Here is a 56402-nt window from a genome sequence, read left to right on the forward strand (position 1 = left end):
GCCGGGAGAACATGCGGCTCGTGCAGCGCCTCCTCGGCCTGCCCGACCGGTACGTCGACGAGGCCGTACGCACCGTGCGCATGCAGGACCAGCTCGACAAGAAGGTGCGCGACTACTCGCTGGGCATGAAGCAGCGCCTCGGCATCGCGATGGCCCTGGCCAGGCGGCCGCGCCTGCTGATACTCGACGAGCCCACCAACGGGCTCGACCCGGCCGGCATCGAGGAGATCCGCGACCTGCTGCGCCGCCTGTCCGGCGCGGGGGTGACGGTGATGGTCTCCAGCCACCTGCTCGGCGAGATCGACAAGACCGCCACCATGCTCGGCATCCTGAACGGCGGGCGGCTGATCTTCCAGGGCACCCGCGACGAGCTGCTCGCCGCCTCCACCCCCGACGTGCTCATCGACACCCCGGACCCGGAGTACGCCAACGCGCAGCTCAAGGGCATGGTGGCGAGCCGCCTCGACCGCGGCTCCGTGCGCGTCAGCGGCATCGGCGACCCGGTGACCGCGCGGGTGGTGGCGCACCTCGTCGGGGCCGGGGTGGACATCCACGGCGTGCGGCGGGACGAGCAGTCGCTGGAGGACGTGTTCATGGCCCTCACGAGTGGAGGCGGGCTGTGAACGGGCGCGCCGGGGCGAACGAGGCGCGGGCTGTGGGCGCGCTCGCCAGGGCGGACGGGTGGGGGACCATGGCGAACAGGTGGGCGGCCGTGGCGAACGAGTTCGCCAAGATGCGGCACCTGCGGATGGGCGTGGTCGCGTCCGTCATGGTGATCATCGTGGTCGGCCTGTCGGTCGGCAGCGCCGCCACGAGCCCGGCGTTCGCCGAGGCGGCGGGCCGCTCCTGGGAGGCGCTGCTCGCGGGCATGTCGCTGGCCGTGCCGCTCGCCTCGCCGCTGCTGCTCGCGGTCATGGCCAGCCGGCAGGTGGACATCGAGCACCAGGGCAACGGCTGGCTGCTGTCCCAGACGTCCGGGCTCACGCCGGGCGGCCTGTGCCGGATCAAGCTCCTCGCCGTCGGCATCGTGGTCGCCGCCGCGACCGTCCTGGAGAGCGTCCTGCTGCTCGGCGCCGGGCTGCTGCTGGGCGTGCCCGACCCGGTACCCGCCGGGCTGTGGGCGGGATACACGGCCTCGGTGTCGGTGGCGAACCTGGTCGTACTGGCCCTGCACATCCTGCTGTCGGCCCGCATCGACAACCAGCTCGTCGGGCTGGGCATCGGCGTGCTCGGCACGATCGTCGCGGTGTTCGCGACCGCGCTGCCGCCCGCCGCGGCGCACGTCACCCCATGGGGCTACTACGCGCTCGCGGCCGCCGCCGGTTACGAGGGGGAGCGGCTCGTGGCCATGACGCCGGCGTACGGCAGCATCGCCGCGCTCGGGGTGGTCGCCGCCGCCTTCTTCCTGTTCATCACCGGCCGTTCTGGCTGGAAGGAGGGCTGACATGGGTGCCGTACGCGCGGAGTTCATCAAGCTCAAGCGCTCCCTGAGCTGGACCGTCGTGGTGCTGCTCCCCGTGGCGATGGTGATCGCGGGCGCGGTCAACTCGCTCGTCTCCGGCGAGAGCCCCGAGGACGGCTGGCCCACGATGTGGCTGCGGTCGGTCGTGTTCTACGGGCTGTTCCCGCTCGCCATCGGCATCGGCATCCTCGCCTCCCTGGTGTGGCGGGTGGAGCATCGCGGCGGCAACTGGAACGCGCTCATGAGCGGCCCGACGTCCTCGATGCGGATCGTCGCCGCGAAGGCGGTCGTGGTGGCCGTGCTCGCCGCCGCGATGCAGGCGGTCCTGTTCCTCACCGTGACCGTCATCGGCTCGTTCGTCTTCGCCATCCCCGGGCCGCCGCCCGGCCGGTACGCGGCCGTCAGCCTGCTCATCATCATCGCCTGCCTGCCCGTGGCCGTGCTGCAGTCGGGGCTGTCGATGCTCATGCGTTCCTTCGCCGCGCCGATCGCGGTGGCCTTCCTCGGCGCGGGCGCGGCCGTCGTCCTGCTGCTGGCCGGTCTCGACGCGGCGATCTTCGTCGTCCCGTACGCGCTCATCAGCCGGGCCACCCAGCTCGGCACCGGCACCTTCAGCGACACCGGCGCCATCACCGGGGGCGACGTGGTCTCGATCGTGACCGCCGCGCTCGTCCTCACCACGGCCCTGCTCACCGCCACCACGGCGATCCTGGACCGCCGCGACACCCGTACCTGACCTTCCACGAGTGCTGAAGGAGCGACGATGTCATACGAGAACATTCCGGAACCCGCTGGGGAGCTCGGGCGGCGCTCGGCCAGGTTCCATGGCGTCCTGGCGCTCTGCTTGGCGGCCGCGGCCTTCGTGTTCTCGCCGTTCTTGCTGCTGATTCCGCTGCTCGGCTTCCTGCCCGCGCTCATGGCCGCGGCCGGGGTCGCGGTGGCGTGGGCGGGGCTGCGGCGCAGCGACCACGGCACCGGCCTCGCGCTCACGGGGCTCATCGTCTCGGTCGTGGTGTTCGGGCTGACGGCGAGCGTCGCCACGCTGTGGAACTTCCTCATCGTCGACCCGGCCGTCCGCGACTATGAGGAACTGCACGAGGTGATCGACTACATCAGGAGCCTGGTGTTCGGATCCTGAGTGCTCTCTCGGTTCGGTCCGCGCTGACGACATCCGTGCTCATGACAGGGGGTTGGCACAATGCTCGTACCGCTTCGCAGACCTGCCGGACCCGTCCACGGCGCGTGCGGCGCCCCGACCCCGGCGCGCTCCCGCCGGCTCGGGGGTGAGGGGTGAGCCCGCTCGCGACCTACGGTTACACGCCGAAGCCGGCGGACATCGACCCGGACGCGACTCCCCAGTTCTCCCCGATCATCGCTAGGACGGAGACCTGGCACCAGCCGGTCTGCCCCAGCGCGTACGACTGCGTCCGCCTGGTCGTGCCCCGGTCGGGCTCGGCGATCCTGCTCAGCGAGTTCGGCGAGAAGCCCGTCAAGCCGGGCGACGTCGTACTCCTCGGCTCGAACGTCCTGTGCGGCAGCGACCCCGAGGGGCACTTCACGACGACCACCGTGTACCTCGACACCGACTACCTCGTCGACCAGATCTTCTGGCAGTACGCCGGAGTCCTGCAGGACCGGCTCGACGCCCAGGGCTTCGCCGAGACCGTCTACAGCGAGCCCGCCCAGATCCTGCGGGTCGGCGAGCAGCGTACCGGCATGATGATGCCCTGGCTCGACGAGCTCGTCGCGCTCACCATCGCCGGCGACTACACCTCCACGTTCCACCGGATGCAGGCGCTGTGGTTCTCGATCGTCGACGTCGTCGCGCCGTACATCCGGATCTCTCCTGTACGCCGCACGCCCACGCAGCGGGCCACCACCCGGCCCACGCTGCCGCGCGACCGCCGCTTCGCGCCCCTCAGAGCCGAGGCCGCCCAGGTCCGCGACGCGATGCGGGCCGACATCGCCGAGTCATGGACGCTGCCCAGGCTCGCCGCCATGGTCCACTTATCGCCGAAGCACCTGTGCCGCATCTTCACCGAGACCTTCGGCAAGACGCCGCTCGCGTACCTGACGATGCTGCGGGTCGAGGAGATGGCGCGGCTGCTCCGCGAGACGGACCTCACCGTGGCCGAGGCGGGGCGGCAGGTGGGCTGGCGCAGCCGCAGCCGCGCCAGCGACGCGTTCGTCCAGTGCATCGGCGTCACGCCGCGCCGCTACCGGGCGATGCGCAGCACGTACCCGCGCCACCAGGACCAGCCGACGTCCTGACGGCTCGCTTGTATCGTTGCGACACGATCCACTCCGACTGGTCGGATGTACGCGACAGGCTCGCACGGCCGGCCGAGGTCAGCGGCGCTGCGGGCCAACGGTTGGACGCCCGAGCCGCCCCTGACCCTGGCGAGCTGGCCGCGTCCATCGAGGAGTACAACGCGGCCGATGAAGCGTACTGGGAGCAGTACCACGCGGTCGTTTACGACCTCCGGCATTCGACCGGCCTGCTGTATCTCGGCGACCTCGGGTGCGCCCGGTGGGCGTCGCTGGTGGTCAGCGGGCCTGCGCGGGGGCAGATGTGGGGCGACCACACCGCCGACGGCGGCGGATTCTTTCCGCTCGTCGACGACGATGGGAGGCGTATGGGGTTCGCGCGGTGGTACCGGCGCTGGCTGGACGAGGCCGAGGAGCAGGTGATGCGCGACGCCCGCTGAGCCGTCGGACGGCCGGCGGGGATACGGGATGCGGCCGTTGAGCCATCTGCTGACGGTTTTCAGGCTACGGACAGGGCGGCGGCTACGTCGGCGGCGTTGAGGCGGGCTGCGGACCTCGGACCTGGCCCCCACCACGCGGACGGGCACACCCATCGAGCCGCGGAACTTCAACCGCGCCTTTGAGAGCCACTGCCGGCGAGCGGGTGTCCCGCGCATCCGCGTCCACGACACCCGCCACACCTGTGCCTCGCTTCTGGCCGCCCTCGACGTTCATCCTCGCGTGGCCATGCGCATCCTGCGCCACTCGCAGATCTCGATGACCATGGACGTCTACACGCAGATTCCCAGTCCTGAAACCCGTAAGGCGCTTGACCGGCTCAACCGGAGCCTCGACCGTTCAAGCGATATGTAACTAATCCCTCAGTGCTACAACATAGGCCCTCTGGGGATATCCCAGAGGGCCTATGTGTGTGCACCGGACCCCGTCTTAGCCGAAGAGATATGTCGGACTGGCTACGGTGGTCATTTCGCTTTTCGCTGCTTGTGATTCAAAAGAAGAGGGCTTCCAGCGAAGCGCTCAATTCACTGCCTGCCGGATGGGGCGGAGGGCGGATGACGCACCCTGTGATCTGTGAACGGGCCAAGGGGCACAACTGCGCGTGTTCTGCCTGCGGAGGGACGCAACACGGCTGGACCAATGATCTCAAGTTGGCCCGGGACCCTTCTCCTGCCGCTCGTCGGCAGGCGAGAGATGACAGCGATCGAGCTTGGGCCGAAGCTCAACAGAAGCCGCCAAGGTACAGGCGGATAGCAGCCACCGATAGTGCCACAGTCGATCTCGTTGACTGGTTATCCGAAAACCCCGACACCATCGACCGTATTCAGGCTATCGGCGACCTCCTTGCCGGCCCGGTAATCCAGGAGCTCGATAAGCAATTCGGTGGGACCAGGCCCCGAAAGCTTAGAAAGCAACTCACTGATCACTTCTGGTGCGATCTTTTTGTCGCCGTGGCCGAGGCCATCGAGACATTCTCGAAGGCCATCGACCGAGTCCCAGAGTACGTGACGGCGGCCGTCCTGCAGTCTCGGAAAGCCGAGGGACGCAGTGTCCTTCTCGATGCACTGGTGGGACTTGCCGTACGAACGGCATGGAAGTCCATCACGAGCATGATCGACACAGCGGGGGCCGAGGAGATCCAACGAGGATGCCGGATCCTCGCCGTCCTGATCTGCCCTGCGCCCGAGAAGCACAAGGCCGTCCAGGACGGCGCCCTCCTCCCCTTGGCGAAGGAGGGGTTGTTGGAGACCAGCAGGGAGCGACTTGAGCAGGTCTTACCCGAGGATTGGGTGCGCCGCCTGCGAGAGGGCCTCGACGACGCCTGAGTGCAGCGGTCGGCGTCCTGTGAGGCGTGGGCTGTACGCGAGGGATCGGCTGTGTCGGGCTGCGTTGCTGTACGACGCTGCTGTACGGCCACGACAAAGGCCCTCCGGGATCATCCCAGAGGGCCTTTGACCTGGTGCGCGGCCGAGAGGACTCGAACCCCTAACCTTCTGATCCGTAGTCAGATGCTCTATCCATTGAGCTACGGCCGCTTGGCGCTGCCGCTTTGACCTGCCCGGCCTCAGCGACAAGAAGACTCTACCAGAGTCGCACAGTGCTTTTAGCCGTCTGAGCGCCGTCCCGGGGATCCGGCGGACGTTCGGCGTCTCTCCCACCCCTGTACGGCGCGCGTGCCCCCGGGCTTCGGGCTGTGGATACATCGAAGGGTGTATTCACAGGCGGACCTTCGCAGGAGGTCAGGGGCGGTGGGAGGTGGTGGGATGGAAGGCATGTGGCGAGTGGTGTTGGGGGCTGTGGTGGCCTTCGCGACCGGCGTGTTGCTGATCGTGGGCAATGCCTACCTGCCCCGTGGCGTGCCCTCGTGGGTGCTGGTGGTGCCGCTGGCGTTCACCTGTGCGGGGGTGCTGGTGCGGCAGCGGGCGCCGCTCGCCTCGCTGGCGCTGGGCGTGGTGGGGGTGACGATCGACGGGTTCGTGGGGCCGTCCCTGGGGACGGTGCTGGTGTTCACCGACAACCTGTACGCCGCCGCGCTCTACGGTCCCGCCCGCTTCGCCCGCGTGCTGCTGGGCATCTGTTCCGTGCTGGCGGTCGTGGCGGGGGCGCTGGCCGGGATCCTCGACTCTGACTGGCGGACGCTGGCCGTCATGGGCATCCAGGCGGGGCTCGTGCTCATCACGCCGGTCACGACGGCGCTGGTGCTGCGCGAGCACCGTGACCGGGCGGCGGCGGAACGGGCGCGGGCCGAGCAGGTCGCCCGCCTCGCCGAGCTGGACCGGCAGGCGGCCGTCACGTCGGAGCGTACGCGGATGGCCCGCGAGCTCCACGACCTGATCGCCAACCACTTCAGCGCCATCGCCATCCAGTCCACGGCCGCGCTGTCCCGCAAGGATCTCGACGCCAAGACGGTGCGATCGATCATGGAGTCCGTACGCGAGAACAGCGTCAAGGGCATGGCCGAGATGCGGGCCATGATCGGGCTGCTGCGGCAGGAGGGCGACGACGGGGAGGGCGAGGCCACGCGTCCCCGGCTGGCCGACGCGCAGACCCTCATCGACCGGGCGCGTCAGGCGGGGATGTCGGTGGACGCGCGGGTCGAGGGGGAGCCGCGGGAGCTGCCCGCCGCCGTTGACCTGGCCGGCTACCGCATCCTCCAGGAGGCACTCACCAACGCCATGAAGCATGGGGAGTCGCCGGTGCGGGTGCTGATCTCGTACGAGGGCGGCAACGGGGGCGGGCAGGTCGCCTTGCGCGTGGAGAACCGGATCGGTGGCGAAGGCCGGGCGAGAGGGGTAGAGGGCCTGCTCGGTGTCGGAGCCGGGCTGGTCGGGATGCGGGAACGGGCCTCGCTGGTGGGCGGGTCCTTCGAGGCCGGTCCTGTTACGGGGCCGGCGGCGGCCGGGTCTGCCACGGGTCCGTCGGCGGGTCCGTCGGAAGGGGCGGCTGAGGGGGCGGTTTCCGAGTCCGCTGTGGGCTCGGCGGCGAATCCTGCGGTCGGCCCGGGGGCGGGGCCGGTGACAGGCCATCTGGAGGGCCGGACGGCGGGCTCAGCAGGGTCGGTGACGGGTGCGGCCGGCTCAGCGGAGGGTTCGGCCGCGGGCGGTGCGGCGGCGGGCGATGCGGCGGCGGCTGCTGCGAACAGCGCCGGCGGGCAGTGGTGGCGGGTGATGGCCGTGCTGCCTGCTGATCCGGACGCCGAGGTCGGGGCGGCTTCCGGTGGCGGGATTCGGTGATGGGGTTCCTTCGACTTGCGGTGGAGGTGGATGGTGGCTGTACGGGTGCTGGTCGCTGACGATCACGCGGCGGTCAGGGTCGGCATCGTGCTGATCCTGGAGGGAGCCGAGGACATCGAGGTCGTGGGCGAGGCCGCCGACGGGGTGGAGGCCGTGGCCATGGCCAAGGAGCTGCGGCCCGACGTCGTGTTGATGGACATACGGATGCCGCGTCTCGACGGCATCTCCGCCACCCGCGAGCTCGCCGGGGTCTGTGACGTGCTGATCCTCACCACGTTCGATGTGGACGAGTACGTGTTCGGGGCGTTGCGGGCGGGCGCGGCCGGGTTCCTGCTGAAGAACACGGACGCCGATTCCCTGGTGGAGGCCGTACGCGTGGTGGCGCGTGGTGACGGGCTCATCTCGCCCGGGGTGACGCGGAAGCTGATCGCCGCCTTCGCCGAGCAGGCGCCGGCACCGGCGCGCAAGCCCGAGGGCGGTGCGGACCTGGCCGCGCTGACCCCGCGCGAACGCGAGGTGCTCGCCTGCATCGGCCGGGGGCTGTCCAACGCCGAGATCGCCCGGGAGCTCGACATGGCGGAGGCCACCACGAAGACGCATGTGAGCCGGGTGCTCAACAAGCTGGGGCTGAAGAGCCGCGTTCAGGCGGCGATCTATTACTCGGAGGGTGCGTAACGGGGCAAGTGGACTGTTGGGCCGTAGGGTGTGCGGGGTGAGCGTTTTGTCGTTGCTGTCCTGGTCGTCGTCGGCGCCCGGCTTCATGCGGTACGGGCTCGCCGCCGTCGTGAGCGGGCGGTGAAGGCGTTGACCGGACGTCGCTTGCGGATGCCGGGTCCGATCATGGCGATTGGTCTGATCGTGACGACTAGGGGGGTGGACCGAGCCGATGACCACGACACCGCCGTCGGGGCCTGACGAGGAGCCCGAGCAGCCGGGGCAGGGGGATGCCGAGCCGGCGCAGCGTGACATGCCGCCGCGCGACATGCAGCCGCCCGGACAGCCGGGCCAAGAGGGCATGTCGGGCGGTCAGCCGGGTGAGGGCGTGTCGGGCGGTCAGCCGGGTGAGGACGGGGTGCCTGCTGAGCAGCCGCAGTTCCTGCCTCCGCCGGACGGGTCGGTGATCAAGCCGCCTCCCAGTGCCGAGCCGCCCGGTGGGCAGCCGGTGCCGCCGGCTCCAAGCGGCCGGCCGATCATGATGCCGCCGCCCACCGGTACGCCCGCCGCCATCCCGCCTCCGTCCGGTGTCCCGAGGCCGATGCCGCTGCCGGACGAAGACACGTGGGGTGTGGGTAAGCCGCGCGCGAGTGCAGCCGAGGCTGGGGAGTCGCGCCAGGGGGCGCAGGGCGGTGAGACGCCGGGCGACGGGGACCGGCAGCCCGAGGCGTCGGGTGAAGGGGAGGCGGGTCACGAAGAGCCTGGGCAGTCGTCGGAGGCGTTCTCGGGCGCCGGGCCGTCGTCGGACGTGCCCGCGGGGGCTGGGCGGCCGACGTTCGTGCCGCCCGACAACGCCTACCCGCTGCGCCCCGAGCCGCCGCAGGGCCGCAGCGGTCCGCAGTACGAGGGCGGGTTCGCCGGGCAGCCGCCGTACGGGCCTGGAGGCGGTTATGCGCAGCCTGGGGCAACCGGCCCCGGGCAGCCGCCGTACGGGCCTGAAAGCGGTCATGCGCAGACCGGCCAGGGGCAGCCGCCCTACGGCGGCCGGCAGCCGTACGGAGCCACGCCGCCCGGCCAGTCACCGCACGAAGGCCAGCCGCAGTACGGCGGCCCCACGCCCTCAGGCCAGCCGTACAACCCGCAAGGCCAGGGCCCGTACGGAGGCCCGCCGCCGGGCGGGCAGTTCCCGCCGCCCACCTTCGGCCCCCCGCCACCCCCGCCCACGGCGAGCAACAAGGCGGGCGTCGTGGTGGCCTTCTTCTTCGCCGGCCTGGCCATCTACAGCGTCCTCAACGCGGTCATCGGCTTCTTCGTCTTCTTCGCCGCCCTGAACGCCGAGGGCAACTCCAACCCGTACGTGATCGCCGGCACCGTGATCCTGGCCGCCGTCGGCCTGGTTGCGGGCATCGGGCTGTGCTTCGTGCGCAGGCCGTGGGCGCGGGGCCTGGGCCTGGGGCTGATGGTCGGGTGGGCGCTGTGGTCGATCATGTCGGCGGGCTTCTGCACGGGCCTCAATCCGGACCTGTACACCTGACATGCCGTACCACGAGATCTTCGTCGGCCTCGGGGTGCTGGTGGCCGGGATCGTGTTCGTACGCGAGGCGCGCAGCAGGGGCGCCCTCAACGAGCAGTCCCTTGTGGCGGTGGCCGGGGCGCTGGTGGGCGGCGCGATCGGGATGCGGCTCGCGGGCTGGATGGAGACCCTGAATGTGAAGGACCTGTGGCTGTACGGCTCGCGCAGCATCCTGGGCGGTCTGACCGGCGCGTACGCCGGCGTGCTGGTGGCCAAGCGGATCATCGGCTACAAGCAGCGCACGGGTGACCTGTTCGCCCCGGCGGTGGCGCTCGGGATGGCGGTGGGCCGCATCGGTTGCCATCTGACGGAGGCGCCGGGCCGGCCGACGGACCTTCCGTGGGGCGTGCACGCGCCGCCGACGACGCCGGAATGCCCGGGATGCCTGACCGGCGAGGCGATGCACCCGTCGTTCATCTACGAGATCATCTTCCAGCTCGCCGCGTTCGTGGCGTTGCGCTGGGCGCGTCACAGGATCACGCAGCCGGGGGAGCTGTTCACGCTCTACCTGGCGGGTTACGCGGTCTTCCGCTTCTTCGTGGAGTTCACCAGGGCGAACGAGACCGTGTGGCTCGATCTCACCAGGCCCCAGTGGTTCCTCATCCCGGGCATGGTGCTGCTCGGGGTGCGGCTCGCGTACGGCTGGCGGCGCGGTTACTACGATGCCCTTTTCAGGCGGGAGGTCATGACATGAGTGCTGGTATGGGGCTTCGTGGCGATCGCATCCTGCGGTACGTGAACGCGTTCTGTCCGAGCTGTCACGGCCGCGACCTGGCGGAGGTCGAGCGGCTGAGCGGGTACCTGGCCGAGCGGGACGGCAAGGTCTGGCTCGAACGCGGCTGCCGCGAGCACGGCTTCATCCGCACCCTGTACGACGAGGACCCGGAGATCCTCGCGTACCTGGAGGAATGGACCGCCCCCACCAAGCAGCACATCCCCGACACGCCGGGGAACTTCCTGCCCATCCCCTCCGCCTACCTCCAGGGCCTGCCGGAGATGCAGACGCAGCACACCTGCATCCTCCTGGAGGACATCGCCGAGACCTGCAACCTGCGCTGCCCCACCTGCTTCGCCGACAGCTCGCCCGACCTGACCGGCGTCGTCCCCGTCGCGGACGTGCTGGCCAACGTCGACCAGCGTCTCGCGCGCGAGAACGGCAAGCTCGACGTCCTCATGCTCAGCGGCGGCGAGCCCACGCTGCACCCCGAGCTCAAGACGCTGCTCGCCGAGCTGACCGCCCGCCCGATCACCCGCATCCTCGTCAACACCAACGGCGTGCTCATCGCCAGGGACGACGCGCTGCTCGACCTGCTCACCGAGCACAGGGAGCGGGTGGAGGTCTATCTCCAGTACGACGGCACGTCGGCCGAGGCGTCCCGGCACCACCGCGGCGGCGACCTGACCAGGATCAAGGCGGACGCCGTACGCCGGCTGTCGGAGCGCGAGATTTTCACCACGCTCGTCATGACCGCCGCGCTCGGCGTGAACGACGGGGAGATCGGCGACGTCGTACGCATGGCGCTGGACACCCCGTACGTCGGGGGCGTCTCGCTGCAACCCCAGTTCGGCTCCGGCAGGTCGGGCGCCATCGACCCCAACGACCGGCTCACCCACACCGGCGTGCTCAAGCGCCTTGGCCCGCAGACCGGCGGGCTGGTGACCTGGCGCGACCTCACCGCGCTGCCCTGCTCCCACCCGCACTGCTGCTCGGTCGGCTACATGCTGCGCGACGACGCGGGTGAGTGGCGCTCGCTGACCGCGCTGATCGGACACGACCGGCTCAAGGCGAACCTCGGCCTGGTCTCCAACCGCATCGCCGACACCGAGATCCCGCGCGAGCTGCGCCTGGCCGTACAGGAGTCGCTGCTCGGGCTGCTGTCGGAGCAGTCGTCGCTGTCGCATCCGCAGATCGGCGACCTGTGGCGGACCATCTGCGAGAACTGCGACCTCGGCATCTCCACCCTGCTCACGCTGGCCTCGTCGGCGCTGCCGGGACGGCGCAAGAAGCTGCGCAGGATGCTGGGCGAGCGGGTGGTGCGGATCACGATCAAGCCGTTCATGGACCTGTCGACGATGATCGAGGAACGGCTCACGCAGTGCTGCGTGCATGTGGGGACGCGCGGCGAGCAGGACCAGTGCGCGCCGTTCTGCGCGGTGCAGGCCTGGCCGCAGCTTTCGCGTCAGCGGCTGTCGGCGGTGGCGCGGATGCCCGAGGGCCGGCGCCTGCCGGTGGTGGCGCCCGTGACCGAGCCACAGGGGACGCCGCGGTGAACGGGGCGCAGGGCCCGGCGGGGGTGCAAGGGTCGGCGGGTGCGCAGGGATCGGGGGGTGCGCAGGGGTCGGGGGCGCAGCCGTACGATCCGCTGCGCCTGTGCGTGTACGCGACCGTCGCCCTCCTGGCCTGGCTGCTCGGCCCCTGGGCGGTGCTGGGCTTCGCGGCGCTGGGGTTCGCCGGCTATTGGCGGGCCAGGCGAGCGGGGCTGTCCAGGAGCAAGTGCTTCCTCCGGGACACCCGGCTCGTGCTGGCCTACCTCGGGCTCATCGGCCTGGTCGCGCTGGCGGCCATCGTCGTGGGATTCCTATGACTCCGCGGGGACGTACAGGCTGAGGGTCTCGGCGACGCAGGCGGGACGCTTCTCGCCCTCGATCTCGATCGTCATCTTCAAGCTGGCCAGGTAGCCGGCCGGGGTGCCCTTGACGTCGGTCAGCTCGCCGACCGCGCGCACGCGTGCGCCGACCGGCACGTGGCGGGGGAAACGTACCTTGTTGAGGCCGAAGTTGACGCCCATCTGGATGCCCTCCACCTTGACCATGGAGAACATGAACGAGGGCAGCAGCGACAGCGTCAGGTAGCCGTGGGCGATGGTGCCGCCGAACGGCCCCTCCTTGGCCCGCTCCACGTCGACGTGGATCCACTGGTGGTCGTCGGTGGCGTCGGCGAAGGTGTTGACCTGCTCCTGGGTGATGGTGCGCCACTCGGTCGGGCCGAACGTCTCGCCGACGGCCGCCTTGAGTTCCTGTACGTTCGCGAAGGTCCGCATGGCCACGAACGCTATTGCGCGGGCGGTACGGCTGCCAACTCCCCGTACGCCGCCGGGAGGGCGCGACGCGCCGGAAACGGGGCCGGATAACCCGGGGCTCCGGGTGTTCCCAAGATCTTTACTCGAAACCATCGCATCTGTGTTCGAGTCCGCGCTACAGTCTTGGGTATCGCAATCGAACAGAGGTTCGGCCTGGTGAGAGGGGATGTGTCCGATGACGGTGTGCGCGCCCGCCCCTGCTCGGACACGCCGTAGCACTTTCTTCCCAAATCTAAGACGGCCGCTATATCCGGCAATAAAGTCCGAGAGCGTGGACCCTGTGCGAAACCCCTACGCTCCCGGCGCCGGGCAGCGACCGCCGGAGCTCGCCGGGCGCGATCGCGAGCTGCAGCAGTTCGAGGTCGTGCTGGAGCGGGTGGCCCGTGGCCGTCCCGAGCGCAGCATGGTCGTGACCGGCCTGCGGGGAGTCGGCAAGACCGTCCTGCTCAACACGTTCAAGTCCATGGCCATGCAGCGGCTGTGGGGCACGGGCAAGATCGAGGCCCGGCCCGACCAGTCGATCAGGCGGCCGGTGGCCGCCGCCCTCCACATGGCCATCCGCGAGCTGGCGCCGCGTCACCGCGCGCCCGAGCGCATCGAGGAGTTCCTCGGCGTGCTCAAGGCGTTCGCGATGCGCGACCCGTCCGCGGCCAAGGGCACCTCGCACTGGTCGCCCGGCATCGAGGTGCCCGCCAGCCGCGGGCGCGCCGACTCCGGTGACCTTGAGATCGACCTCACCGAGCTCTTCGTCGACGCGGCGAGCGTGGCCACCGACCTGGGGGTGGGCATCGCGCTGTTCATCGACGAGATGCAAGACGTCCAGCCCGCCGACGTCTCCGCGCTCTGCGCCGCCTGCCACGAGCTGTCGCAGTCGGGCGGGCCGCTGATCGTGGTTGGCGCCGGGCTGCCGCACCTGCCGAGCGTGCTGTCGGCGAGCAAGAGCTACTCCGAGCGGCTCTTCCGGTACGCGCGCATCGACAAGCTCGACCGCGAGGCGGCCGATCTCGCGCTGATCCTGCCGGCCCGCGAGGAGGGAGTGGAGTTCACCCCCGAGGCGCTCGACGCTCTCTACGAGGCCGCCGACGGCTACCCCTACTTCGTGCAGGCGTACGGCAAGGTCGCCTGGGACCTCGCGCCGCGCAGCCCGATCACCCTCGAAGACGTCAAGGTCTCCGCCCCCGAGGCCGAGGAGGAGCTGGCGGTCGGCTTCTTCGGCAGCCGCTACGAGCGGGCCACCCCGGCCGAGCGCGACTACATGCACGCCATGGCGCAGATCGGCGACGAGCCGGTCGCGACCGCGGAGGTGGCAGAGGCGCTGGGGCGCAAGCCGTCCAGCCTCTCGCCCGCCCGTGACAGCCTCATCAAGAAAGGGCTCATCTACAGCGCCGAGCGCGGCCAGATCGCGTTCACGGTGCCGCACTTCGGCAAGTTCCTGCGCGCCCAGCCCATCTGAGCGCGCCCCTAGACCTCTATTGGGCTGTCTAGTGGGGAAGCTAGACAGCCCAATAGAGTCATATCGCCATGCCTGTCGAGCGGAATCTAACGCTTTCTAGCGTCAGGCCGATACCGTCGTATATTCCGTAAGAGGCTCGCTGCCCTCCGCGCTGACCACGGCCATCCGCACCGCAGGCCGCCGCCCGCTGAGATAGACCGCGAAGACCACGTCGTCGCCGTCGTGGTTGCGGAAGGCGAAGAACCGCCAGCACAGCTCCCGCCACGAGTCGTACGGCTCGGCCGACGTCAGCGTCTCCTTGTTGGCCCGCCAGACGCCGCTCGACCTGAGCCGCGACAGCGTGACCGACTCGGCGGGGCCGCGGCGCTGCTCGCAGGGGGCGCGGAAGCGTACGCGGTCGATCAGCTCCTCGATCTCGGGCGACAGCAGCACGAGCAGGGCCACACCGGCGGCGGCGTACCAGGACAGCTGGAAGGCCGCCACCCAGCCCGTCACCGGCGACCATACCGACATCAACGCCATGCCGGTCAGCACCACCGTGCGGCCGATCGAGCGCAGCCCCACCGGCGCCGAGCTGACCTCGCCGAAGCAGCCGCAGCCCGCGTCCGGCCGCCTCCTGCGCAGCTCAAGGAGCACGTACGTGGACAGCGCGAAGAACGCCACCGTGCCCCACCGGAACAGCGGATGCGTGGTCACCAGCAGCCCTGCGGCCAGCACCAGCTCGCCCACCGCGCACAGCAGCAACGCCGGGACCTGCATGCGCCCCGGCACCAGCACCGCCGGCCCCAGCCTCGACAGCGACCCGGGCTCGCGGCCCGAGGTCACGGTGCCCACCTTCGCCACCGTGCCCAGCAGGAGCATGACGATCAGGAGCGGAAGCTGTGATTCAAGCACCAACGTCACCCCAATCCGATCTGCGCATTGAAGCACCCTTTGACCAGGTCGCCGCCGAGCTCGACGTACGAGGTGGGTGAAAGCTCCGCGATCCGCCCGCGCGGCGAGGTGTCGCACTCGACACACCGGTCGCAGAACCGCCCCGCCACGCACCCGCACGCCACCACTGGCACGTTGGCCGAACGGTTGGTGCACACGTTACGCACCCGCAGCAGGGAGCCGAGCGACAGGTACGGCAGGCCCGCGCACGACACCCCCGCCTGCGGGCAGCCCGTGTCGGAGCGCTCCAGCATGGGGTAGGCGGCGCCGCGCTCCTCCTCGTCGAACGTGTCGGACCAGGTGGCCGTGCCCGCGATGCGCGACTGCGCGCCCGCGTACGCCGGGGGCGGAGGCGGCACCGCCCGCGCCGGGTAAGGCGGCTGCGAGGTGGCGGGCAGCAGCGCGAGGCCCGCGCCGTCCTGCCGGATGCCGATCGCGTCGAACAGGTAGCCGGGCTCGAACCTGGGATGGCGCACCTGGAGCCGGCCGGAGGCGCGGTAGGGGATGACGACCGTACGGTGTCCGCGGTGCGGGCCGCAGTCGAGCTCGACGGTGAGGTCTCTGCGGCCTTCGATGGACAGGATGGTTCCCGTGATGCGGGTGGTGTCGACCCAGATGCGCTCGACCACGCGCCCGTCGCGCATCGCCCGCATGAGCACCATGGAGCCCACGGGCACGTCGGCGGGCGCCACCTCCGCGCCGTGCCAGGCGGTGGCCCAGGGCGCGATCACCAGGCGCTCTTCGCCGCCGCCGGGGGTCTCGATGGTGATCAGGTGCGGGCTGACGTCGAGCACCTCGCCGACCACGGCCCGAAGCGGCTCGCCGGTGCCCGCCTCGGGGCCGGGAACGCCTCCCTCACGGCCGAGCGCCGCCGCGGCGAGCACCCTGCGGCGCTCAACGCTCGGATAGCCCATCCGCCCTCCCTCGCCTCGGGTACTAGGGTCACACGATTCCAAGGCTGGTCACGCCGTGGAGGCTGGATGAGAGCAAAATACGCATCCCAGGGGAAGTGCCTTCACCTACGGCGTCGTACAAACCGCCACCAACCTTGACCTACCTTTGTCTGCGGTGGGCCGAAACCTGAATTGCGGTTCGGGCACAAAAGGGCATCAGGCTGCGATTCTGGCCACGATGCAGACCACCGGCTGGGAAGACGAGTTCCGCGAGTACGTGAGGGCGCGCGGTCCCGCTCTGCTGCGCCAGGCGCACCAGCTCACCGGGCACCCGCTCGACGCGGAGGACCTGCTGCAGAACGCGCTCACCAAGACGTACTTCGCATGGGACCGCATCGAGGACAGGGGCGCGCTGGACGGCTACGTGCGGCGGGCCATGGTCAACATCAACATCTCGCAGTGGCGGCGGCGCAGGCTGGAGGAGTACCCCTCCGCCGAGCTGCCCGAGGTCGTCGTCCACCACCAGCACCACGAGCAGGGCGGTGAGCTGCACGAGGCGCTCGAACAGGCGCTGCGCGAGCTGCCCGAACGCATGCGCGCCGCGATCGTGCTGCGCTACTACGAGGACATGACCGAGCCGGAGATCGCCAAGACGCTCGGGATCAGCGTGGGGACGGTCAAGAGCACGGTGTCGCGCGCGATGGCCAAGCTGAGGAACGCGCTGACGGGCTAGGCGGGTTCGCTTCGCCTGGGGGCGGGTGCGGCGGGCTCGGGCCGAATGGCGACGGCTCAGGAGCGGCTCCGCATGGCGGAGGCTCAGGAGTGGACCGACGAGCCGGCGTCAGCGGTGCCTGCCGGGATGCCGGCGGTGGCGCACGGCCGTACGACCTGCCGGATCTTGCGCAGACTGCCCAGGAACGCCTCCAGCTCCTCCTTGCCGAGCAGCCCGGTGAAGGAGTCCTCGATGTCCTGTACGTGCTTGGGCAGCACGTTCTCCAGCCGCTCGCGTCCGGCGTCGGTGAGCGCGGCGTACGAGGCCCGGCGGTCGGTGGCGCAGGCCTCCCTGCGGACCAGGCCCTCGCGTTCGAGGCGATCGACGACCCTGGTCACCCCGCTGGTGGACAGCCCGGTCTGAGCGGCCAGGTCGGACATGCGCAGCCGTTCGCCGGAGGAGCGCGCCAGGCGGATCAGTGTCTCGAAGTCGACGTCCGACAACCCCGCGGCATTGATCACTGGCGCGAAGCGCTCCATCAAGCCCTCGTGCACTTCGTGCAGCAGTCCGATCGCCGTCACCCGAGGGTCGTCCACGTTCATCACACTCATACCTTAGCCGACGATAGTTGACGAGAGGAATATTCCTCAGGTAGACAATCGTTGCCGCAGTAATCCACGCAGCAACTTTCCATCCAAGGAGATCCGATGACCACCCGTACCTGGGAGTCCCTGACCATCCCCGCCGCCGGTACCTACACCATTGACGTAGCCCACACGACCATCGGTTTCGTGGTCAAGCACATGATGGTCAGCAAGGTCCGCGGCCACTTCGGCAAGTTCAGCGGTTCTGTCACGATCGCCGAGAACCCGCTCGAGTCCTCCGCCGAGCTGACCATTGAGGCCGCCAGCATCCACACCGGCGTCGCCGACCGCGACGGCCACCTGCGCGGTGACGACTTCCTGTCGGTTGAGAAGTACCCGAACATCACGTTCCGCAGCACCCGCGTGACCGGCCACTCGGGCGACGAGTTCACCGTCGTGGGCGACCTCACCATCCGCGACGTCACCCGCGAGGTGGAGCTCAAGGTCGAGTACGGCGGCGCGGGCACCAACCCGTGGGGCCAGGCCGTGTGGGGCTTCTCCATCACCACGGAGTTCGACCGCGAGGACTTCGGCCTGACCTGGAACCAGACGCTGGAGACCGGCGGCGTGCTGGTGGGCAAGAAGGTCAAGGTGGAGATCGAGGGCGAGGCCAACCCGGCCGCCTGACCTTCTTTGGGCGTACGGGGGCGTTGAACCCCCGGGGGATCCCTGTGGAAAACTCAGTTATCCACAGCCCTGAAGCCCGCCTCAACACTGGGCGGGCTTCATCCACAGGCAGTTACCCACAGCCTGTTGATAACTTGTGATGGAGGCCCGCGGAGCAATCGCTTTGCCGCCTCGCCGGAAGGCCGGTACGCTGTGCTGAGCCGCACTGGCTTCCAGGAGGATTCGCCTAGTCAGGTCTATGGCGCCGCACTGCTAATGCGGTTTGGGCTTACCGCCCATCGAGGGTTCAAATCCCTCATCCTCCGCACGTGAGAGGCCCTTCCCCGGGCAGCCGGGGAAGGGCCTCTTTGATCTTTGCGAGCATCAGAGGTGCCGTTGTCCTCAGGACGATCCCCAGAGCGCGGCGCCCATCCGCTCACCGGCGTCCTTCATCTGGAGGGTCGCCACTCCGTGCGCTCGATCGGGCCGCCGAGCTTCGTTGCGAAGACCAGATCGTGATCTGTCCACTTGTCCCCAGTTCTGAGCCGTTCGGCCGCCTGGACCTTCCTGTGGGCCCGTAGGAGAGCCAGGAGCGCGGGAGGGAGCCGGCCGGGGGACGGGCATGCTCGCGAGCGTGAACCGGGTGATTCTGCGTGCGAGGGCGTGGGAGCATGCGTGCCATGGTGGCGCTACCGACGCGCGCGGAGGTCGAAGCCCGGTTCGAGGGGCTGCTCCGGGGTGACATGACCCGGGAAGAAGTGGACCGGTGGGCGGCGCGGTTCGTGGCCGCCGACATGGCCGAGGGGGACGACGAGCCGGTGTGGGAGGCGTTGATGCATCTCTGCGGCGTCGACTTGCGCTCCGGCCCCGATGGGGATTACTTGCACGACGACGAGCAGGTGGCCGGGTGGCTCGGTGAGTTCCGCCGGCGGGTCCGGACGGAACGCCGCCGCGATTGAATGCTGCGTCTGAATGCTGCGTCCGCCGACCGCGATTGAACGCTGCGTCCGCCGACACCGACCTGAGGATCTTCTCCTGAGGGCCGCTCGGCTGTGCTCCGCCGACGTACGGGCCGAGTTCGGTGCCGGTGTGGGCGATGTGCTCGATCACCTGGAGCACGACGAATGGGAGATGGCTCTTGTCCTGCTCCAAGAGCTGGTGACGTCCCATACGTGCCCGCCTGCGTTCTGGATGCTACCGGCGGATGTCGCTTGCCCGTGGCGATGGCTTTCTAGTCGCGTTGGGCGTCATCGAGCCCCCTCGTCGGAGCGGCTGAGCCCCAGTCCCAGAGGGCTTGCAGGACGGGGCCGAGGCGGCGGCCGCATGGATGTTCCCATTTCCCGCCGCGACTTCTTCGACGGGATCGCCGTCGGCTGCGTGGCCGCGACCGCCGCCCCGTCCGCCGCCGCGCCCGCGCGGGCGGCCCAGGAGCCCTCAGGGCCGTCTGCGCTCCGTACGCCGCTCGGGGTGCCGATCACGGTTCGGCCGCGCCACGTCTACGCCACGGGGGTCGACAACCCCTTCGGAGTAGCCCGTACGTCAGTGGCCTCCTGAGTCAGCGGGGTCGCCGGTACCGCAGGTCGACGATCCCGCTCTTAGACGGTGTGCTGGAGATCAGCTCCAGCTCGTACGACTTCGGGACGCCGTTGAAGAGGCGGGTGCCTTCGCCCGCGACGTACGGGAACAGGCTCACGTGCAGCTCGTCGAGCAGGTCCCGCTGCATGAGGGAGTGCCAGAGGCGGACGCCGCCCCAGACGATGATGTAGCCGTCGCCGCCCTGCCGCAGCTTGTCGATCTCTTCTGTGGTGTCGCCGGCGACGATCGTGGTGTTCGCCCAGTCGGCCGTCTGCATCGTCCTGGAGAAGACGACCTTGCGGCCGCTGGTCAGGAGGTCGGAGAAGGGGTGGTCGGGGGAGGTCATCATGGCCTTGGACGTGCCCTCGTACGTGGTGCGGCCCATGACGTGGGCGTAGGCGCCGCGCAGGAACTCGAGGTGGGCCTGGCCGTCGGGCCGGCGGTTCTCCGGCAGGCCGAAGCAGAACTCCCAGAAGTCGGTGTCCTGGTCGGCGAGCAGGCCGTCGAGGGAGTAGTTGAAGACCGTCGCTATCAGTTTCCGCATGATCGGGACTCCCGGGGTCGCTGGCTGTCGAGCGACCTTCGTGTCGCTCGTGCTTATGACGGCGCTTCCGTCCGGGAATCATCGGTGAACGTGAACATGCGCCGCCCCGGCACGAGGGGAAGGGGGTCGGCTTTGAAGCGGTGGACGCCGACGCCGAAGCCGGCCTCCGGGGGCGACACCCACGCGCGTTCGAAGCCGCGTTCCTCGAACCAGCGGCAGATCAGCGGCACCCGGTCGGGGGCCTTCCGGTGCCGGGTCCAGATGACCACGCCGTCGGTGGCGCACAGCTGGGGGCAGGTGTCGATGGTGCGCTCTATGTCCTCGTCCGTGATGTTGCCGAACACGCCGCAGACGAGGACGATCTCGGCGGGCGTCAGGTCCTGGTAGTGGTCGGTGAGTGCGGCGTCGGCCGTCAGCACCTCGACCTGGCCGAGTCCGTACGATGCGATCGCCTCCGAGGCGATGGCGGTGTTGCGCGGGTCCAGTTCGACCAGGCGGGCTCGGACGTCGTCGCGGCGCGGGTGCTCGGCGAGCACCTCCAGCACGTCGCGGCCCTGGCCGGAGCAGAGGCTGATGAGCCGCAGCGGGCCGGGCGGGGAGGTGTCGAGCGCGAGGCGGATGCGCTCTTGGACGACTAATAAGCGCCGCGCCAGGTTGGAGCCGGGGACGTCGTACTGGTCGTGCCACGTCAGCCAATCCATGATCGAAGCCTACGAGGACACCCGGTGGTGTTCCACGCTTCGATTCGATGATCTGCACGTAGTCGCCGTCCGGGTCGATGGCGGTGGCGAGGAGGCTGGGAGCGGTTCGTCATCGGACGGTCCCCGCATGTGGACACCCCTACATGTGCCGATCGCTGCGTGCTCCCGTGCGGGCCAAGAAAATCCGGCTGTACGCGGCATTCGGGTCGTTATGCTCGGTGGCGTGGCCGGTCCTGTGTTGCTGATCGAGTTACCGGAACCGGTGCCGGACGCGGCGCTGGCGGACCTGCGCCGGATGCTGTTCCACATGTCCGGTCGTTTCGAGGAAAGGCGTCCCGGCGCGTACGACCTCACTGTCTGCGCCAGGCATCTCGGGATCGTCGAGGACGAGACGCCGGGGGCACATCGGCCGTTCCTGGTCACCGTCCATGGGCCGGGTATCGGCGAGGAGGAGTGGTTCGAGGCCGAGCACCTGGAGTCGCCGGATTTTCCGGCGTACATCGGCTTCGAACCGACGCAGTCCGTCAACGTGGCCGCGATGAGCAACGGTCAGATAGACCACGTCGCCAATGCCCTCCTGACCGCCGCCATCATGGACGTGGTCGGGGGCGTCGCCAACGTCGAGGTGGATGACCGGCATGTACCGGCGGTCGCCGATCTTGAGGGTCTCATCGCGCTGGTGCCGGAGCACTCGACGGCCTTCGGCACACCGGCGTTTCTGCGCGCATGGGCCGCGCATCCCGAGTTCTGCCTGGTCAAATGACGGTGCGATCGGGAACCCGGTGATGGCCGGGCCGAGCCGGGCGGAGTTCGCAGGCAGGCCGGGGCGGACGCCGCCGGTGACGGTTCCGCGGTGCTCTGACGCATCGCCGGAGGACGCCGGACCGGAGCAGAGCAACGACAGGCATCGCGACGGCACCTGCCTCCGCGTCGCCGATCCGTGAGCGCACCGGAGTCAGTGGGGCTGGTTGAGCTGGATGATCTGGACGTAGTTGCCGTCCGGGTCGATGGCGGTGGCGAGGAGGCTGCCGTCGCGGTCCTCCAGGCCGGCCAGCCACTGGGTGCCGGCCTGCTCCATGCGGGCGACGACCGCGCGGGCGTCGGGCACGTCGAAGTTCAGGATCACCCGGCCGGGCTCGGGGTTCGTGTCGGCGATGTCCCCGCGGCCGTCGATGAACAGGTAGAAGCCGCCGAACCTGAGCACCCGGTATCCGTTGACCTCGGTGTTCTCCGACGGGTCGAGCGCGGTGGCGTACCAGGTGCGCAGCCGTTCCGGGTCGGTGCTGGACAGAAGGATGCTGCCGAGTGCGGGGCGCTGCATCGCCAAGAGGTCCCTTCTCGCTGACGTCGGCAGTACAGACCCGCGGGCCGTGTGAAAGTCATCGCGGTGGTGCCGCAGGGGGCGAGCGGCCGTCCGGCGCGATGGGCGGGGACGGGCCCGATGAGTCGGGGCGGCTTGATGAGCGGGGACGGGCCCGATGAGCCGGGGGCGGCTTGATGGGCGGGGGCAGGCGCGAAAAGGGCGGCGCGCCCCCGTGGGGACGCGCCGCGTTATATCCGCGTAGGCAGCGGAGGATCAACCGGTGACGAGGGTGAGCCCGTACACGCTCAGGGCCTCGTTGACCGGCTGGTGGTAGGTGGTGCCGCCGTAGGTGCAGTTGCCGGACCCGCCGGAGGTCATGCCCTGCGCCTGGTTGCCGGAGATGAACGAGCCGCCGGAGTCACCGGGCTCGGCGCACGCGCTGGTCCTGGTCAGGCCGGTGACCGTGCCCTGCGGGTAGGTGACGCTGGCGTTGTGCTGCTGGATGGTGCCGCAGCGCCAGCCCGTGGTGGAGCCGGAGCGGCAGATCGACGAGCCGACCGAGGCCTGCGTGGAGCCGCGGACGGTCACGTAGGCGCCGCCGGACCCGCGGACGTACGGGGTCACGGTGTTGCCGGGGGCGGCGACCCAGGCGTAGTCGTTGCCCGGGAAGGACGAGCCCTGGAAGGTGCCCGACGGGTTGCTCGTGGTCTGGCCGGCCCGGCCGCAGTGGCCCGCGGTGACGAAGCCGGGCGTGCTGCCACGGGTGACGGCGAAGCCGACGCTGCACCGGCTGGAGCCGATGTAGTACGGGCTGCCGCCGATGATGTTGATGAGCGGCTTCGGCTGCTCGGTCGTCGCGGAGACGTTGACGGCGCTCTTGTCGACGCCCGCGGCGTCGGCGAGGGCCTGGGCCGCCTCGACGGTGGGCGCCTGGACGGAGACGGTGTTGGTCTTCACGTCCACGTACCAGAGCGCCGCGCCCGCCCTGGCCTTCTCCGGGGCCTGGTCGAGCTTGGCCATGATGCCGTTCAGTTCGGCGAGCGAACGCTTGACGACGACGGGCTTGGCGCCGCGCGCCTCGATGGCGGAGGCCTCCGCCGGGTCGGTGGTGGCGACGTTCAGCTGGGTCGCGTCGTCGTTGAGCCAGGCGCCGCCGAAGGAGTCGTTGCCCAGTTCGGAGCTGAGGCTCTTCTCGGTGGCGGCGGCGCGCTCTTCGTTCGCCAGGCGGGTCATGACCTGATCTTCGGAGAGACCGAGGTCGCGTTCGAGCGCGTCGATCATCTCCGGTGGTGCGGATGGGGAGGCGGTTTGAGGTGCCGGGTCAGCTAAGGCCGGGCTCATGGGGGTTGCCAGGCAGACGGCGAGGAACAGCCCGCCTGCCAGCGCACAGCGCTTACTCAACATGTGCACTCCTCGGGTGGGGGTGCTGTCAAGTTAACGGCTGTTGCGCCCGATGTTCAGATACCGAAAGGGCACTATTTCGGTGTTATGGCTCCCATTGCGGACCTATCTCACAGCGCATAAATGTCGTCCGAAAAGACGTGGCCGGAGCCGGTTCTCGGCTCCGGCCACCGATGGCGCTGCTCAGGCCGCTATCGGGGAGCGCGGGCGGTGAGCAGGGCGATGATCAGGTACGGAAGGGTGAGCAGCGCGAACGTCGTCCCATTGGACCCGTAAGTTGACAGAGCCCCGTAAGCCCCGTACGTCCCCAGGGTCACGACGTTCGTGCCGAGACCGGCCACCGAGGTGACCGTGGCCCGGGCGGGCCCGCTGATGCGGTTCTGCAGCCGTACGTCGGCCAGCACCCCGGCGAGCTGGAACGCCCCGAACGCCAGCGCGATCAGCACGAACCCGGCGACGTGCCGGCTGAGCGCCCCCGCCACCAGGGCGAGCGCGGCCAGACCGAGCAGCAGCCCGTACGCGCGGGGCGGCAGCCGCTCCGCGGGCCCGGCGAGCATGCTGCCGCCCGCGACGCCCAGCGTGACGAGCAGGACCAGCAGCGGCACCGCGGCCTTGGGCACCCCGGCTTCGAGCGCGAGGTACGGGATGTACTCCTCAAGAGCGCCCCAGACCGCGACCACGAAGGCGACCAGCAGCACCGCGTGCGTGACGCGCCGATCGGCCCGCGTCTGCGCGATGCCCTCGCGCAGCACGGCCAGGTACGACGGCGCCTCTTGGCGCACCCGGTGCTCGGGCAGCGTCAGCGCCGTGGCCGCGCACAGGACGCAGGCCGCCACGCTGGCCGTCGCGACGGCGGGATGGCCCCCGACGGCGAACACCGGCACGGCCAGCGCCATGGCGGCCGCGGTGGCGATCATGCCCGCCGCGGTGGCCCGGCCGATGACCGTGGCGTAGCGGCCGGCCTCGCCGCGGTGGTCGAGCTCCTCGTACGCGAGCGCCTCGTACGAGCCGGACACGAGCGTTTCGCCCGTCCCCCAGAGCACGAAGCCGACGGCGAAGGCCCAGTACGAGGGGAACAGCACCCACAGGGCGAACCCGAGCCCGCTCAGCAGCGGGCCGAGGCAGAGCAGCAGGCGGCGGGAGACCGCGTCGGCCCAGGCGCCGGACGGGATCTCCAGCAGCAGGCCGGTGATGGACCAGATGGCGAACAGGCTGGAGACCTGGGCCAGAGAGAGACCGGTATCGGTGAACAGCAGCGCGTATACCGGGTAGAGCAGGATGAATTCGCTGAGGAACGCGTACGCGTACAACGATGCGACGAGCATGAGGCCTTCCAGGGGCGGATCGAATGGGGCTCCGAGTGCTCGTCGACTCGGAGGCCCGCGCGCCCCGCGCCGGCCTCTGGTGATGGATCCGCAGGTTATGGATCAATGTCGCCAGGTCATGCCGTCGATTCTAGGCGACGGATTCGCGCACGCCAGGCGCGTTGCGCTACCGGCGTACGCAACGCAAAAGCCGCAGAAGCGGGCGACGGCCGCGAAAGTCGCGTGGGGTGCGAAGTCCACGAGGGCTGCGAAAGTCGCGTGGGGTGCGAAGTCCGCGAGGGCTGCGAAAGTCGCGTGGGGTGCGAAGTCCGCGAGGGCTGCGAAAGTCGCGTGGGGTGCGAAGTCCGCGAGGGCCGGACGGCCCGCAGGAGTCACAGGACGCGGGTCAGGCGGAGGCGGCTTCGGGCAGCGGGATCCACTTGTGCGCCCACGTGACCAGTTCGTCCACGACAGGGCGCAGCTCCTGCCCCATTTCGGTCAGGTGGTATTCGACGCGTACGGGCGAGGTGGCGAGCACCCGGCGCTCGATGATGCCGGCGGACTCCAGCTCGCGCAGGCGCCTGGCCAGCATCGTGTCGTTGATGCCGGGGATGGCGGCCTTGATGTCGGCGTATCGATGGGCGCCTTTGAAGATGATGCTGATCACCGCCCCTGACCAGCGGGCGCCGATGAGTTCCAGGGCGATGTGGAAGCGCGTGCACACGGACGGGGGGCTCATGTTTCCAGTGTAGCGTTTGCTAAGGAATATGTAGCTCCTCAATAATGTTGAGCAGTCAAATCCCGCTCACCTGGAGTAACCATGGAAGTCAAGCCTGTCCTGCAGATCATCGTCGGCAGCACCAGACCGGGCCGCGCGGGCCGTCCCGTGGCCGAGTGGTTCCGCGACAAAGCCGCCGCGTCCGGCCTGTTCGACGTGGAGCTGATCGACCTGGCCGAGGTGGCGCTGCCGCTGCTCGACGAGCCCAACCACCCCAAGCTGCGCCAGTACGTGAACGCCCACACCAAGGAGTGGAGCGCCACCGTGGAGCGGGCCGACGCGTACGTGTTCGTGACGCCCGAGTACAACCACAGCTTCCCCGCGACGATCAAGAACGCACTCGACTACCTGTGCATCGAGTGGCAGCACAAGCCGGTCGGTTTCGTCAGCTACGGCGGCGTCTCCGGCGGCACCCGCGCCGTCACCGGCCTGCGCCACGTCGTCAGCTCGATGAAGATGGTGCCGGTGCTCGAAGGCGTCATCATCCCCTTCGTCGCCCAGCGCCTGACCGAGGACAAGAAGCTGCGGCCCACCCCCGAGATGGAGCAGGGGGCCGACGCCATGCTGGCCGAGCTGGCCAAGCTCACCGAGCCGCTGCGCGCGATGCGGCTCGCCCACGCCTGAGCTACGCTGCCGGACGTGGCGCTGGCAGTCTGTGTGGTGGTCCGATATCGCAAGGCGGTGACGTACGGGGTGCACGCCCTACTCGCCGCCCTGGAGACCGCGAAGGTCGAACACGAGCTGCGGCTCGGCACCACCCCAGAGGAGACCGCCGAACACATCAAGGCCACGACGGCCGACCGAGTGATCACGCTCTGGTCGTTCTACTCTCCCGACGCCGAGGCCATGGCCGCCGAGCTCGCCACGGTCAAGCAGCTCAGCGACGGCCGCGGCCTGCACATCGCGGGCGGCGTACACGCCACCGCCGAGCCCCAGCAGGTCATCGACGCCGGGTGGGACCTCGCCGGCATCGGTGAGGGCGAGTCCACGATCATCTCGCTCGTCCGCGCGCTGCAGGACGACGCGCCGCTCACGAGCGTGCCCGGCCTCGCCATCAGAGACTCCGACGGCGTCGCGCTGCGCACCAGGCCGGCGCCGCAGCTTCCGCTCGACGCGTTCCCGTCCTTCGTGGGCAGGCACGGGCCGATCGAGATCACCCGCGGCTGCCGCTACACGTGCCGCTTCTGCCAGACGCCGTTCATGTTCGGCGGCCAGTTCCGGCACCGGTCGGTGGCGAGCGTGCGCGAGCACGTGCGCTCGATGGTCGACAGAGGGCTGCGGGACGTACGGTTCATCACGCCCACCTCGCTCTCCTACGGCTCGCCCGGGCCCGACCCCGACCTCGACAAGGTGGAGGAGCTGCTGGCCGGGGTGAAGGAGGAGCTGCCGCCGCACGGCCGGGTGTTCTTCGGCAGCTTCCCGTCCGAGGTGCGGCCCGAGCACGTCACCCCTGAGGCGATGCGGCTGCTCAAGCGGTACGTCGCCAACGACAACATCATCATCGGCGCCCAGTCCGGCTCCGACAAGGTGCTGGCCGCCTCAGGGCGCGGCCACGGCACCTCGCCCGTACGCGATGCCGTCAGGATCGCGGTCGAGCACGGCTTCCGGCCGAACGTCGACTTCATCTTCGGCATGCCGGGGGAGTCGCCCGAGGACCAGGCGCAGTCGCTGGCCCTGGCCGGTGAGCTGGCCGACATGGGCGCCCGCATCCACACCCACACGTTCATGCCGCTGCCCGGCACGCCGTGGCGCGACGCCGAGCCCGCGTTCATCCCGCTGAGCACGATGAGCGAGCTGGACCGGCTGGCGCAGCGCGGCGACGCGTACGGGCACTGGCGCAAGCAGGCCGAGCACGCCGCCCGCCTGGCCGAGACCGCCAAGGCCTACCCGCGCAGGACCAAACGCCGCCGCACGAGCTGACGGTCACTCGCCGCGCCGGTCGGCCTCCTCGCCCTGCTCACCGCGCTCGCCCTGCTCGATCATCGCCTGGCCGACGTGTTCCTCCAGCGACGTGAGCACCCGTTCGAACGCGTCGCCGATCGGGCGCAGCGCGTGGGTGACGGCGTTGACGAGCGGTCCGAAGATATCGCTCACCTCGGTCATGAGGTCGGGGCGCTTGCTCTCGGGCGGCGCCCAGCGCATGGCGTCGGCGCTCAGCGTCTCCCACTCCTCGACGACGCCGTCGATGGCGTCGACCACATGGTCAGGATCGCTTGGCATGGCCGGTTCTCCGTATGACCAGAGGGCTTATACCTCCACGGTACGTCAGGCGGGAATCGACACCCCCACGCCGCCCCTGGTCCGCGCACCGTAGCGCCGTATGTCGGCGTCGAGGTCGAGGGGACGCACCCGCGTCCGCCCCGCCAGCGTCTCCTCGGTGAGCAGCGCGGCGGGCACCAGCCAGGACACCTCGAACTCCAGCCCGTCGGGGTCGCGCGCGTACAGCGCCTTGGTGGTGCTGTGGTCGGACGCGCCGACCAGCGCACCCAGCTCGGCCAGCTTGGCGCGGACGCGTTCCAGCTCCTCCAGCGTGTCGACCTCCCAGGCCAGGTGGTAGAGCCCGACGGAGGTGCGTCCCGCGGGCGACGGCGCGGCGTCCGGGCCGATCTGGAACAGGCCGAGGTCGTGATCGTTGGACGAGCCTGGGGCCTGGAGGAAGGCGGCGCCCGGCATGCTCATCACCACGTCGAATCCGAGGGCCTCGCGGTAGAAGGCGACGCTCGCCTCCACGTCGCGTACGTACAGGACGGCGTGGTTGAGCCGCTGGACCGGCATGGTTCGCCCCTCTCGACGGGTCCCGGGATCGAGTATATGAGCGTGCAACTAAATTGGGAGGGTGACCAGATGGCTGGATGATGATGAGCAGCGCACGTGGCGCAACTTCCTGGCCGCGACGCGGCTTGTCCACGAGGCGCTTGAGCGGCAGATGCAGCGCGACGCCGGCATGCCGCACACGTACTACGTGATCCTCGCGGTGCTGTCGGAGCAGCCCGGGCGCACGATGCGGATGTCCGATCTCGCGGTCAAGGCGGGGTGCTCGCAAAGCCGCCTGTCGCACGCCGTGCGCCGCTTGGAAGAGCACGGGTGGGTGCGCCGCGAGCAGGACAGCTCCGACCGCCGCAGCCACTTCGCCGTGCTCACCGACGAGGGGTATGCGGTGCTCGAATCCGCCGCTCCCGGCCACGTCGAGGAGGTGCGGCGCAGCCTGTTCGACGTGCTCACGCCGGAGCAGGTGCGCCGGCTGGACGAGATTTGCTCGGCCGTCAGGAACACGTTGGAGGGCTAGCGAGAAAACTGTCGGGCGGAGGCCGTAGCGTTGCCGGGTACCCGACCGAGGAGAGGCCGATGCACGACACCGAAGAGGCACTGTTCAGGGCGGTTCACGGGATCGCGGGCCGGTTCGCCGGCCAGCCCGTCCCCGTGGTGATGGACGCTTTGCTGCGCCATCTGCCCAAGGCTCCCGGCCTCGAGGTGGCGGAGATCCGGAAGATCGCCGAGGAGATCAGCGTGGGGCGCGATCCCTCCGGTCTCTGAGCCGCGGGGCGCCCGGCGGCGGGCCCTGGGATCGCGCGATCGCGTTCGGCATGGTTGTGCACGACCGGCTGCCAGGGGAGCATCGAACCATGGACGAGCCACCCCCTGACGGCTGGTTCACGTTCGGTCTGTGGACGGCCGGTTCGCGGACGGCTGGTCTGTGGATGGCCGGTCTGTGGATGGTCGGTTCGCGGACGGCTGGTCCGTGGACGGCCGGCCGGCGGGCGTGCGATCCGTTCGGGGGCGCCGTGCGGGCGCCCCTCGGCCCCGCCCAGAGCGTGCACCGCCCGGCCGGACCAGGGGCCTACGGCGCTTTCATCCGCGACGTGCGGCGCAGAGCCGCCCGGGGCATCGGCCCCGCGCCCGATCGCGGCGAGACGCAGACTGGTCTCGTGGGCGACGACATCGTTATCGAGGCAGCCGCCGTCCGCGGATACCATTTCACGCATCTCACCCAGCTTGCGCTGGACCACTTGTTAGGAGTTCGTGGGTGACGCTGGTCGCAGGGGTCGATTCCTCCACGCAGAGTTGCAAGGTCGTCATTCGAGACGCGGACACCGGTGAGCTGGTGCGGCAGGGCCGGGCCTCCCACCCCGCCGGCACGGAAGTACATCCGTCCCACTGGTGGACGGCGCTGTTGCAGGCCATCGACGAGGCCGGCGGGCTGGACGGCGTGTCCGCCATCAGCGTGGGCGGGCAGCAGCACGGCATGGTCTGCCTCGACGAGTCGGGGCAGGTCGTGCGCGAGGCGCTGCTGTGGAACGACACCCGCTCCGCGCAGGCCGCCACCGATCTGATCGCCGAGCTGGGCGGGCCGCAGGCGTGGGCCGATGCGGTCGGGTCCGTGCCCGTGGCCTCGTTCACCGTCACCAAGCTGCGCTGGCTGGCCCAGAACGAGCCGGACAGCGTCGCGCGCACCGCCGCCGTGTGCCTGCCGCACGACTGGCTCACCTGGCGGCTCATCGGGGCGCTGGAGAGCGGGCCGTTCTCGGTCTCGGCCTGGGCCGACGCGCCCGCGCCTTCGCTCGACAGGCTCGTCACCGACCGGGGCGACGCCTCCGGCACCGGCTACTGGTCGCCCGCGACGGGGGCGTACCGTACCGACCTGCTCAAGACCGCGCTCGGCACGGTGCCCAAGCTGCCTCGCGTGCTCGGGCCGGCCGAGGCCGCCAACGAGGGCCCGATCCTGGTCGGTCCCGGCACCGGTGACAACATGGCGGCCGCGCTGGGCGTCGGCGCGCGCTCCGGCGACGTCGTGGTCTCGCTGGGCACCTCCGGCACGGTGTTCGCGGTCGCGGAGTCGCCGAGCGCCGACCCGGAGGGGCTGGTCGCCGGGTTCGCGGACGCGACCGGTCGGTTCCTGCCGCTGGTCTGCACGCTCAACGCCGCCCGCGTCCTGGACGCCGCCGCCCGCATCGCCGGCGTGGGGCTCGAGGAGCTGAGCGAGCTCGCGCTCCAGGCGCCGCCGGGTGCCGACGGGCTGACGCTGGTGCCGTACCTGGAGGGCGAGCGTACGCCCAACAGGCCCACCGCCACCGGCTCCATTCACGGGCTCACGCTCGCCACCTCCACCCCCGCGCACCTGGCACGGGCGGCCGTCGAGGGCATGCTGTGCGGGCTCGCCGACGCCCTCGACGCGCTCGCCATGCAGCCGGAGCGCGTGCTGCTCATCGGCGGCGCGGCCCGCTCCGAGGCGGTGCGCCGCATCGCCCCGACGGTCTTCGGCCTGCCGATCACCGTGCCGCCGCCGGCCGAGTACGTCGCCGACGGCGCCGCATACCAGGCGGCCACGCTCGTCACGGAGCCGCCGGACTGGAGCACGGGGGAGGCGGAGACGTACACCGGCGACCCCGTTCCCTCGCTGCGTGCGCGCTACCACCGCGCCACCGGCCACATCCTGGACTGATCGCGATTTTCCGCGCCCCCGCCGGCACGCGACGCCGGCGGGGGCGTCGTATTTTCCGGGCGCGGGACCGGGATTTTCGATGATCGGATTTTTCCACCCTCGCAAATGATCATTCAGGGGGGTTCAGGGGTGTCCTCTAGGGGTCGGGTCAGGGGTGGATAGGGGGAAAGGCCCGATGTGTACGGCCCCGCACTGGCGGAAGAGTTGGGCGCATGACCGCAGCAGTGACGAGGCTCAGCCCCTGGATCGCCTGTGCCGCGATCCTGTTCTCGGTGGTGGCCGTGGTGGCGGGGCAGCTCGTCCCCGATCCGCAGCTCGACCCCGTGAACGTCACGGTCAGCGAGTACGCCGTGGCCGACCGCGGGGGCGTCACGGAGACCGCGATGGCGGTGCTGGGCATCGGGTCGCTCGCGCTGCTGCTGGGCCTGCGGGCGTCGGGGGCGCCCGTGCGGGGATGGCCCGAGCGGTTGCTGATGGTGTGGTCGGGCGCCCTGGTGGTGGCCGCGGCCGTCCCGACCACACCCATCGGCCAGAACCTCGACCTCGCGGCGCAGATCCACCGGTACACGTCCGTGGCGGCGTTCGTGAGTCTCCCGGCCGCGGGCGCGCTGCTGGTGCCCAGACTGGCCTCAGACGCCGCCTGGAAGCCTGTGGCGCGGGCGGTGGAGTGGGTGTCGCTGGCCGGGGGGTTCGGGCTGCTGGCGATCACCTACGTGGCGCTGCCGGGCGAGCGGGTCATGATCGGTCTCGTGGAGCGGTTGCTGCTGGGTGCGGAGGTGGCGCTGCTCGCCGTACTGGCCGGCCGGCTGGTGGTGCTGACGTGGCAGCGGAGCACCCGCAAGGCGATAAATTTCCCGACATATCACAGATTTATCGCTAGTCGATCTTAAAACCATGTGTTTCGATGCTATTCTCTCCCGCGATCTTCTATCCGGGAGCAGGTGTCATGGCATCGGGCAGATCCATCCGATTCAAGATCTCGACGCTGCTCGTCATCCCCTTGGTCTCCCTGGTAGCGCTATGGGGCTTCGCCGCGAGCACCACGCTGGGTGAGGCGCTCAACCTGCTCAAGGTCGAGACCATCTGGACGGGTGTGATCAACCACGCGGACTGGCTGATCGCCGACCTCCAGACCGAGCGGCTGGAGACGGCCGAGCGCCTGGCCGGATCGGGCGGCGACGAGGACGCCATCGCCAAGGCCCGCGCCAAGGTGGACGAGCGCGTCAAGAACTTCCGCCAGGCCGCCACGTCCGACGACACCCAGTCGGCGCTGACGGAGGACATGAAGACCCAGCTCTCGACCGTCTTCGAGGCGATCGACCGGCTGCCTGACATCCGCCGCAAGGCCGACGATCGCCGCTTCACCCCGAGCGCCCTGGTCACCGAGTACGCCAGGATCTCCGACGAGATCCACCTGCTCTACTCCCGCCTGACCGTCAGCACCGACCTGGAGCTCGCGCTCCAGGCCCAGGGCCTGATCGCCGCCGACCAGGCCCGCGAGCTGCTGTCCAGGGAGCACGCCCTGGTCATCGCCTCCAAAGGCAAGGCGGGCATGCACGACGTGCACATGCTGGCCAGCCTCGACGGCGCCAGGAGGTACGAGTTCCCCAAGGCCCTGGCCAACCTCGACACCGAGCTGCGGGCGCCGTTCGAGAAGCTCTACTACAGCTCCCGCTACGTCACCATGGAGAACCTCCTGGAGGCGTACATCAGCGGCCAGCCCATGGACCTCGACCTGTGGCGGGGCATCTCCGACCAGGTGCGCACGGAGTACCGCCAGGCGATCTCCACCACCGGCAACAAGCTGCTGGCCCGCATGGAACCCGCGGGCACGGCGGTCGTGGTGCGGGCCGGCGTCGCGGGCGCGCTCGGCCTGATCGCGGTCATCTTCTCCGTCGTCATCTCGGTGCGGGTCGGCCGCCGGCTCACCCGCGAGCTGGGCGCGCTGCGCCGTACCGCGCTCGACCTCGCGGAGATCAGGCTCCCGGACGTCGTCGCCAAGCTCCGCAAGGGCGACAAGGTCGACATCGCGACCGAGGCCCCGCCGATCACCGTCGGCGAGAAGGCGACCAGCGAGGTCAAGGACCTCGCGGCGGCCTTCGACAGCGTGCAGAGCACCGCCGTGGACGCCGCCGTCGAGCAGGCCAGGCTGCGCGAGGGCATCGCCGAGGCGCTGCGCAACCTGGCCAGGCGCAGCCAGTCGCTGCTGCAGCGCCAGCTCAAGCTGCTGGACGAGATGCAGCGCCAGACCGAGGAGCCCGAGGCCCTTGAGCGGCTGTTCCGGCTCGACCACCTCACCACCCGCATGCGCCGCCACGCCGAGGGCCTGGTGCTGCTGTCGGGCGGCTCCGCGGGCCGCAGGTGGCGCGGCCCCATCCCGATCGAGGACGTGCTCAGCGGCGCCGCCGCCCAGGTGGAGGAGTACACCCGGGTCCGCGTCTACCCGATGCCGGAGTGCGGCGTCTCCGGCGCGGCCGTGGCCGACCTCATGCACCTGTTCGCCGAGCTGATCGAGAACGCCACCTCCTTCTCCTCCCCGAACAACGAGGTCTCGGTGCACGGCGAGATGGTCGGCAGGGGCTTCGCCGTCGAGATCGAAGACCGCGGCCTGGGCATGGACGAGGAGACCCGCAGGGCCATCAACGCCCGCCTGGCCAGCCCGCCGGAGTTCGACCCGTCGCAGACCGAGCGGCTCGGCTTCGCCGTCGTGGGCATGCTGGCGGCCAGGCACGGGGTGAAGGTCACGCTCAAGCCGTCACCGTACGGAGGCACCACCGCGATCGTGCTCGTGCCGGCCTCGCTGGTGGAGCCCATCGCGCCGCCCGCACCGCCGGAGCCCGAGCCGGTCCCGGTGTCGGTGGTCAGGTCGGAGCCCACGGGGCCGGGCGGGCTGCCGCGCCGTATCCGTACGAGCAAGCGCAACAACGCCGGGGCGGTGCTGCCGAGGCAGGCGCCGCCCCAGGACGACCCGCCACCCCAGCAGCTGCCGCGCCGTGAGCGGACCACAGGGCTGCCGCAGCGGCAGCGGCTGAGGCGGGCTCCTGAGCCCGGCAACGGTCAGACACGGGCTCAGGGACCGGCTCAGGGGCCGGCTCCGGCCGCTGAGGAGCGCTCGCCTGAGGAGGCCAGGGCACTGCTCTCCTCGCTCCAGTCGGGCTGGCAGCGCGGCCGGCAGGAAAGCGAGCAGGATGGGGGATCTCGATCGTGAGCCGCGAGCACGAGTGGGTTGACGAGGAGGCGGGGCCCGTCGTGCGGCCGTACGCGGTCGCGCGCGGACGCACCAGGCCCGCCTCCGCCGAGGTCGACTTGCTGGCGACCGTCGTGCTGACGGGGGCGTCCGCCCCGGCCAAGGCCGAGTTGAGCGCCCAGCACCGGCGGCTGCTGAGCTGCGTGTCGGGTCACAACAAGCCGGTCGCCGAGATCGCCTCGGATCTCGGCCTGCCCGTCGGTGTCGTCCGGGTGCTGATCGGCGATCTGCTCGAACACAACCTGGTCACGGTGCGCCCGCCGCGCGACAGGGCCGCCACCCCGTCGGAGAGCCTGCTCCGCGAGGTGATCAACGGCCTGCGTGCCCTGTAGCGGGTCCGGGGCGCGCAGGCCGCTAGTTGGCCGAGGTGAGCTGCCGCAAGGAGTGCTCGACCAGCGTGATCATGACCTCCTTGGCCGACGAGCGCCGCCGCACGTCGCAGAGCATGACGGGCACGTCGTCGTCCAGGTCGAGCGCGATGCGCACGTCGTCCACGCTGTGCCGCTGGGCGCCGTCGAAGCAGTTGACGGCCACCACGAACGGCGTGCCGCGCTGCTCGAAGTAGTCGACGGACGGGAAGCAGTCGGTCAGCCGCCGGGTGTCGGCGATCACGACGGCGCCCAGCGCGCCGTAGGACAGCTCGTCCCACATGAACCAGAACCGCTCCTGCCCGGGGGTGCCGAACAGGTAGACGACCAGCCCTTCGCGGATCGTGATGCGGCCGAAGTCCATCGCGACGGTCGTGGTGTTCTTGCCTTCGACGCCGTCGAGGTCGTCGATGCCGATCCCGCGGTCGGAGAGCACCTCTTCCGTGCGCAGCGGCTTGATCTCGCTGATCGACCCCACCAGGGTGGTCTTGCCGACGCCGAACCCGCCCGCGATCAATATCTTGAGCGCGACGGGGTCCTCAGAGAGCACGGAGTCCATTGATCACTTCCTTGAGAATGCGCTCATTCGACCGCACGCCTCCGGCGGAGGGCGACGTCACCGAGATGAGGCCGTTGTCACGCATGTCACCCAGCATGACCCGGATGACACCGACGGGCAGATCGAGCTCGACGGCGAGATCGGCCACCGAGATCGGGTTTCGCGCTGCCCGCAGGATGTGGCGCTGTTCGGGGCCGATGTCGTCGCCGGGCTCCGCCTCGGGGTCGCCGAGCGTGCGCACGGTGGCCACGAGGTCGAACATGTCGCCCGACGACCGTGTTCTGCCGCGAATCAGAGCATAGGGGCGGACGACGGGTCCCGCCTCCTCATCGAACCACTGCGGGCCGTCGCTCATGACGCTCCAGCGCGCGGATTGGTCGTGATGTGCTGGCCCACCCGCTTGACCAGCATCGCCATCTCGTACGCGATCTGGCCCACGTCCACGTTCGCCTCGGCGATCACGGCCAGGCAGGTGCCCTGGCCGGCCGCCGTGACGAACAGGAACGCCGACTCCATCTCCACGATGGTCTGGCGCACGTCACCGCCGCCGAAATGCCGTCCGGTGCCCCTGGCGAGGCTCTGGAAACCGGCGGCCACGGCGGACAAGTGCTCGGCGTCCTCACGGGTCAAACCCTTCGAGTGGCCGACGGCGAGCCCGTCGGTCGACAGGATCACCGCCTGGCGCACCGCTGCGACCCTGGTGGCAAGGTCGTCGAGCAGCCAGTTGAGCTCACCGGTGTTGGCGGTCGGCACAGTCATGCATCCCCCTTAGTCATGGCCCCTCCTCAGGAGCTTCTTCTCGGGCGCGTTGGGCTCCCCGCTGGAAGGCGGAGAACAGGTCGCGTACCTCGTCGGGAGAGCGTTCTGCCTGCCGCTCCTGCTCCGGCGGTGGTTCTTTGAGCTGCGGTGCGAGGCTGGCCTGGCGGACGCGTCGCGGCAGCCCGTTGTGGGTGCCGGAGGTCACGACGGCCAGCGCCTTCTTCCGCGTACGGCTGGGCAGCTCGGCCTTGCCGCCGCCGCCCGCCGCCTCCAGGGCGCTCTGCTCGGTGACGACCGAGCGCGGCACCAGCACGATCGCGGTCGTGCCGCCGAAGGGGGAGCGGCGCAGCAGCACGTTGATCCCGTGCCGCTGGGCCAGCGTGGCCACCACGAGCAGGCCGAGCCTGTCGCTGTCCGCCAGGTCGAACTCCGGCGGCTTGGACAGCAGCGCGTTGTAGCGCGCGTAATCGGTGGCCGACAGCCCCAGCCCCCGGTCCTCGACCTCGATGGCGTAGCCGTTGCTGACGAGGTCGCCGCGCACCTCGACGGTGGTGTCGGGCGGCGAGTAGATGGTGGCGTTCTCGATCAGCTCGGCGACGAGGTGGGTCAGGTCGGCGGCGACGGTGCCCTCGACGGCCCCGGCCGGCATGGTCTCGACCGAGACACGGGTGTAGTCCTCGACCTCGGCGATCGCGGCTCTGACGATGTCGATCACCGGCACCGGCTTGCGCCAGGCCCGTCCGGGCGCGGCGCCGGAGAGCACGATGAGGCTCTCGGCGTGCCGCCGCATGCGGGTGGTCAGGTGGTCGAGGCGGAACAGCTCTTCGAGCCTGTCGGGGTCGTGCGTACGCCGCTGCATGCCGTCGAGCAGCGCGAGCTGGCGGTGCAGCAGGCCCTGCTTGCGGCGGGCGAGGTTGAGGAAGACCTGGCCGATCCCGCGCCGCAGCGCGGCCTGGCCGACCGCCGCGTCGACGGCGGTGCGCTGCACGGAACCGAAGGCCCTGGCCACGTCGGTGATCTCAGCGGATCCGCTCACCTTGATCGGCTTGGCCTCCTTCCGTACGTCGACGTCCTCACCCTTGCGCAGCCGTGCCACGATCGCGGGCAGCCGCTGCTGCGCCAGCTCGACCGCGGCGGCACGCAGCCCGGCCAGCTCTCCTGCGAGGCGACGACCGAAGCGTACAGAGATGATGATCGACGCGAGCACGGCGATCAACCCGAGGCCGCCCGCGATGGAGATCTTGACGAGGGTGGCGATGGCGGCGCCGGAGGCGCGTTCGGCCAGGGTGGCGGTGGAGGAGGCGTTGAGGTCGTCGAGGCGGGAGGCGAGCCGGTCCATGGTCTCGTGCCAGGCGGCGATGTCATGCGGCGGCGCCCCGGTCTTGATCACGCGGTCTTCGAGCGAGACGAAGCTCAGGTAGGGCTCGGTGGCGAAGACCTGCTCGTACGGCCGCCGCAGCGCCACGTCGAGACCGGCGAGGCCACGCGAGTACAGGAACTTCCTGGAGGCGGCGTACTCGGTGAAGGCGGTCGCCTCGGCCTCGCTGAGCCGCTGCCCCGCGCGCCTGCCGACGATGAGCGCGTTCTCCCTGGCGATGTACTCCCTGGCGTGGCCCATGGCCTGCAGCGAGGACGCCTGCTGGGAGAGCGTGAGGTCGGGGAGGGTGACGATGTGGTCGTAGACGGCGAAGAGGGCGTCGAGTATGCGGTTGTAGGCGTTGAGCCCCGACAGCCGTGAGGCGGAGCCGTTGTCGATGTTGGCCCGGATGGCGGTGAGGTTGTCGAGCGCCTTGTCGAGGGCCTGGATCGGGCGGCGCAGGCTGCCGTCGACGGCGCCGCCCGCCTCGGTGACGGCCTTGCGGAAGTCGGCGACCGAGCGGTCGGTGCGGGCTCGCTGGGCGCGCACCACGTCGGAGAGTTGACGCGTTGTGACCGTCTCCGCGGAGCGCACGCGTTCGGCCTGGAGCTGAGTTCCCAGGTCCATGGAGGTGACGCCGATGGTGGAGTAAAGGGTGTTCGCACGAAGCAGTGACTGTGCGTCGCCCATGGTGAGGTTGAGGACGAAACCCCACAGCGCGCTCAGAGACAGGAGGGGTAGCAGCAGCAATAAGAAGATCTTGAACCGAATAGACCGGTTTCGCGAGCCCATGTCCCAACCTCGAGTCGGGGGCATTTCCACACCTTGTGTAAATACACCTCCGGAAGATCGCACAGGAGACTAGCACCGATTATGCTTCCGGCGCAGTGGGGGGAACACGTTCATTCTCGTGATTATTGGGACAAGATCTCCCTCTCGCGGCGTCCTCCGGACACCACACCCCACAGCCACACGAGCGCCACCAGCGAGATCACGATGAGTCCCGCCCAGTTCACCAGCGTGTACACGTGCACCTGCCACGCCGACACGTCCGGCACCCGGCCGATGCGCAGCAGCTCGAACTGCCACGGCCGCCCGGTCAGCACGAGCGTGATCGCGATGGCGATGGCGCTCATCGAGTCCCAGAGCGCGTGCAGCAGCGAGACCCCGAGGTAGGTCAGCAGGACCGGTGCGGAGAGCCGGCCGCGCGCGGCGAACAGCACGCCGCCGGTGATCGCCGTCCACAGGCCGTGGCCGACGGGGGTGAGGATGCCGCGCAGCACCTCGGTCTCCACGAGCTGGGTCAGCGACAGCCCGTCGGCGGTGAACAGGGCGTTGAAGGCGTACCCGGCGCTCTCGAACGCGGCGAAGCCGAAGCCCACGGTCGCGCCGAGCACCACGCCGTCCCTGGTGAAGCGCCTGGCCACGTGACGGGTGACGAACACCAGCGCGGCCAGCTTGACGCCCTCCTCGATGAGGCCGACCAGCACGTACATCAGCAGCGACGGGCGGATCAGCCAGTTCTCCAGCAGCGAGGCCCCGAGCACCCCGAGCACGCCGCCGATCACGAACGCCTTGAACAGCAGCTCGACGGTCACCACCGGCGAGCGGCCCCGCCCGTACGCCCACACCACGAACGTCACGGGGACCAGGAAACTGCCGAACAGCACCACGGTCGGCACGAGGTTGGGGTTCTCCGTCCAGGCGGTGACCACGACGGTCGCCAGCCACAGGACGAGACCGGTCAGGAAGATCCGCGGCCACAGTCTCTTCATCTCGTCAGCTCCTCGACGGCGAGCACGGCGGCGCCGTCGCCCGCGTCGGAGCCCGCGATCGCGATCCGGCCGAAGCGCCCGCGCGCCGCGTCCGCAGGGGACGGTCCGTCCGGATGAAACTCGTGCCACGGTCGCCGATATTCCGGGGGAATCGCGTGTCCCCAGCGGTGCACGGTGATCGCCGCGATGCCGCGCCCCGGGTCGAAGCCGGCCGGGCCGAGCAGCCTGGCGAGCTGATCGCGCACGGTGTGCTCGAAGACCTCGTAGGGCGTCCTGAACAGCTCGCGCCGCCCCGCCGCCGAGCCCGCGTCGGGACCCAGCTCCGAACGGCACGGCGTGGCCAGCAGCCGCACCCGGTCGGGCGGCGCGAACTCGGCGGCGCACCAGTACGCCCCCGTCCACCGCACCCTGCGCACGCCCAGCCGCCGCCACGCTTCGGGGTCGCTCAGGCGCACCTCGGCGCGCAGCAGCGGCACGCGTACGGCCCTGGACAGCGCCCGCCGCCGCTCCTCGGGCAGATCGGGCACGAGGTACGGGACGGCCGCGCTCGGGCAGGCCAGGATGACGGCTCCCGCCTCGACGGTGCGCACCCGGTGCCCGTCGAAGTAGCCGACGGTCGCCGTACGCGCGCCGTCCCGCACGGACACCACGGGACTCGACCATCGCACGGGTGCGTCCTGCGGGGCGGGCGTTTCCCGCGCGGCCCCGTGCCACTCGGCCCGTACGGTCGCCGAGTTGTACCGGGACGGCCTCGACCGGTCGAGCCCCAGCCCGTCGAAGCCCGGATAGCCGGTGCCCCAGGCGTCGATCGCGCCGAACGCCCGCGTGTCGTAGCCCCACTCGGGCGCGGACATGGTGCGGCAGAACCGCTCGGCGTCCGGGTGCGCGCCGCACACCTCGCGCAGGAACGCCGAGTACGTCAGCCCCGCAAGCCGCTCCTCCTTGGCCTCCCGCGACAGGCCGGGCAGCCAGTCGGGCGGGTCGTCGTACAGGGTGCGCAGGTCCTTGCGCGCCTGCCCGTCGATCGGCAGCCGGTCGATCCAGCCGGGGCCGGAGAGCGTGACGAGCGTGTCCGCGCCGAAGCTCTCCCTGTCGCACATCACGGCGTCGAACGCCACACCCCGGCGCAGCGGCTCGCGCCCGGCCCCGCCCTCGGGATGGTTGTCCAGGACCAGCACGCGGTCGCGCGGGCGGCGGCGCGACCACTCGGCCGCCGCCTCCAGCCCGCTGCGGCCCGCGCCCACGACCACCAGCCCGTAGTGCTCGCCCGTCGGCACGGGGGTGCCCGCGTGCTCCCAGAACCGCCCGTCCCGCAGCGCGTGCGGGACGCTGAGCGCCTCACCGGTGTCGCCGAGCACCGTGAACGGCGTACGGAGCGCGGACGGCCCTGAGGGCTCCTGGGCCGCCCGCGCGGGCGCGGCGGCGTACGGGGCGGCGGTCGCGGCCACGCAGCCGACGGCGATCCCGTCGAAGAAGTCGCGGCGGGAAATGGGAACATCCATGCCGAGATCGCGCGGGGTCAGGCTCATGGCGCGATCATCGGCAGCGCCCGGGAAAAGCCGCACAGGGGCGCGCAGCACATCGGCGAACATTTTGCCCGCCCCATTACAGCTGATGCCGTTTTGTGGGTGCATCCACCGAGGTGGAGCCCGTTACGCAGGGCGAACGGTAAATGGCTCCCGAAGCCGCTTAATCCCGCGGATAGCGACGTTGCGCGGCCCCTCGTGCGCTGCTTCCTCTAACGTTTCCACAATGCCGCTGGAGTGAAATGGAGAACCCATGCGTCAAGCAGTTTCCGGCATATTTCTGAGCACACTCGTACTCGCCGGATGTTCCGCCGCCGACAAGCCGTCCGCCCCGGCCGCCACCGCCCCGTCCGCGCCGTCGGCCGCCGAGGCCGACCGGCTGCGCGCCGCCCTGCTGCCGGTGCCCAAGGGCATGCAGGTCGCCTACGGCCCCGAGACCGGCGCGTTCGGCTCGCTCAAGTCCACCCAGCAGGGCCTGGAGGCCGTACGCCAGGCCAAGCTGCAGCACCCCGAGTGCGCGGGCGCGGCCCAGCTCGACGCGGCCAAGGCCGAGGTCGCCCAGTCGCCCGCCGCCGTGATCGCCTTCTCCGCCGAGCGCGGCTCGATCAGCCAGGCCGTCGTGTCGCTGCCCAAGCCCGACTTCCCCGCCGCGCTGCCCGAGAAGTGCACCTCGTACACGGCCGACGTCGGGGGCACGCCGGTCACGTACACCACGCGGACGCTCGACATGCCCACCAAGGGCGACCAGTCGCGCGCCTACCTGACGACCGCGAAGGGCGGCGACCAGAACGCGCAGATCGGCTCCGTCATGATCAGGCGCGGCACCACGGTCATGTCCATGCTCGTCGTCGGCCGCCAGGTCAAGCCCAAGGGCCTGTACGAGCTGGCCGACCTCGCCGACCAGAACCTCGCCAGGGCGAGCAGGTAGCTCACCAGCCCGCGAAGAGGTCCACCACCACCGAGGCGCGGGGAGTGCGCTCGACGTAGATCTCCCGCCCGTCGCGCCGCCGGGAGATCAGCCCGGCCGACTCCAGCCGGTTGCAGTGGTAGCTGACCGCGTTGGGCGCGTAGCCGACGCGCCTTGCCAGCGCGCCCATGGTCAGCGGGCGCTCCAGCGCGGTCAGGATGGCCGCGCGCACGTCCCCGACGAGCAGGCGCAGGCGGTCCTCGTGCCGGCGCGGCGGCAGGTCGGCGCCCGGCAGCGGGTAGCCGAGCCAGACGGCCTCGGGACCGTCGAGGCGCGAGATGAGCGCCTCGGGGCCGGCCAGCATGGGCATGAGCACCAGGCCGCGTGAGCCGATCGTGAAGTGCTCGGGCTCGAAGTCGGGGAAGCTGAGCGTGTCGTCGCGGTAGCGGCAGTTGGGGTGCAGGCTGTTGAGCAGGACGTCGAGCGAGCGGCGCGCGGCGGCCACCGCCACCCGCTCCACCTCGCGCTCCAGCAGCGGCCGCGCCCGCTCCCAGACCGGCCGCATCGCCGACCAGACCTCCTCCAGGAGGGCGGCGTAGCCGTGCAGCCAGCGGTGCGGGTGCGTGAGCGCGGGCCGCCAGTGCTCGGGCGGGCGTCCGCCGACGATCGTCTCCACCTCCTCGACCAGCGCGTCACCCGGCAGGTCGCGCAGCATGTCGAGCTGGTCGGGCACGTCGAGGTCGCGGGTGAACTCACCGGGCAGCACCAGGTCGGGCAGCACGCTGAAGCCGGGGCTGGCGAGCGAGCGCACCACCGTCGGGTCGGGCCGGCGCGCCGCCGAGCGCACCAGCCGCCGCCATGCCTCGGGCGCGCCCCGCGCGCGGCCCGCCAGGGCGTCGGTGATCAAAGCGAGCATCGACAGGCCGGGCGTCAGGGTGACCGTCACCGGCACGCGGTCGATGCGTTCGATGAGCAGGCTCGTATGCACGAACGCGCCCCTTCACCCACTTACGGCACACTTTCCGCTTCGTCATCATATGTAGACGAATGTAACGCTGCGTCACGTGACGTCTCAGATGAGCACGTGGTCGTCCGGGCGGCCGACGAAGGAGAACTGGGCGTTGCGGGTCAGCTTGATGTGGTCGGCCTGCCAGGTGTGCATCTTCGTGTCGGCGCTGCGCCAGTACACGAAGTTGAACCGGTCCGCCGAGTAGATCTTGACCCGGTCCTCCTTGAGCCGGCGTACGAGGTGCGTGTCCTCACCCCGGGTGATGTCCGCGAACTGGTACTTGCGGAACAAGTCGGCCTTGCCGAGGAAGGTGCCGCCCTGCACCAGCCACGAGTACCGGTGCTCCAGGCCGGGCAGCCGCAGCATCGTGGTGTTGATGCCCTCGAAGTACGCGTAGTGCGCGCCCTTGCCGACCAGCTCGGCGTCGGAGTAGTCGAAGGCCCTGACCAGGTCCGACAGGTAATGCTCGCCGTAGAGGTTGTCGTCGTCCATCTTGGCGATCAGTTCGCCTTCGGCGGCGGCGATGCCGAGGTTGAGGCAGGCGCCGAGGGTGAGCGAGGGGTCGGCGGGCAGGACGACGACGTCGGTGACGCCGGCCATCCTGGCCTTGTCGGCCACCACGACGGGGTCGATGTCGAGGCCGTGCAGCACCATGACGAGCTGGAGCGGCCGGTGCCGCTGTTTGGCCACCGAGGAGATCGCGTGCTCGATCTGCGAGGCGCGGTTGGTGGGCAGCACGACGCTGATGGAGCGCGAGCGCGGCGTCACCTTGTGGCCGAGGTTCTGCAGGATCTGGTCCACGCGGTGCGAGAACAGGTGCTTGTCGAAGACCTCGCGCATCGCGAGGTGCCCGAGCCGGGCCCGCAGCTCGGGGCTGTTGATCAGGTGCAGCACCTGGTTGTACGCCTCGACCGGCTCGCGCGCGATCGGGATGAGGTCGCCGAACGTCTCCTCGATGGCCCGCGACCACCCGGACACCACGGGGGTGGCGCAGGCGGACAGCTCGAAGACGCGCCGCGCGCACATGGTGGGCGAGTCGAGCACGGAGTTGACGTTGAGGAAGACCTTGTACATCCGGTACGCGGCCAGCATCTGGTCGTAGGGCAGCTCGCCCACGATGTGCGGCCGGTACTTCTCCGGCCAGGCGTACTTCTCGTCCACCTCGCCGTTGCGGGCGAAGATGTGCAGGCCGAGCTCCCTGACCGGGTCGAGCACGATCTCCATCTGCTCGCGCCGCTCGGGGTGCTTGTCGCGGAAGTACATCCCGGCGAAGACCACGTCGTGCAGGCGGCCCTTGTTCTGCTGGATGGGGTTGTGCACGCGCGGCTGGGCGGCGAACTGCAGCACGTCGACCCGGTCGTGCCCGAGGACCTCCCGGTACTTCGGGATCATGTCACCGTCGCAGGTGAACACGTAGTCGAAGAGCTTGGCCGTGTCGATGAAGAAGTCGAAGTTCGGCGGGTCCTCCTTGTTCCAGAAGACCGTGGGGATGCCCTCCTGCTTGCACCAGGCGACCAGCTCGCGCAGCGGCTCCTTGGGGGCGTTGGTGCCGGTCATCTGGTAGCGCCAGCGGCCCTGGTTGCCGTGCCAGGCCGACTCGCAGAACAGCAGGTCGGGCCGCTTCTCGGCGAAGATGTCCTTCCAGTCCTTGAGCCCGAACTCGATCTGGTCCCACTCGTAGCGGAAGGCCATGCGCGAGAAGTCGTCGAGGATCACCGCGACCTTCAGGTCGGGCCGGTTGATCGGGCCCTTCGGCCACTTGACCGGCGGCACCTCGACGAGCGGCGGCCGGTTCTCGGCCTGCTGGATGGCCTCGCTGACCGGGATCGGCGGCTTGGGCGCGCGCTCCCGCGAGCGTACGGCCTCGACGATCTTCCTGGGCTTCTTCGAACCCAGGGCCTCGCCCAGCTTGTACGTCCGCTTGGCCTGCGTGGCCTCCAGCTTCCAGGTGGCGTACGCGGCCTTGGCCTCGGCGATCTCCAGCCGCTTGCGCAGCTCCCTGACCTCCGCCTCGTAACGCTCGACGAGCTTGCGCTCCTCGGGCAGCCAGTTGACGGGCCCGAGCCGTTGGAACGTGGGCTGTTCGGGGGTTTCGGCCATGGTGGTACGCCTATCGCTCAGCGGAGGTGTTTCATACTACGGCGGGGTTTGCCGCTATTCGGGGCGTTTGGCCTGAGAGGCCGGCGCGAGGTTGTCCCCCTTCAGCCAGGCGGCGATCACCGTGGCGATCCGCGGGCCCGCCTTGCCGTCCCACAGCACCGGCAGTTCGCCCGCCGGGGTGGCGGCGCCGTCGGCCAGCGCCTTCTCCGCCGCGACCGGCAGCAGCGCGGGCGTGACCAGGCGGTTGGTGCCGTGCGTGATCGTGATCGGCCGCTCGGTGTTGGGCCGGACCGTCAGGCAGGGGACGCCCAGCATGGTCGTCTCCTCCTGTACGCCGCCGGAGTCGGTGACGACGAGCGCGGCGCCGCGTACGAGTGAGAGAAAGTCCACATACCCGAGAGGGTCGATGACCTTGACGGTCTCGCCGTCCACGAGACCGGCCTCGGCCAGCCGCGCCTTGCCGCGCGGGTGCACCGGCACCACGACCGGGACCTGACGCGAGACCTCCAGCACCGCGTCCACGAGCTCCTTGGCGGCCTCGGCGGTGTCGACGTTGGCCGGGCGGTGCAGGGTGGCCACCGCGTACCGGCCGGGCAGGCCGAGCCTGGCCTTGATCGGCGCGGGGTCGAGCTTGGGCAGCGCGGAGAAGAGGCTGTCGATCATCGGGTTGCCCACGAGGTGCACCTTGTGCGCCGGCACGCCCTCGGATGCCAGGTACGACAGCGCCTCAGGCGAGGTCGCGAACAGCACGTCGGCCAGCGCGTCGGTGACGACCCTGTTGACCTCCTCGGGCATGCTGCGGTCGTAGGAGCGCAGCCCCGCCTCCACGTGCGCCGTGGGCACCCCCAGCTTGGCGCAGACGAGGATGGCGGCCAGCGTCGAGTTCACATCGCCGTACACCACGACCAGGTCCGGGTCCTGCTCCTGCACGACCTCTTCGAGACCGACGAGCAGCGCCGCCGTCTGCTTGGCGTGGCTGCCGGATCCGACGCCCAGATTGGCCACCGGCTCGGGCAGCCCGAGGTCGGCGAAGAAGACGTCCGACATGAGCGCGTCGTAGTGCTGACCGGTGTGGATGATGCCCTGCCGCACGTCGAGCTCGCCGAGTGCCCGCACCACCGGGGCCGCTTTCACGAAATTGGGGCGAGCGCCCAATACGTGCAGGACCAGGGGGTTCTCCCTCATTGACCTCGCCTTTCATAGCGGAAGGGAAAAAACGCTGCCTATGGTACGGTCCCACCGTGGCATCCGACGCCAGTCGTCAAGACTCCTCCCGTACGAACGACCGGGTCTCCGCGAAGTCCGCCCGTGCCGGCGTCGGTGGGCTTCTGAGGGGGTTCGTCAACCACCCCGTCATCGTCTCCCGCGTGGTGTGGACGAAGGTCAGGACCGACCCGGTCCGCGTGGCACAGGCCGCGGCCGAGACGCTTCCGCCGAAGCTGCGTCCCGTCGTGGGCAGCGTCGCCTGGCCGGCCGCCCGCAAGGCCCGCCGCATGGTACGCAAGTTCGGCATGCGCGTGGTCAAGGGCCCGTGGAACGAGGCCAAGGAGCACTGGGACGCCGGGCGGGTGAGCGAGGCCGCCGCGGTGCTCGAGGCCCACACCAAGTACCCGTTCGTCAAGCGCAGGGCCGCCTACTACCGCGGCGAGCTGGCCGCGATCAGCCCCGACCCGATCCCGCCGGGCCCGAAGGTGGCCATCCTGGAGCGGGTCCGCAACCGGGTGCTCCACGTCGTCACGAACGCGCTGCCGTACACGCAGGCCGGCTACACCGTGCGCACCCACCGCATCGTCACCGCCCAGAAGGCCGCGGGCATCGACCCGCACGTGGTCACGAGCTGGGGCTGGCCGATGCTGCAGGGCCACGCCGACGCGGCGCCGTACGACGAGATCGACGGCATCCCCTACCACCGGCTGCTGCCCGAGCCGGGCATCGAGATGCCGTTCGAGACGCAGGGCCGCATCATCAGGGGCGCCGACCGGGTCACCAAGCTCGTGACCGAGCTGCGCCCGCAGATCCTGCACGCGGCCACCGACCACCGCAACGGCTCGGTCGCCCACGCCGTGCGCGACCGCACGGGCACGCCGTTCGTGTACGAGGTCCGCGGCTTCCTGGAGGAGACCTGGGCCTCCCGCAACCCGATCAGGGTCGGCAGCCAGCGTCACGTGCTCCAGCGCGAGCGCGAGGCGTTCCTGATGCGCGAGGCCGACGCGGTCGTCACGCTGGCCGAGACCATGGCTCAGGAGATCGTCGAGCGCGGCGTCCCGAGGGAGAAGATCCACCTCGCGCCCAACGCCGTGGACGACTCGCTGCTGACGGCGCAGTACGACGGCGCCTCGTTCCGCAGGGCGTACGGCATCGCCGACAGCGAGATCGTCGTCGGCTCGGTGTCGAGCATCGTGGCCTATGAGGGATTCGCCACACTGCTGCGGGCGGCGGCGCTGCTGCGCGACGAGGGCTCTCCCGTACGCGTGCTGCTCGTCGGCGACGGCACCGAGCGCGAGAACCTGCTCCAGCTGGTCGAGGAGCTGGGGCTGAAGGACGCGATCCTGCCCGGCCGGGTCGGCCCCGACGAGGCGCTGCAGGCCCAGGACGCGATCGACATCTTCGCCTGCCCGCGCGAGGACCTCCGGGTCTGCCGACTTGTTACGCCATTGAAACCCGTCGAGGCGATGGCGCTCGGCAAGCCGGTCGTGCTGAGCGATCTGCCCGCGCTGGCCGAGCTGGTCGGCTCCGACGGTGCCGGGATGCTCGTGCCCGCAGGCGATCCGGAGGCGCTGGCCAAGGCCATCGCCGGGCTGCGCGACGACCCCGCCAAGCGCAGGGAGATGGGCGAGGCGGGCAAGGCCGAGGTCGCGGCCAAGCGCACGTGGAGCCGCGTTGCCGAGACTTATCAAGCTCTATACCGTTCACTTACCGAACGTTGACCGTTCAGATGGCTGTCTCTTGTGACTGGTTCGCTCGCATTAGGCGTGAGCTAGGTGGACTTGAGATAACCTTTGCCACCATGAAGTGTTGTTTCCGGCTCCCAAAGGCACAGCTGTGACAGAAATCGACTTGGCTGTCATCGGTCTGGGCTACGTCGGCATGCCTCTCGCCAAGGAGGCGGTGAGCGCCGGCCTCCGGGTCGTCGGCCTCGACGTGGACCCGGCGAAGGTCGACTCGCTCAACGCCGGGCGGTCGTACATCGATGACCTGACCGACGCCGACCTCGAGCACATGCTGGCCAACGGGTTCAGCGCCACGCTCGATGAGACCGTGCTGGCCAGAAGCAACACGATCGTCATCTGCGTGCCCACCCCGCTGGACGAGGACCATCGACCCGACCTGTCCGCCGTGGAGGGCGCGACCAAGGCCGTCGCCCGCAACCTCACCAAGGGCACGCTCGTCGTGCTCGAGTCCACCACCTGGCCGGGCACCACCGACGAGGTCGCAAGACCGCTGCTCGAAGCGTCCGGGCTCGTCGCGGGCGAGGACTTCCACCTCGCCTTCTCGCCCGAGCGCATCGACCCGGGCAACCCCAAGTTCGGCCTGCGCAACACGCCCAAGGTGGTCGGCGGCTACACCCCGACCTGCCGTGACCGGGCCATGGCGTTCTACGGGCGGTTCGTCGAGCGGGTCGTGCCGGTCAGCGGCACCCGCGAGGCCGAGATGGCCAAGCTGCTCGAGAACACCTACCGGCACGTCAACATCGCGCTCGTCAACGAGATGGCGATCTTCTGCGACGAGCTGGGCATCGACCTGTGGGAGGCCATCGAGGCCGCCTCCACCAAGCCGTTCGGCTTCCACAAGTTCCTGCCGGGGCCCGGCGTCGGCGGTCACTGCATCCCCGTCGACCCGTCGTACCTGTCGTACACGGTGCGCAAGCTCGGCTACCCGTTCCGGTTCGTCGAGCTGGCGCAGGAGATCAACGAGCGGATGCCGTCGTACGTGGTCGCCCGCGCGCAGCGCCTGCTCAACCGGCACAAGAAGGCCGTCAACGGCTCCAAGGTCGTGCTGCTCGGCGTCACGTACAAGCCGGACATCGCCGACGAACGCGAGACCCCGGCGCTGCCGGTGGCGCGGGCGCTCCTGGAGCTGGGCGCCGAGCTGTCGTTCGCGGACCCCTATGTGAAGGAGTGGTCGGTCGACGGCACCCCGGTCAAGCGTGAGGAGGATCTGGCGGAGGCCGTGACGAACGCGGACGTGACGCTGCTGCTGCAGCAGCATTCCGCGTTCGATCTCGACATGGTCGAGGCGAAGGCCAAGCTCGTGCTGGATACCCGCGGCGTGCTCGCCGAGGGTGAACGCGTCGAGCGGCTGTAGCGACGGAGGGCTGCGCGCAGTGCACGTGCTCGTCATGACGGTGGTGCATAACCCCGAGGACGCGAGGATCCTGCATCGGCAGATCCGCGCTCTCGTGGACGCCGGTCATGAGGTCACGTACGCCGCCTCCTACACCGCGCACGGCGTCGTCCCCAGGCCCTGGGTCAACGGCGTCGACCTGCCGCGGGCGGCCCAGCGCAAGCGCATCGCCGCCGTGCTCGCGGCGCGGCGGCTGTTCAAGCGCATGCGCGACAAGGTCGACCTCGTGCTCATCCACGACCCCGAGCTGCTGTTCGCCGTGTGGGGCGTGCGCAACAGGCCGCCGGTGGTGTGGGACGTCCACGAGGACACCCCCGCCACGCTCTCGCTCAAGCCGTGGCTGCCCGCGATGCTGCGCCCGCCCGTACGCTTCCTCGCCCGCCTGCTCGAGGGCACCGCCGAGCGGCACCTGCACCTGCTGCTCGCCGAGACGGCGTACGCGGGCCGGTTCAAGCACGCCCACCTCATCGTGCCCAACGAGACGTGGGTGCCCGACACGGTGACGCCGCCCGGCGACGACCGGGTGGTCTACCTCGGGTGGCTGTCGCGGGCGCGCGGCGTGTGCGAGGCGGTCGAGGTGGCCAAGCTGCTCCAGCCGTACCAGGTGGCGGTCGAGCTCATCGGGTACGCCGACCCGCAGAGCCGCCCGATACTCAACAAGGCCGTCACCGAGGGCCTGCTGGAGTGGCGCGACTTCATGCCCAACGACGAGGCGCTCAAGCGGCTCGACGGCGCGCTCGCCGGCCTGTCGCTGCTGCACGACGAGCCCAACTACCGGCACTCGATGCCGACGAAGATCGTCGAGTACATGGCGCACGGCATCCCGGTCATCACCACGCCGTCGCCGCGCGCGGTCGAGCTGGTCGAGCGCTACGACAGCGGCGTCGTGGTGCCGTGGGAGGACCCGAAGGCGGTCGCGCAGGCGGTGCTGACGCTGCGCGACGACGAGGAGGAGCGGCGGCGGCAGGGCGCACGCGGTTATGCGGCGGCCCGCGCCAACCACCACTGGCCCAACTCCGCCAAGCGGTTCGTGGCGCAGCTGGAGGCCTGGGCCGGGGTCAAGCCGTAACCAACGAGGGGCGGGTAGGTTCCTGAACGTGCGCTGGCTCTTACTGGTCGCGGGCGCAGCCATTCTCGCGGTGATCGCCGCGGTGGTGATCGTGCTGCCGTTCGGCGACTCCGAGCCGACGGCCGCGAGGTCCCCGGTGGCCAAGCCGTCGAGCACGCTCCCGACGCCGAAGGTGAGCGAGTTCACCGACCCCTGTGGAACGTTCGACACCGGCGAGATCGCCCCGTACGCGGTGACCGGCTACTGGATCACCCCCAAGTCGAACCCCTGCACCTGGCGCAAGCAGCTCCAGGAGATCCACCGCGTCGGCGGCGACACGATCATCAGAATCGGCTACGGCCTGCAGTTCCGTACGGTCACCGCCTCCGGCCAGGTGCGCACCAAGGACGGCGAGATCGACTCGCTGTACAAGGCGTGCGTCGAGGACGGCATGAGCTGCCACGACGCGGCCGAGCGCGACCTGAAGCGGGCCAACCCCAAGAACCGCATCGGCCGCGTGTACGTCTACAGGACCGACGAGGCGTTCGGCTCCGGCCTGTACCGCTGCCCGGAGATGGAGCACTCCATCGAGGCGGGCAAGCGCATCTACTACCGCCTCATCACCCAGGCCGACGGCTCCGACGACGCCACCTGCGACTTCAGCAGCAAGGCGCAGGCGTACGACATGATCCTGGTGGCCGGCTCGCCGTCCGACAGCCTGAGCGAGCTGCTCAACCTCGGAGATCAGTTCGGCATGCGGATCTTCCCCGCGCTGCCGCTGGCCCCGCGCGACCACAAGACGCCGATCAGGGCGGAGAAGCGCCACCTCGGCACGCTCACCACCCTGACCAGGCGCATCCTGCAGGACTACGGCCAGCGCTTCGCCGACCGCGAGTCGCTCGGCGGCGTCTACCAGCCGTTCGAGGTGCAGATGTCGGCGACGCTCGCCGACAACCCGACGCTTGAGGTCTACGCCGACCAGCACCGCATCGTGCAGCAGGAACTGCCGGGCAAGCCGATCCTCATCAGCCCCTACATGGACGCGCGCAAGCGGGTGGCGTTCGGGCAGACGCCGCAGCAGGTGGCCGAGGGCTTCAAGGCGCTCGCGCGCACCGGTGTCGGCATCATCGCGCCGCAGGACAGCCGCGGCACCGGCAAGGTCGGGCTGTTCTGGCCGGACGAGCGCGACACCGAGGTGGACGAGCGGCTGCGGCCGGTGGTGGGGGAGTCGACGTACGGGACCGCCTACCACGGCTCCACCCGCGACTACTACCGCGCGATGTCCGAGGCGCGCGACCAGATGATCGACGAGGGCCACCACGTGCAGCTCTGGGCCAACGTCGAGGTCTTCGAGCCGTCCGGCGACAAGCCGTGCGCGCCCACCGGCACCCGCGGCAAGACCGACAAGGAGCGCCTCGACCAGGCGGTCGCGATGGCCGGCCGGTACGTCCAGAAGATCGTCTCCTACATGTGGAGCGACTTCATGACGTGCGGCAAGCCGTCCATCGAAGAGGAGATCATCAAGGACTGGCAGCGCCCGATCGCCGTGGACGCCATCAGACGGCCCCGCGAGGCCGACGACGGCGTGGAGGTCCGCGGCTACAACCTCGACCTCGGCACCGTCACCATCCAGTGGTCCGGCGGCACCGAGGAACGGGACATCGCGAGCACCGGCTACCTCGACCGCGACCCGATCGAGGAGGAGCTGCCCGAGGGCATGGCGGCGGCATGGGTGCCGTTCGACTGGACGCAGGTGCCGCCGGGCGAATGGGTGCGCATCGGGGTCAGGCTGCCGTCGGGCCAGGCCACGACCGAGGAGCTGCACGTCCGCATCGCGGCACCGGCATGACGTAAAGGATGACGTGCGGCATGACGTACGGTTCGCTGCGTTCGTACGACTGCGTGTAACGTGCCGGGCATGGTCCCGCGCATCCCGGTCAGTGTCGACCTGGTCGTGCTCACCGTGCGCAACCAGGCATTGAGCGCTCTCGTGTGGCGCCGCGACAACCCGCCGTTCCTGCGCCGCTGGTCGCTGCCCGGCGGCTTCATCCAGCTCGACGAGGACCTGCCGGCCGCCGCCCACCGCATCCTGTCCGAGCGTGCCGGGCTGCCCGGCGCGCCCGTGCATTTGGAGCAGCTCCAGACCTACGGCTACCCCGACCGCGACCCGCGCCAGCGCGTGCTCAGCGTCGCCTACCTCGGCCTCGCCCCCGACCTGCCGGCCTCGGAGAAGGCCCACATGAGCTGGCAGCCGGTCGATTCGCTGACCGTGATGGCCTTCGACCACCGGCGCATCATGCTCGACGGCGTCGAACGCGCGCGCGGCAAGCTCGAATACACCTCGCTGGGCGCGGCGTTCTGCCCGCCCGAGTTCACCGTGGCCGACCTGCGGCGGGTCTACGAGATCGTCTGGGGCCGCACGCTCGACCCGCGCAACTTCCACCGCAAGGTCACCAAGGCCGAGGGCTTCCTCGTCGAGACCGGCGGCACCACCGCCCGCGACGGCGGGCGGCCCGCCAAGCTCTACCGCCGCGGCCCCGCCGAGCTGCTCCACCCGCCCATGCTCCGCAGCCTCAAAGAATGAGCCTCGAAGATCGAAGGGCAACCGGGTGATGTCCCACCCGGCCGTTCCTCTTAAGGTGATGCCATGCCTCGTTTCCGCCAGATTCTGGACACCATGGCCCCCTACACCCCGGGCAAGGCGGTCGTCGCGCCCGACGGGCGGTCGTACAAGCTGTCGTCCAACGAGTCCCCGTACGAGCCGCTGCCCTCCGTGGCAGAGGCCATCGCCGAGGGCGCGAGGACCATCCACCGCTACCCCGACGCCGGCGCGGTCAAGCTGACCGAGGCCATCGCGGAGCGGTTCTCCGTGCCGGCCGAGCACATCGCGCTGGGCGCCGGGTCCGTGACCGTGGCGCAGCAGCTCTTCGAGGCGGTGAGCGAGCCGGGCGCCGAGGTGGTCTACGCCTGGCGGTCGTTCGAGGCGTACCCGCTGCTCGCCGACCTGGCGGGGGCGACGTCCGTACGGGTGCCGCTGGCGGGCGAGGACCACGACCTCGACGCCATGGCGGAGGCGATCACCGACAGGACCCGCATGGTGTTCGTGTGCAACCCGAACAACCCGACCAGCACCGCCATCCGCAGGGCCGAGCTGGAGTCGTTCCTCGACCGGGTGCCGCAGGACGTGCTGGTCGTGCTCGACGAGGCCTACCGCGAGTACGTGCGCGACGAGGACGTGCCCGACGGCCTGACCCTCTACCGCGACCGGCCCAACGTGGCCGTGCTGCGCACCTTCTCCAAGGCGTACGGCCTGGCCGGGCTGCGCGTCGGCTACATGATCGCGCACGAGCCGGTGGCCACGGCCGTCCGCAAGACGATGATGCCGTTCGCGGTCAACCACCTCGCCCAGGTCGCCGCCATCGCCTCGCTGGCCGCCGAGGACGAGCTGCTCGACCGGGTCGAGCAGGTGGTCAAGGAGCGCACCCGCGTCCGCGAGGCGCTGATCGGTCAGGGCTGGACGGTGCCGCCGAGCGAGGCCAACTTCGTCTGGCTGCGGCTCGGTGATCGTACCCAGGACTTCGCCGCCGCCTGCGCCGCGGAGGGCGTGGCGGTGCGGCCGTTCCACCCCGAAGGCGTGCGGGTGTCGATCGGCTCGCCCGAGGCCAACGACGCCTTCCTCGCCGTCGCCGCGCGCTTCCCCCGCTGATCAGGCCTGCTGCGGGGCCGTATCGACCTCGCCGGCCTGGGCGGGTGCCGGTGTCCTCTTCGCGCGTCGCTCTGTCGAGACCACCAGGGCGACGCCGATGAGGATCACCACGCCGCCGAGCACGATCTGCGCCGTCACGTGCTCGTTCACGACGAGCACGCCCAGGACGACGGCGACGGCCGGGTTGACGTAGGCGTACGTGGAGACCAGCGAGATCGGCGCGTTGCCGAGCAGCCACGTGTACGCGGTGAAGCCGACCAGCGAGCCCACCAGCACCAGGTAGGCGAGCGCCGCCCACGACCGCCCGGAGACCGCGGCCAGATCGACGTGCTCGCCGATCGAGGTGCTGACGATCGCCAGCCCGGCGCCGCCGGCCAGCATCTCGACCGCGCTGGCCGTCCACACGTTGGGCGGCATCGGGATGCGGCTGGAGATGAACGAGCCGATCGACCACGACAGCGAGGCCAGCAGGATCACCACGATCCCGGTCGTACCGGCCTCCTCGCCGCCGCCGTTGAGCGACAGCGCGGCCACACCCCCGAAGCCGACGAGCACACCCGCCACCGTCAGCAGCGCGGGCCTGTCGCGCGCGATGATCCGGAACACGACCAGCCACAGCGGCACGCTGGCCACGAGCAGCGCGGCCAGCCCGCTGGAGATGTGCTGCTCGGCCACGGCCACCATGCCGTTGCCGCCGGTCAGCAGCAGCAGGCCGACCAGCGCGGCGCCGCCGAACTGGCGCGGCGTCATCGTGAACGCGGCCGTGCCCTTCTTGATGAGCAGGAACCCCGCCAGCAGGAGTGAGGCGGTGACAAAGCGCGTGGCGCCGTGCAGCAGCGGCGGCAGCGTCTCGATCGCGATTCTGATGCCGAGGTACGTCGAGCCCCACACGACGTAAACGATCGCCAGCGCGCCCCAGATGAGGAGCGGGGATCGGCTGACAGGAGCGTTTGCACTCATGGCTCATGACTGTACAGCCCGGGTACGACAGATCACCTGCGAATATCAGCCCTTGAACCCCCAAGGCCGACCCATCGGGCACTCAGGTCATTTCTGACGTCCGCGCGGCCATCCGCACACGCCCGCGCACCTCCCGTTCGTGCGCCCCGCACGGCCTGCGCAGCTCCCGTTCGTGCGCCTCGCGCGGCCTGCGCAGCTCCCGTTCGTGCGCCCCGCGCGGGCCTGCCCGCACTGGCCGCGTGCCCCACCCGCCCCGCCGCACGCGTGGGCCGTGTCCGGGCGCGCGGCGGTCACTCGACGGGACGTAACCGGGTGGGTCGGCGGGAGCGCTTACAGGGCCGGTTCTGGGCGCCGTTCAGGATGGCCGAATCCCGAGAGCCACCCCTACGGCGGCGGGCGCTCACAGCGCCGTACAGGCCCGCACAGCCCCTATTCCGCCGCCCACCCCGGCCGTCATTTCCTCAACAAACCCGAAAAAGCCCCAGAAAAGGCGCAAAAGGGTACGAAAACGTACGTTGCGCAGGCGGAGCGTCACACCGGATCGTCGACGATGGTGAGGATTTGGTGCCCCCGTCCGAATCCCGTCGATCGGGGGCGTGGGAGAACATACCCGCATCTCCACGGGTCAACCAATCCGTTCACAAAAGTGCGCCCGCAATGTTCCTGAAGCCGACACGCTCCGGTCAACGTCCGGACCAAGAAAGAGGCCGGCACGCTCCAGTCAAGGTCCGGACCAAGAAGAAGGCCGGCCCGCGCAGAGCGGACCGGCCTCGTCGTCCCGGCTCAGCGGGGTCCGAGCTTCTCCACGATCAGCCGGTAGAGCTGCCGTGGACGCCCAGGCTGCGGCGTGCGGTTCGGCGGAAGCGGCCACGCGAGTCCCTCGTCAACCAACGTGCGCAGCAACCGCCGTGCCGTACGCGGCGTCACCCCGAGCATCTTGCCCGCCCCTTCGGCGTCGACCACCGTGTCGCCGCCTTCGAGCTTGGCCGCCAGCCGGGCCAGTACCTCCACTCCTTTCGGTTTCAATGCGGTGGCCCCGGTCGGCGGCATCCGCGGAGCCGGGATCAGCGCCCGCCCCTCGCGGTCCACCGCGAAGCCCTGTGCCTGCTTGCCCGCCTGCGTGCGCGCCAGCGCGGCGCGGGCGTGCGACTCGGCGTCGTGCGTCGTGCGGCCCATGCCCACGCCGACCTCGACCGCCAGCCCCAGCTCGTCCCTGATCCTGGCGGCGAAAGGCAACACCCTGAACCCGTCCGTGGCCGCCGCGATCGAGCCTCTGGTGGCGGTCACCAGGTAGCTGTGATCGTCGATGGGCCAGACGGTGGCGTTGATGCGGTTCGCCTCCTGGACCAGCAGCCGGTGCAGCGACAGCCGCAGCTCGTCGCGCCAGTAGCGGGGCGCCGCACGCCGCACGGGCTCGCGCAGCGTCGGCACCTCCACCAGCACGACGGTGAGCTGCGACTCCTCCAGGCGGTGGTGCGCTCCGAGCAGCGCCGCGGTGTGCAGCGCCGTACGGACCGCCGCCGAGGTCGGCTTGATCCTGATGACGGGCACGCCCGCCGTCTGCAGGCGTTCGGCCACCGCGGGCAGGCACGTGAGCGCGCCCGTGGTGGCCCCCTGCCGGGCGAGGCGTTCGTGGTAGGCCGCGATGGTGCCGGTGGCGCCCGGCTCGTCGCGGCTGTGCA

At 70.2% G+C, this 56402-nt stretch carries 58 protein-coding genes and 2 tRNA genes (2 of these 60 cut by a window edge); 36 read left to right on the top strand and 24 right to left on the bottom strand.

What is annotated here, in order from left to right; genetic code table 11:
- The 8 genes from AB0K67_RS19695 to AB0K67_RS19730 all read left to right on the top strand — a co-directional run.
- Positions 1-623, top strand: the 3' portion of a protein-coding gene (locus AB0K67_RS19695; RefSeq protein ID WP_364061720.1) for an ABC transporter ATP-binding protein. Its footprint begins 283 nt before the window's first position; 623 of the gene's 906 nt are visible here — the last part of the coding sequence; its start codon lies beyond the left edge, outside the window; its stop codon occupies positions 621-623.
- Positions 620-1444 carry an ABC transporter permease gene (locus tag AB0K67_RS19700; protein ID WP_364061723.1) on the top strand — a complete coding sequence of 275 codons (825 nt, stop codon included), beginning with the start codon at positions 620-622 and terminating at the stop codon, positions 1442-1444. The genes AB0K67_RS19695 and AB0K67_RS19700 overlap by 4 nt, the downstream gene beginning before the upstream one ends.
- Before the next feature lies 1 nt (position 1445).
- Positions 1446-2198, top strand: coding sequence for an ABC transporter permease (locus AB0K67_RS19705; RefSeq protein ID WP_364061726.1), 753 nt, complete (start codon positions 1446-1448; stop codon positions 2196-2198).
- A gap of 27 nt (positions 2199-2225) precedes the next feature.
- A complete protein-coding gene (locus AB0K67_RS19710) occupies positions 2226-2600 on the top strand; it encodes a hypothetical protein (protein WP_364061729.1) in 375 nt (124 codons plus the stop codon).
- 152 nt (positions 2601-2752) lie between these two features.
- Positions 2753-3733 (top strand): AraC family transcriptional regulator, encoded by a 981-nt coding sequence (locus AB0K67_RS19715; protein ID WP_364061732.1) that lies wholly within the window; start codon positions 2753-2755, stop codon positions 3731-3733.
- Positions 3734-3834: 101 nt separating this feature from the next.
- Positions 3835-4170: a hypothetical protein gene (locus tag AB0K67_RS19720; RefSeq protein WP_364061735.1), complete on the top strand. Its 336-nt coding sequence runs from the start codon at positions 3835-3837 to the stop codon at positions 4168-4170.
- 121 nt (positions 4171-4291) lie between these two features.
- Positions 4292-4582: a tyrosine-type recombinase/integrase gene (locus AB0K67_RS19725; protein WP_364063224.1), complete on the top strand. Its 291-nt coding sequence runs from the start codon at positions 4292-4294 to the stop codon at positions 4580-4582.
- 296 nt (positions 4583-4878) lie between these two features.
- Positions 4879-5553: a hypothetical protein gene (locus tag AB0K67_RS19730; protein WP_364061738.1), complete on the top strand. Its 675-nt coding sequence runs from the start codon at positions 4879-4881 to the stop codon at positions 5551-5553.
- 137 nt (positions 5554-5690) lie between these two features.
- On the opposite strand, the gene AB0K67_RS19735 is transcribed toward AB0K67_RS19730, so the two are convergent.
- Positions 5691-5763, bottom strand: a tRNA-Arg gene (locus AB0K67_RS19735).
- 228 nt (positions 5764-5991) lie between these two features.
- On the opposite strand from AB0K67_RS19735, the gene AB0K67_RS19740 reads away from it, so the two are divergent.
- From AB0K67_RS19740 to AB0K67_RS19765, 6 genes are all read left to right on the top strand, one after another.
- On the top strand, positions 5992-7461 hold the full coding sequence (locus AB0K67_RS19740; RefSeq protein WP_364061741.1) for a histidine kinase: 1470 nt from the start codon (positions 5992-5994) through the stop codon (positions 7459-7461).
- A 30-nt stretch (positions 7462-7491) separates the two neighbouring features.
- A complete protein-coding gene (locus tag AB0K67_RS19745) occupies positions 7492-8136 on the top strand; it encodes a response regulator transcription factor (RefSeq protein WP_364061744.1) in 645 nt (214 codons plus the stop codon).
- A 211-nt stretch (positions 8137-8347) separates the two neighbouring features.
- Positions 8348-9649, top strand: a complete 1302-nt coding sequence (locus tag AB0K67_RS19750; RefSeq protein WP_364061747.1) for a hypothetical protein — start codon at positions 8348-8350, stop codon at positions 9647-9649.
- 1 nt (position 9650) lies between these two features.
- Positions 9651-10382, top strand: coding sequence for a prolipoprotein diacylglyceryl transferase family protein (locus tag AB0K67_RS19755; RefSeq protein WP_364061750.1), 732 nt, complete (start codon positions 9651-9653; stop codon positions 10380-10382).
- A 41-nt stretch (positions 10383-10423) separates the two neighbouring features.
- Entirely contained in the window at positions 10424-11959 is a 1536-nt protein-coding gene (locus AB0K67_RS19760) for a radical SAM protein (protein WP_364061753.1), read from the top strand.
- On the top strand, positions 11956-12273 hold the full coding sequence (locus AB0K67_RS19765) for a hypothetical protein (RefSeq protein ID WP_364061756.1): 318 nt from the start codon (positions 11956-11958) through the stop codon (positions 12271-12273). The genes AB0K67_RS19760 and AB0K67_RS19765 overlap by 4 nt, the downstream gene beginning before the upstream one ends.
- On the opposite strand, the gene AB0K67_RS19770 is transcribed toward AB0K67_RS19765, so the two are convergent.
- Positions 12268-12729, bottom strand: coding sequence for a MaoC family dehydratase (locus AB0K67_RS19770; protein WP_364061759.1), 462 nt, complete (start codon positions 12727-12729; stop codon positions 12268-12270). The two genes, AB0K67_RS19765 and AB0K67_RS19770, sit on opposite strands and share 6 nt — an antisense overlap.
- Positions 12730-13039: 310 nt before the next feature.
- Here AB0K67_RS19770 and AB0K67_RS19775 point away from each other — a divergent pair, with 310 nt between their 5' ends.
- Complete coding sequence (locus tag AB0K67_RS19775; RefSeq protein WP_364061762.1) at positions 13040-14221, top strand: ATP-binding protein; 1182 nt, start codon at positions 13040-13042, stop codon at positions 14219-14221.
- Positions 14222-14323: 102 nt separating this feature from the next.
- On the opposite strand, the gene AB0K67_RS19780 is transcribed toward AB0K67_RS19775, so the two are convergent.
- Positions 14324-15115, bottom strand: a complete 792-nt coding sequence (locus AB0K67_RS19780; RefSeq protein WP_364061765.1) for a MauE/DoxX family redox-associated membrane protein — start codon at positions 15113-15115, stop codon at positions 14324-14326.
- Positions 15116-15120: 5 nt separating this feature from the next.
- On the bottom strand, positions 15121-16068 hold the full coding sequence (locus AB0K67_RS19785; protein ID WP_364061768.1) for a hypothetical protein: 948 nt from the start codon (positions 16066-16068) through the stop codon (positions 15121-15123).
- 217 nt (positions 16069-16285) lie between these two features.
- Here AB0K67_RS19785 and AB0K67_RS19790 point away from each other — a divergent pair, with 217 nt between their 5' ends.
- Entirely contained in the window at positions 16286-16780 is a 495-nt protein-coding gene (locus AB0K67_RS19790) for a SigE family RNA polymerase sigma factor (protein WP_364061771.1), read from the top strand.
- Between the two features lie 83 nt (positions 16781-16863).
- Here AB0K67_RS19790 and AB0K67_RS19795 read toward each other — a convergent pair whose 3' ends face one another.
- Positions 16864-17370, bottom strand: a complete 507-nt coding sequence (locus AB0K67_RS19795) for a MarR family transcriptional regulator (protein WP_364061774.1) — start codon at positions 17368-17370, stop codon at positions 16864-16866.
- A gap of 96 nt (positions 17371-17466) precedes the next feature.
- On the opposite strand from AB0K67_RS19795, the gene AB0K67_RS19800 reads away from it, so the two are divergent.
- From AB0K67_RS19800 to AB0K67_RS19815, 4 genes are all read left to right on the top strand, one after another.
- Positions 17467-18030: a YceI family protein gene (locus AB0K67_RS19800; protein WP_364061777.1), complete on the top strand. Its 564-nt coding sequence runs from the start codon at positions 17467-17469 to the stop codon at positions 18028-18030.
- Positions 18031-18245: 215 nt separating this feature from the next.
- A tRNA-Ser gene (locus AB0K67_RS19805) sits at positions 18246-18335 on the top strand.
- A 345-nt stretch (positions 18336-18680) separates the two neighbouring features.
- The gene (locus AB0K67_RS19810; RefSeq protein WP_364061780.1) at positions 18681-18968 is read left to right on the top strand and encodes a hypothetical protein; all 288 of its coding nucleotides are present in this window, start codon (positions 18681-18683) and stop codon (positions 18966-18968) included.
- Between the two features lie 364 nt (positions 18969-19332).
- The gene (locus AB0K67_RS19815; protein ID WP_364061783.1) at positions 19333-19563 is read left to right on the top strand and encodes a hypothetical protein; all 231 of its coding nucleotides are present in this window, start codon (positions 19333-19335) and stop codon (positions 19561-19563) included.
- A 1-nt stretch (position 19564) separates the two neighbouring features.
- Here AB0K67_RS19815 and AB0K67_RS19820 read toward each other — a convergent pair whose 3' ends face one another.
- Both AB0K67_RS19820 and AB0K67_RS19825 read right to left on the bottom strand, forming a co-directional pair.
- Complete coding sequence (locus tag AB0K67_RS19820) at positions 19565-20128, bottom strand: dihydrofolate reductase family protein (RefSeq protein WP_364061786.1); 564 nt, start codon at positions 20126-20128, stop codon at positions 19565-19567.
- Positions 20129-20181: 53 nt separating this feature from the next.
- Entirely contained in the window at positions 20182-20829 is a 648-nt protein-coding gene (locus AB0K67_RS19825) for a class I SAM-dependent methyltransferase family protein (protein ID WP_364061789.1), read from the bottom strand.
- 223 nt (positions 20830-21052) lie between these two features.
- Between AB0K67_RS19825 and AB0K67_RS19830 the strand changes: the two genes are divergently transcribed.
- A complete protein-coding gene (locus AB0K67_RS19830) occupies positions 21053-21592 on the top strand; it encodes a DUF6368 family protein (protein ID WP_364061792.1) in 540 nt (179 codons plus the stop codon).
- A 192-nt stretch (positions 21593-21784) separates the two neighbouring features.
- Here the strand turns inward: AB0K67_RS19830 and AB0K67_RS19835 are convergent, their stop codons facing one another.
- The 4 genes from AB0K67_RS19835 to AB0K67_RS19850 all read right to left on the bottom strand — a co-directional run bounded on the left by AB0K67_RS19835 (position 21785) and on the right by AB0K67_RS19850 (position 25576).
- Positions 21785-22150: a VOC family protein gene (locus tag AB0K67_RS19835; protein ID WP_364063227.1), complete on the bottom strand. Its 366-nt coding sequence runs from the start codon at positions 22148-22150 to the stop codon at positions 21785-21787.
- Between the two features lie 255 nt (positions 22151-22405).
- Positions 22406-23536, bottom strand: a complete 1131-nt coding sequence (locus AB0K67_RS19840) for a S1 family peptidase (RefSeq protein WP_364061795.1) — start codon at positions 23534-23536, stop codon at positions 22406-22408.
- A 188-nt stretch (positions 23537-23724) separates the two neighbouring features.
- Positions 23725-24858, bottom strand: coding sequence for an MFS transporter (locus AB0K67_RS19845; protein WP_364061797.1), 1134 nt, complete (start codon positions 24856-24858; stop codon positions 23725-23727).
- A gap of 385 nt (positions 24859-25243) precedes the next feature.
- A complete protein-coding gene (locus tag AB0K67_RS19850) occupies positions 25244-25576 on the bottom strand; it encodes a helix-turn-helix domain-containing protein (protein WP_364061800.1) in 333 nt (110 codons plus the stop codon).
- Between the two features lie 81 nt (positions 25577-25657).
- On the opposite strand from AB0K67_RS19850, the gene AB0K67_RS19855 reads away from it, so the two are divergent.
- Both AB0K67_RS19855 and AB0K67_RS19860 read left to right on the top strand, forming a co-directional pair.
- Positions 25658-26239 (top strand): NAD(P)H-dependent oxidoreductase, encoded by a 582-nt coding sequence (locus tag AB0K67_RS19855; protein ID WP_364061803.1) that lies wholly within the window; start codon positions 25658-25660, stop codon positions 26237-26239.
- Positions 26240-26254: 15 nt separating this feature from the next.
- Entirely contained in the window at positions 26255-27535 is a 1281-nt protein-coding gene (locus tag AB0K67_RS19860) for a TIGR04013 family B12-binding domain/radical SAM domain-containing protein (protein ID WP_364061806.1), read from the top strand.
- A gap of 3 nt (positions 27536-27538) precedes the next feature.
- Here AB0K67_RS19860 and AB0K67_RS19865 read toward each other — a convergent pair whose 3' ends face one another.
- Positions 27539-27835 (bottom strand): hypothetical protein, encoded by a 297-nt coding sequence (locus AB0K67_RS19865; protein WP_364061809.1) that lies wholly within the window; start codon positions 27833-27835, stop codon positions 27539-27541.
- A gap of 45 nt (positions 27836-27880) precedes the next feature.
- Positions 27881-28390: a VOC family protein gene (locus AB0K67_RS19870; RefSeq protein WP_364061812.1), complete on the bottom strand. Its 510-nt coding sequence runs from the start codon at positions 28388-28390 to the stop codon at positions 27881-27883.
- Between the two features lie 61 nt (positions 28391-28451).
- Here AB0K67_RS19870 and AB0K67_RS19875 point away from each other — a divergent pair, with 61 nt between their 5' ends.
- The 6 genes from AB0K67_RS19875 to AB0K67_RS19900 all read left to right on the top strand — a co-directional run bounded on the left by AB0K67_RS19875 (position 28452) and on the right by AB0K67_RS19900 (position 34634).
- On the top strand, positions 28452-28901 hold the full coding sequence (locus AB0K67_RS19875) for a MarR family transcriptional regulator (protein WP_364061815.1): 450 nt from the start codon (positions 28452-28454) through the stop codon (positions 28899-28901).
- A gap of 59 nt (positions 28902-28960) precedes the next feature.
- Positions 28961-29149: a hypothetical protein gene (locus AB0K67_RS19880; RefSeq protein WP_043619667.1), complete on the top strand. Its 189-nt coding sequence runs from the start codon at positions 28961-28963 to the stop codon at positions 29147-29149.
- A 490-nt stretch (positions 29150-29639) separates the two neighbouring features.
- Positions 29640-31055: an FGGY family carbohydrate kinase gene (locus AB0K67_RS19885; RefSeq protein WP_364061819.1), complete on the top strand. Its 1416-nt coding sequence runs from the start codon at positions 29640-29642 to the stop codon at positions 31053-31055.
- Between the two features lie 212 nt (positions 31056-31267).
- Positions 31268-31945 (top strand): DUF998 domain-containing protein, encoded by a 678-nt coding sequence (locus AB0K67_RS19890; RefSeq protein ID WP_364061822.1) that lies wholly within the window; start codon positions 31268-31270, stop codon positions 31943-31945.
- 56 nt (positions 31946-32001) lie between these two features.
- The gene (locus tag AB0K67_RS19895; protein WP_364061825.1) at positions 32002-34263 is read left to right on the top strand and encodes a nitrate- and nitrite sensing domain-containing protein; all 2262 of its coding nucleotides are present in this window, start codon (positions 32002-32004) and stop codon (positions 34261-34263) included.
- Positions 34260-34634, top strand: a complete 375-nt coding sequence (locus tag AB0K67_RS19900; protein ID WP_364061828.1) for a DUF742 domain-containing protein — start codon at positions 34260-34262, stop codon at positions 34632-34634. The genes AB0K67_RS19895 and AB0K67_RS19900 overlap by 4 nt, the downstream gene beginning before the upstream one ends.
- A gap of 22 nt (positions 34635-34656) precedes the next feature.
- Here the strand turns inward: AB0K67_RS19900 and AB0K67_RS19905 are convergent, their stop codons facing one another.
- From AB0K67_RS19905 to AB0K67_RS19930, 6 genes are all read right to left on the bottom strand, one after another.
- Positions 34657-35229: an ATP/GTP-binding protein gene (locus tag AB0K67_RS19905; protein ID WP_364061831.1), complete on the bottom strand. Its 573-nt coding sequence runs from the start codon at positions 35227-35229 to the stop codon at positions 34657-34659.
- Complete coding sequence (locus AB0K67_RS19910; protein ID WP_364061834.1) at positions 35210-35584, bottom strand: DUF742 domain-containing protein; 375 nt, start codon at positions 35582-35584, stop codon at positions 35210-35212. The genes AB0K67_RS19905 and AB0K67_RS19910 overlap by 20 nt, the downstream gene beginning before the upstream one ends.
- Positions 35581-35988, bottom strand: coding sequence for a roadblock/LC7 domain-containing protein (locus AB0K67_RS19915; protein WP_364061837.1), 408 nt, complete (start codon positions 35986-35988; stop codon positions 35581-35583). The genes AB0K67_RS19910 and AB0K67_RS19915 overlap by 4 nt, the downstream gene beginning before the upstream one ends.
- A 13-nt stretch (positions 35989-36001) precedes the next feature.
- Positions 36002-38095: a nitrate- and nitrite sensing domain-containing protein gene (locus tag AB0K67_RS19920; protein WP_364061840.1), complete on the bottom strand. Its 2094-nt coding sequence runs from the start codon at positions 38093-38095 to the stop codon at positions 36002-36004.
- Positions 38096-38259: 164 nt separating this feature from the next.
- On the bottom strand, positions 38260-39120 hold the full coding sequence (locus AB0K67_RS19925; RefSeq protein WP_364061843.1) for a PrsW family glutamic-type intramembrane protease: 861 nt from the start codon (positions 39118-39120) through the stop codon (positions 38260-38262).
- Positions 39117-40649 carry a hypothetical protein gene (locus AB0K67_RS19930; protein WP_364061846.1) on the bottom strand — a complete coding sequence of 511 codons (1533 nt, stop codon included), beginning with the start codon at positions 40647-40649 and terminating at the stop codon, positions 39117-39119. Before AB0K67_RS19930 ends, AB0K67_RS19925 begins: the two co-directional genes overlap by 4 nt.
- 250 nt (positions 40650-40899) lie before the next feature.
- Between AB0K67_RS19930 and AB0K67_RS19935 the strand changes: the two genes are divergently transcribed.
- Complete coding sequence (locus tag AB0K67_RS19935) at positions 40900-41574, top strand: hypothetical protein (protein WP_364061849.1); 675 nt, start codon at positions 40900-40902, stop codon at positions 41572-41574.
- Between the two features lies 1 nt (position 41575).
- Here the strand turns inward: AB0K67_RS19935 and AB0K67_RS19940 are convergent, their stop codons facing one another.
- The 3 genes from AB0K67_RS19940 to wecB form a co-directional block, all read right to left on the bottom strand.
- On the bottom strand, positions 41576-42541 hold the full coding sequence (locus AB0K67_RS19940) for a winged helix-turn-helix domain-containing protein (protein WP_364061852.1): 966 nt from the start codon (positions 42539-42541) through the stop codon (positions 41576-41578).
- Positions 42542-42625: 84 nt separating this feature from the next.
- On the bottom strand, positions 42626-44662 hold the full coding sequence (locus tag AB0K67_RS19945; RefSeq protein WP_364061855.1) for a glycosyltransferase: 2037 nt from the start codon (positions 44660-44662) through the stop codon (positions 42626-42628).
- Between the two features lie 54 nt (positions 44663-44716).
- Positions 44717-45847 (bottom strand): UDP-N-acetylglucosamine 2-epimerase (non-hydrolyzing), encoded by a 1131-nt coding sequence (gene wecB / locus AB0K67_RS19950; RefSeq protein ID WP_364061858.1) that lies wholly within the window; start codon positions 45845-45847, stop codon positions 44717-44719.
- Between the two features lie 56 nt (positions 45848-45903).
- On the opposite strand from wecB, the gene AB0K67_RS19955 reads away from it, so the two are divergent.
- The 6 genes from AB0K67_RS19955 (at position 45904) to hisC (ending at position 53760) form a co-directional block, all read left to right on the top strand.
- Positions 45904-47589, top strand: coding sequence for a glycosyltransferase family 4 protein (locus AB0K67_RS19955; protein ID WP_364061861.1), 1686 nt, complete (start codon positions 45904-45906; stop codon positions 47587-47589).
- 130 nt (positions 47590-47719) lie between these two features.
- Positions 47720-48967, top strand: a complete 1248-nt coding sequence (locus AB0K67_RS19960) for a nucleotide sugar dehydrogenase (protein ID WP_364061864.1) — start codon at positions 47720-47722, stop codon at positions 48965-48967.
- A gap of 19 nt (positions 48968-48986) precedes the next feature.
- Complete coding sequence (locus AB0K67_RS19965) at positions 48987-50075, top strand: glycosyltransferase (RefSeq protein WP_364061866.1); 1089 nt, start codon at positions 48987-48989, stop codon at positions 50073-50075.
- A 28-nt stretch (positions 50076-50103) separates the two neighbouring features.
- A complete protein-coding gene (locus tag AB0K67_RS19970; protein WP_364061869.1) occupies positions 50104-51903 on the top strand; it encodes a DUF4434 domain-containing protein in 1800 nt (599 codons plus the stop codon).
- Positions 51904-51972: 69 nt separating this feature from the next.
- Positions 51973-52638, top strand: coding sequence for an NUDIX domain-containing protein (locus tag AB0K67_RS19975; protein ID WP_364061872.1), 666 nt, complete (start codon positions 51973-51975; stop codon positions 52636-52638).
- 63 nt (positions 52639-52701) lie between these two features.
- Positions 52702-53760 carry a histidinol-phosphate transaminase gene (gene hisC, locus AB0K67_RS19980; RefSeq protein WP_364061875.1) on the top strand — a complete coding sequence of 353 codons (1059 nt, stop codon included), beginning with the start codon at positions 52702-52704 and terminating at the stop codon, positions 53758-53760.
- Here hisC and AB0K67_RS19985 read toward each other — a convergent pair whose 3' ends face one another.
- Positions 53761-54720: an EamA family transporter gene (locus AB0K67_RS19985; RefSeq protein WP_364061878.1), complete on the bottom strand. Its 960-nt coding sequence runs from the start codon at positions 54718-54720 to the stop codon at positions 53761-53763.
- Between the two features lie 783 nt (positions 54721-55503).
- On the bottom strand, positions 55504-56402 hold the 3' portion of the coding sequence (locus AB0K67_RS19990; RefSeq protein ID WP_364061881.1) for a GTP cyclohydrolase IIa. The gene runs 391 nt beyond the window's last position; only the last 899 of its 1290 coding nucleotides appear in the window; its start codon lies off the right edge, out of view; it ends in the stop codon at positions 55504-55506.

The organism is Nonomuraea sp. NPDC052634 (assembly GCF_040678535.1).
Taxonomy (GTDB): Bacteria; Actinomycetota; Actinomycetes; order Streptosporangiales; family Streptosporangiaceae; genus Nonomuraea; species Nonomuraea fastidiosa.

Coding starts and splice junctions, on each gene's coding strand:
- AB0K67_RS19750 (WP_364061747.1), top strand. CDS start 8,348: ATGACCACGACACCGCCGTCGGGGCCTGACGAGGAGCCCGAGCAGCCG.
- AB0K67_RS19745 (WP_364061744.1), top strand. CDS start 7,492: ATGGTGGCTGTACGGGTGCTGGTCGCTGACGATCACGCGGCGGTCAGG.
- AB0K67_RS19795 (WP_364061774.1), bottom strand. CDS start 17,370: ATGAGTGTGATGAACGTGGACGACCCTCGGGTGACGGCGATCGGACTG.
- AB0K67_RS19925 (WP_364061843.1), bottom strand. CDS start 39,120: ATGAAGAGACTGTGGCCGCGGATCTTCCTGACCGGTCTCGTCCTGTGG.
- wecB (WP_364061858.1), bottom strand. CDS start 45,847: ATGAGGGAGAACCCCCTGGTCCTGCACGTATTGGGCGCTCGCCCCAAT.
- AB0K67_RS19845 (WP_364061797.1), bottom strand. CDS start 24,858: ATGCTCGTCGCATCGTTGTACGCGTACGCGTTCCTCAGCGAATTCATC.
- AB0K67_RS19935 (WP_364061849.1), top strand. CDS start 40,900: ATGCGTCAAGCAGTTTCCGGCATATTTCTGAGCACACTCGTACTCGCC.
- AB0K67_RS19880 (WP_043619667.1), top strand. CDS start 28,961: ATGCACGACACCGAAGAGGCACTGTTCAGGGCGGTTCACGGGATCGCG.
- AB0K67_RS19800 (WP_364061777.1), top strand. CDS start 17,467: ATGACCACCCGTACCTGGGAGTCCCTGACCATCCCCGCCGCCGGTACC.
- AB0K67_RS19865 (WP_364061809.1), bottom strand. CDS start 27,835: ATGCCAAGCGATCCTGACCATGTGGTCGACGCCATCGACGGCGTCGTC.
- AB0K67_RS19850 (WP_364061800.1), bottom strand. CDS start 25,576: ATGAGCCCCCCGTCCGTGTGCACGCGCTTCCACATCGCCCTGGAACTC.
- AB0K67_RS19740 (WP_364061741.1), top strand. CDS start 5,992: ATGGAAGGCATGTGGCGAGTGGTGTTGGGGGCTGTGGTGGCCTTCGCG.
- AB0K67_RS19790 (WP_364061771.1), top strand. CDS start 16,286: ATGCAGACCACCGGCTGGGAAGACGAGTTCCGCGAGTACGTGAGGGCG.
- AB0K67_RS19705 (WP_364061726.1), top strand. CDS start 1,446: ATGGGTGCCGTACGCGCGGAGTTCATCAAGCTCAAGCGCTCCCTGAGC.
- AB0K67_RS19985 (WP_364061878.1), bottom strand. CDS start 54,720: ATGAGTGCAAACGCTCCTGTCAGCCGATCCCCGCTCCTCATCTGGGGC.
- AB0K67_RS19770 (WP_364061759.1), bottom strand. CDS start 12,729: ATGCGGACCTTCGCGAACGTACAGGAACTCAAGGCGGCCGTCGGCGAG.
- AB0K67_RS19785 (WP_364061768.1), bottom strand. CDS start 16,068: ATGGGCTATCCGAGCGTTGAGCGCCGCAGGGTGCTCGCCGCGGCGGCG.
- hisC (WP_364061875.1), top strand. CDS start 52,702: ATGCCTCGTTTCCGCCAGATTCTGGACACCATGGCCCCCTACACCCCG.
- AB0K67_RS19815 (WP_364061783.1), top strand. CDS start 19,333: ATGGATGTTCCCATTTCCCGCCGCGACTTCTTCGACGGGATCGCCGTC.
- AB0K67_RS19840 (WP_364061795.1), bottom strand. CDS start 23,536: ATGTTGAGTAAGCGCTGTGCGCTGGCAGGCGGGCTGTTCCTCGCCGTC.
- AB0K67_RS19825 (WP_364061789.1), bottom strand. CDS start 20,829: ATGGATTGGCTGACGTGGCACGACCAGTACGACGTCCCCGGCTCCAAC.
- AB0K67_RS19905 (WP_364061831.1), bottom strand. CDS start 35,229: ATGGACTCCGTGCTCTCTGAGGACCCCGTCGCGCTCAAGATATTGATC.
- AB0K67_RS19890 (WP_364061822.1), top strand. CDS start 31,268: ATGACCGCAGCAGTGACGAGGCTCAGCCCCTGGATCGCCTGTGCCGCG.
- AB0K67_RS19755 (WP_364061750.1), top strand. CDS start 9,651: ATGCCGTACCACGAGATCTTCGTCGGCCTCGGGGTGCTGGTGGCCGGG.
- AB0K67_RS19930 (WP_364061846.1), bottom strand. CDS start 40,649: ATGAGCCTGACCCCGCGCGATCTCGGCATGGATGTTCCCATTTCCCGC.
- AB0K67_RS19820 (WP_364061786.1), bottom strand. CDS start 20,128: ATGCGGAAACTGATAGCGACGGTCTTCAACTACTCCCTCGACGGCCTG.
- AB0K67_RS19895 (WP_364061825.1), top strand. CDS start 32,002: ATGGCATCGGGCAGATCCATCCGATTCAAGATCTCGACGCTGCTCGTC.
- AB0K67_RS19835 (WP_364063227.1), bottom strand. CDS start 22,150: ATGCAGCGCCCCGCACTCGGCAGCATCCTTCTGTCCAGCACCGACCCG.
- AB0K67_RS19910 (WP_364061834.1), bottom strand. CDS start 35,584: ATGAGCGACGGCCCGCAGTGGTTCGATGAGGAGGCGGGACCCGTCGTC.
- AB0K67_RS19810 (WP_364061780.1), top strand. CDS start 18,681: ATGCGTGCCATGGTGGCGCTACCGACGCGCGCGGAGGTCGAAGCCCGG.
- AB0K67_RS19945 (WP_364061855.1), bottom strand. CDS start 44,662: ATGGCCGAAACCCCCGAACAGCCCACGTTCCAACGGCTCGGGCCCGTC.
- AB0K67_RS19855 (WP_364061803.1), top strand. CDS start 25,658: ATGGAAGTCAAGCCTGTCCTGCAGATCATCGTCGGCAGCACCAGACCG.
- AB0K67_RS19975 (WP_364061872.1), top strand. CDS start 51,973: ATGGTCCCGCGCATCCCGGTCAGTGTCGACCTGGTCGTGCTCACCGTG.
- AB0K67_RS19870 (WP_364061812.1), bottom strand. CDS start 28,390: ATGCCGGTCCAGCGGCTCAACCACGCCGTCCTGTACGTACGCGACGTG.
- AB0K67_RS19710 (WP_364061729.1), top strand. CDS start 2,226: ATGTCATACGAGAACATTCCGGAACCCGCTGGGGAGCTCGGGCGGCGC.
- AB0K67_RS19915 (WP_364061837.1), bottom strand. CDS start 35,988: ATGACTGTGCCGACCGCCAACACCGGTGAGCTCAACTGGCTGCTCGAC.